We start from the raw sequence: 56,995 nt of genomic DNA on the forward strand, positions 1-56,995 counted from the left end.
CGATGAGGCCGTCACAGGCGACAGAGATGTCGACTGACAGACTGCTATCGCGAGCAATCGAGCGTCGACCGGCTGCTCCTACATGGCTCTGCGGTGTTTATCAGGGTTGCGGCGGCTTCTTGAAGACGTAAAACAGATTGGGCTCACTGACCAGGTACATCGTACCCTCGTCATCCATGGCGATCCCTTCCGCTTGCGGCACGGTCTTTTGCAGCCCCTGATGCCCCCTGCTCAGTGACATCGTGCTCAACGGCCGTCCGTCGACATCCAGCTCCAGCACCAGCCTCGACTCATCTGACAGCGCCAGCAAATGCCCGCTGAGCTTGTCGTATTGCAGACTGGACAGATCGCGGACAAACAACCCGGCGTCACGCTTGGGATTGTTCACCACATGCACCGCGTACGACTTTTCAGGGTTGTAATGAGGAAAACCCTGAATCTCATAGATCAGCATCGGGTCGCGCTCCCTTGCGACGAACAGCCGCTTGCCCACCGAGTCGTATGCCAACCCCTCAAAGCCTTTGTTGCCGCTGGTGTGCACGCCGAGGGTCATCTGCTCGGCATCTGCCGCATCGAGGAACACCGTGTTGTCTTCCAGATGAATTTTGATCAGTCGCTGCCCGTGCTCATCGGCAACCACATAGGTGTCGGCGTTAATGAACTCGACAGCTTCCGGATCGCCAAACCCGATCAATGTCACACGTCGAAGGATCCGACCATCGAGGGACAGTTCAATCAACTCAGCATTTTTGTTGGTGACCGTAAACAGGCTTTTACGCACCGGGTCATAGGTCAGCGCAGAGACGTCGGCATCCAGCCCCTCGATGACCCTGGCCTCAAGCGATACCCGGTAATCCGCCAGACCAATGGACCGGGCGTCCGCAGGCTGCCACCACGTCTGCACGTTGAACCAGGCGCGCTCGAACAGTCGATAGTGCTGCCCGGCCAGTACCAGCAGCACCAGAGCGACAAGACTCACAAGCAGGAAGAACGGTTGGGGACGGGCAAGTCGGCGCATTCGGCAAGCTCAAAAACAGGACGGGCGGATGAAATACCACGACTGCATGAATTCAAACTTAATGACCGCAGGCGGCGCCTGCACCTACCGCGTACACCCATGAGTTATCAGGCGTACGCAAAGCCGTAGAAGCTATCGCCTGCGATCTTTTTGCACCCAGGCTCAGACTTCAGCGAACGCTACTGTTGAAGCTACTGACGCCTGGCAATTCCAGCACCAATTCATCACCGACATTCAGCGGGCCGACGCCAACCGGGGTGCCGGTCAGGATCACGTCACCGGCTTGCAGCGAGAAGCAGCCGGCCATGTACTGGATCATCGGCACGATCGGGTTGAGCATGTCGCGACTGTTGCCGTCCTGACGGACTTCGCCATTGATGTTCAGGCGAATACCGATGTCGGTCAGGTCAGCAAAGGTGCTGCTGACGACGAACGGAGCCAGCACGCAAGCGCCGTCGAAGGATTTGGCGACTTCCCACGGCAGACCTTTGGCTTTCAGTTCCGCCTGCTTGTCGCGCAGGGTCAGGTCCAGCGCCGGGGCAAAACCGGAAATCGCGTCGAGTACTTCTTCGCGGCTCGGCCTGGTCGACAGTGGTTTGCCGATCAACACGGCAATTTCGGCCTCGTAGTGCACCGAGCCACGTTCGGTGGGAATCGCAAAGCCGCCTTCCAGCTCGACTATGCAACTGCCCGGCTTGATGAACAGCAACGGCTCGGTAGGCACCGGGTTGTCCAGTTCCTTGGCGTGTTCGGCGTAGTTACGGCCAATGCACACCACTTTCCCGACCGGAAAGTGAATACGAGTACCGTCGACATACTGGTGCTGATAGCTCATTACCGACTCCTGCTTCATTGATTCATCTGGTACTGCTGTTTCAAAGACAGAAAGTCCCGGCCCTGGAAAGTCACAGGGCGAAAATCTTGCCCGGATTCATGATGCCGTTCGGGTCGAACACCGCTTTGACCGCTTTCATGTATTCGATCTCAACCGGCGAGCGGCTGTAGGTCAGGTAGTCGCGCTTGGTCATGCCGACGCCATGTTCGGCGGAAATCGAGCCGTTGTACTTCTCGACGGTTTCGAACACCCACTTGTTGACGGTCGCGCACTTGGTGAAAAACTCGTCCTTGCTCAGGTTTTCAGGCTTCAGGATGTTCAAGTGCAGGTTGCCATCACCGATATGGCCGAACCAGACGATTTCGAAGTCCGGGTAGTGTTCACCGACGATTGCATCAATTTCCTTCAAGAAAGCCGGGACTTTCGACACAGTGACCGAAATGTCGTTCTTGTACGGCGTCCAGTGGGAAATGGTTTCGGAGATGTATTCGCGCAGCTTCCAGAGGTTCTGCAACTGCGACTCGCTCTGGCTCATCACGCCGTCGAGCACCCAGCCCTCTTCGACGCAATGCTCGAAGGTTTCCAGGGCGTGGTTGGCCACTTCTTCGGTGGTCGCTTCGAATTCCAGCAGCGCGTAGAACGGGCAATCGGATTCGAACGGCGCCGGCACGTCGCCGCGCGCCAGGACTTTGGCCAGAGCCTTGTCGGAGAAGAACTCGAAGGCAGTCAGATCGAGCTTGCTCTGGAATGCGTGCAGCACCGGCATGATCGAGTCGAAATCGGTAGTGCCGAGGACCATTGCGGTGAGGTTTTTCGGCGCACGATCCAGACGCATGGTGGCTTCAACCACGAAACCGAGGGTCCCTTCAGCGCCAATGAACAACTGACGCATGTCGTAGCCGGTGGCGTTCTTGATCAGGTCGCGGTTCAGCTCCAGCAGGTCGCCCTTGCCGGTCACGACTTTCATGCCGGCGACCCAGTTACGGGTCATGCCGTAGCGAATCACCTTGATCCCGCCGGCATTGGTGCCGATATTGCCGCCAATCTGACTGGAACCGGCCGAAGCGAAATCCACTGGGTAGTACAGGCCTTTTTCTTCGGCCAGGTTCTGCAACTGCTCGGTGACCACGCCCGGCTGGCAGACCACGGTGCGGTCGGTGCTGTTGAATTCCAGCACCTGGTTCATATAGTCGAACGACACCACCACTTCGCCATTGGCCGCTACCGCAGCAGCAGAAAGCCCGGTACGCCCGCCGGAAGGCACCAGCGCGATTTTGTGCTGATTGGCCCAGCGCACGATGGCCTGGACTTGCTCAGTGGTTTTCGGGAACACGATGGCCGTCGGTGCCGGGGCGAAATGCTTGGTCCAATCCTTGCCGTAAGCATTCAGGGAGTCGGCATCGGTCAGCACCTTGCCAGGCTCAACCAGGGTCTTCAGCTCATCAATCAGGGCAGGATTGGTCATCGGCAGAACTCTCGAACAATTCATGGTCATCCTGAGAACGCTTCACGTCGCAGGAATGAGTGTTTAGCGGGGCGCATATGCTAGCATACCGCCCCCGCAGGATAGTGCCCAAGGCGTTCTGCGGTGACGGCTATAATGCCGCCCAGGTCAGCTCAGGCTGTCCACTTCCCTGCCATTTTTCTCCGGGACACAGGTTTACGCAGATGAGCAAGACTTCCCTCGATAAGAGCAAGATCAAGTTCCTTCTTCTCGAAGGCGTCCACCAATCGGCTGTCGACGTCCTCAAGGCCGCCGGGTACACCAGCATTGAGTACCTCACAGGTTCTCTGCCGGAAGCCCAGCTCAAGGAAAAGATCGCTGATGCTCACTTCATCGGCATTCGCTCCCGTACTCAACTGACCGAAGAGATTTTCGATCACGCGAAGAAACTGGTCGCTGTTGGCTGCTTCTGCATCGGCACCAACCAGGTCGACCTGAACGCTGCTCGCGAACGCGGTATCGCGGTCTTCAACGCACCGTATTCCAACACCCGCTCGGTGGCTGAGCTGGTGCTGGCTGAAGCGATCCTGTTGCTGCGCGGTATTCCTGAGAAAAACGCTTCCTGCCACCGTGGCGGCTGGATCAAAAGCGCGGCCAACTCCTTCGAAATCCGCGGCAAAAAGCTGGGCATCGTCGGTTATGGCTCGATTGGCACCCAGCTGTCGGTCCTGGCTGAAGGCCTGGGCATGCAGGTGTATTTCTACGACACCATCACCAAGCTGCCACTGGGCAACGCGACTCAGGTCGCCAGCCTGACCGAGCTGCTGGGCATGTCCGACATCGTCACCCTGCACGTTCCGGAAACTGCTTCCACCCAGTGGATGATCGGCGAGAAAGAAATTCGCGCGATCAAAAAAGGCGGCATTCTGATCAACGCTGCTCGCGGCACCGTGGTCGAGCTGCAAGCCCTGGCGGACGCGATCAAGGACAAGCACCTGATCGGCGCGGCTATCGACGTATTCCCGGTGGAGCCTCGCTCCAACGACGAAGAGTTCGAAAGCCCGCTGCGCGGCCTGGACAACGTGATCCTGACCCCGCACATCGGCGGCTCCACCGCTGAAGCGCAAGCCAACATTGGCCTGGAAGTGGCTGAGAAGCTGGTCAAGTACAGCGACAACGGTACGTCGGTGTCCTCGGTCAACTTCCCGGAAGTGGCGCTGCCGGCTCACCCTGGCAAACACCGTTTGCTGCACATCCACGAGAACATTCCGGGTGTGATGAGCGAGATCAACAAGGTCTTCGCCGAAAACGGTATCAACATCTCCGGTCAGTTCCTGCAGACCAACGAGAAAGTCGGCTACGTCGTCATCGACGTCGACGCCGAGTACTCGGACCTGGCGCAAGAGAAGCTGCAACACATCAAAGGCACCATCCGTTGCCGCGTGTTGTTCTAAGCCTGGAGCACCAACGAAAAAAGGAGACCCTCGGGTCTCCTTTTTTATGCCTGCGATACGCTTATTTCACAGTGACGGTGATTTTCTTCGAGAGAATCGGCGGATCGAACGGCACGTGATTCTTGTCGCCCAGCTCCATCTGCAAGGTGTGCTTGCCCGGGGCCAGTTTGATGTCAGTTTCGGTTTGCGCCATGCCGAAGTGCATGTGGTTAGCGTCCTTCGGGATCGGCGCAGTTTCGGCCGGCAGCTTGTCGACGTCGATCAGCAGATGGTGGTGACCGGTGTTTTTGGTCGGGTCACCCGCTGGCGCCAGCGCCACGCCCTCGACGCCAAATCTGACCTTGAAGCTCTCACCCACCGTGGCGCCGTCCGCCGGAGAGACGATGCTCACCGTCGCGCCCTTGGGAGCCGGAGTGCGCGCGATACTATCCGCAGCGCTCGCCAGCATCGAAGCACCCAGCAACAGGCTGGCCAAAGCAGCACGAGACATAAACGTTTTCATTCTGTTCTCCAGTTTTTCTGCGAAATCTGTACGGTTAAGACAACTTCGTCGTAATTCGTTGTCGAAGGCACTCATCACCATAGCAAAGCGCGCCAGAACCCGCGTACAGCACATTAGAATTCAAAGGAGTGACCATGCGTTTTTTGCCTGGCCTGTTACTTTTACTGCCCCTTGTGAGCACTTACGCTCAAGCCGAATTGATCGACGATGTAAACGACCGTGGCGAGCTGCGCATCGCCCTGCAAGCCAACACACCACCGTTTAACTTCAAGGATGACGGCAAACTCACCGGCTTCGAGGTCGAGTTGGGCCAAATGCTCGCCAGTGAGCTGGACGTGCGCACGGACTTCGTCATCACGGACTCGGCTGACTTGCTACAAGGCGTCGAGAGCGGCAAGTACGATGTGGCCATCAACCACATAGCAGTGACCCCCGAACTCAAGGGGCGCTTCGACTTCAGTGAACCCTATAGTTATTCCAATGCGCAGTTGATCGTGCGTCAGGAAGAGCCCCGACCGCTGGGCACACTGCAAGCACTCAACGGTCGGGCGCTGGGGGTGGCGCAAAGCAGCCAATTCGCCGAGCCGACTCGCACGGTCGAAGGCATCGATCTGCGCAGCACCCCCAATACGCAGCAACAGCTCAAAGACGTAGCGGACAAGCAAATCGATGCGGCCATCAGTGACCGCTTGCCGGTCCCTTACGCCGTTCGTGACAGCCACTTGCCCGCTCAGGAAGGCGCCAATGCTGGCCCGACGTTGAGCCTGGTGATCCCGTTTCAGAAAGGCAATCCGGCGTTTCAGGCCAGTATCGACAACGCGCTGCAACGCATCAAAGCCGATGGTCGGTTGATGGCACTCTCGGAAAAATGGTTTGGAACGGATGCGAGCAAGCCACCGAAGCCTTGATAGTTGGAATGAGGAATTTGTTACACCGAAGATCTAATGTGGGAAGGGCCGGGCGACGTTCGCTTGCTCGCGATAAGGCCATCACATTCAAAAGTGATGTCGACTGCCAGTCCGCTATCGCGAGCAAGCGAACGTCGCCCGGCCCTTCCCACACTAGATCTGCGTAGTTTTGTAAATCCAGGCAAGTTCAGTCCAGTGCCGCCAACGCCGCCAACGCTTCCGGCAACTCCAGCTCACTGAAAACCTGGACCCCATTGCGTTTCAACAACGCCGCGGTAACACCTTCCCCGCTGACTTTGACCCCACTGAAAGTGCCGTCATAGGTCTGCAGGTTGCCGCAGGACGGGCTGTTGGCCTTGAGCACCGCAATCCGGATGCCGTATTGTTCGACCAACGCCAGGGCCTGTCGCGCACCGGATAGAAACTCGGCACTGACGTCCTCTCCCTCAGCGGTCAGCACCCGCGCGCTGCCATCCAGCACTTCGACACCTTGCCCACCGAGAATCTCGGCTGCAGGCCGCGGCGTCGGTAAACCACCGGCCACTTCCGGGCACAGCGCCACCACCCGACCTTCGGCCATCCAGCTCGCCAATTGATCGAACGGCCCGCCAGCCCCGCCGTCGTAACGCACACGGTGTCCCAGCAGACAGCGGCTCACCAGAATTTTTTGCATGATCAAAACGGCTCATTGCCGCGACGACGAAACCACCCCGTCAACGACAGGCGATCTCGAGTGGCGGGCAGGACTTCATGGGGTACTTCGCCGGAGAGGAATACCACCAGGCAACCACCCGTGGGCACCACGTCATATTCAACCCCCTCGCCCAGATACATCCGCAGCTGTCCGCCATGCTCGGGCAACCAGGCCTGATTGAGATAAATCACGGCGGACACCATGCGCCGGTCATCATCGCGAAAGCGGTCGACATGCTTGAGGTAAAACGCACCCGGCGGGTACAGCGCGAAATGGCTTTCGAAATCTTCCAGCCCCAGGAACAACCCACGGTTCATGGCGACCCGAAGGCTCTCCATCAACCCCAGGTAGCTGTCGCAAGACTCAACCTGGCCGGGTTCGAGCCACTGAATATGGTCACCTCGAATACCCTCGCGAATTTCCTGGAAGGAGCCCCGGCCCACTGCGGCCGGAGCCAATCCGCCCTCGGCGGCGCGTTTGCGACACTCATCTGCCAGTTCCAGGGTCAGCCCCTCGGGCAGGAAAATATTTTGCTGCGACCAGCCGCGTGCAGCCAGGTCGTCGACGATACGTAACAGCAGCGGATGATCGGAGGGTATTTGCATGCCGAGCATAGTATCCATACGCCTGTAAATCCGACAGAGCCGCAGAGCGCACTGATACGAATTCTCGACAAGACGAGACCTCACACGGAGAATAGTGGCCTGCTGACAGGAGCCCTTATGCGTCGCTTGCTTTTTCCCCTGCTAATGCTCTGCATTTTGCCCGCTTGGGCAGACGGCCTCGACCAGTTGTACAAGGTCGCCGGTTGGCCAGAACAACGCGCGCATTTTAATGACGCCCTCACCGCCGCCCAGCAACGCTACAAAAACAGCCTGCCGCCTGCGGTGTTCCAGGCGCTGGTTAACAACAGCAATCAGCGCTTTGCGCCACAGGCGATGGATCATCGAGCCCAGGCGCAGTTGCGGCAGAAACTCGCCGACCCGAAACCTGCTCTGGCATTTTTCCAGTCACCGCTGGGGCGCAAGATTGTCGCCGCTGAACTGCAGGCGACCCGCCGCGATCAGCTGGCAAAAAATGCCCAGGGCTTGCCGAAGATCCAGGCCAGCGACACCCGTCAATTGATCATCGGCCATTTGGCGCAAGCACTGCCTGCCCGCGAGGCCGGTGCCGAAGTCAGTCTGGCGATCGCCGGGGTTGCCGCCGACAGCCTGAGCCAGATGATTCCCGGCCTGCTCGGTGGTGGTCAGGCGCAAGGGATGTTGAACGGTCAGCGCCAGCGGCTGATGGAGCAAATCGGTAACGACCTGAACAACACCTTGCTCTACGTCTACCGCGACCTGTCTGATCCGGAACTGGAAGAATTCGCCACGTTTGCCGAGTCCTCTGAAGGCAAGGCTTATTACCAGGCGGCGTTGGCGGCGATTCGGGCGGGATTGGCGGTGGGGCAAAGCACCTCGAGCCTTAGCCAGTAAGCTTCGGTGCCTGGAAGATCGCCATCGTCGGAACGCCGCCCGGAGCAAGCTCGCTCCCACACTGGATCTGTGAACGACATCAAACCAATGTGGGAGCGAGCCTGCTCGCGATGGCGGCATAACGGTCGCTAGAGATTTCTCCCCTTCATTCGCTTGGTCAAAAACCCGAAATACTCCTGGCGCAACGCCTGGGTTTCATTCGCCAGATGATGGCGGGCCTCGGGCAGTTTCAACACCTGTGGCCGGTCGAATTTGCCCCCCAGCACTTCAAGGTTGTGTTCCCAATCCACCGTCATGTCCGCTTGCCCCTGGATGATCAGTGGCCGACGACTGCTGCGCGGTGCCGCTTCGATACGCTTGATCCAGCGCGCCAGTGCCCCGACCCAGGCGGTCGGCAAGCGCAGCGGTTGTAGCGGATCGGCTTGCAGGAAGGGCAAGAACGCCGGGTCATTGGTGTTCTCGCTGAAACGCCGGGCGATGCCTTTGACGAAAGGCTTCATCAGGTAATAACTCAAGTGCGACCAGCCCCAGGAGCGCGGCCGAACCAGCGGCGAAAGCAGCACCACCTGCCCTTGCGCCGGGCTGTCTGCGCCTTCGTTCAGCACATGGTCGATCACAATCGCGCCGCCCGTACTCTGCCCGCACAGGTGCCACGGTTGCGGCAGGTCCAGAGAGCGTGCCTCATCGAACAACCCTTGCAGCGCCGCCTGATACTCGGCGAAATCCTTGATGTTGGCGCGCTCACCGCTGGACAGTCCATGCCCCGGCAAATCACAGGCAATCACCACGAACCCCTGATCCAGCGCCCAGTCGATCACGTGCCGATAAAGGCCCATGTGATCGTAGAAACCGTGGAACACGAACATCGTCGCCACCGCCCGTAGTGGCCACCAGACCTGACTGACCAACTGATAGCCACCGACGTTGAAACTGCCGAGACCGCATTTGACTGGCCTGCTGCGCTGCGGGAAATCCAGCCCATAAAAATGCTGATAGGCCTGCGCCTCCTCCGACAGCGGCTGCGCCTCGGCCAAGGGCCGCAGGCTGGCACGCAGATGATCGGGGTTGAAGGTGGCAGGCATGACGAATTTCCAGGTAAAGCGCGGAGCGCGAAACAGACTTTATGGCCCTGCGATATTCATCTGTCGCGGCAAGCATGGCAAGCTACGTGACCTTCGAGGATTGATCCGTATGCGTCTGCCCTACCGCACGACACTGCTTGCCAGCCTGCTCGCCCTTGTGTGTGCCGGCGTGTTGTGGGCCGCTTATGACTGGTTTCAGGGACGTTACCTGCGTGCATTCAACGAACACGCCGCGGTGTTTTCCGGCGACCCTCTGAGCCTGCCTCCGGAACTTGCCGGCCCTGGATCGATCCGTCTGGTGCACTTCTGGGACCCGGCCTGCCCGTGCAACGTCGGCAACCAGCAGCACCTGGCCGAACTGATCGAGCATTACGCGCCACAAGGCGTGGAGTTCTATTCGGTGCAAAAGCCTGGTAGCCACGGCCAGTTGCCTGGCACCCTGAGCAACCTGAAAACCCTGTCGGTCCTGCCCGGCTCCGGGCAGATACCGGCAAGCCCGGCCGTAGCGATCTGGGATCGCAATGGCAAACTTGCGTATTTCGGGCCCTACAGCGAAGGGTTGACCTGTAATTCCAACAACAGCTTTATCGAGCCGATGCTACAGGCGCTCAGTAACGGACGCCCGGTCAGCGCCACTCACACCCTGGCGGTGGGCTGTTATTGTCCGTGGCCCGGTAGCCTGACTAACTAAGGCATTCCTGACTTTTCAAGGACAACGCTGCACAGCACCGAAGGCCTGTGCTAATTGTTTGCGAGCGTCAGTGACGGCAACCCGAAAAAGAACCAGGAGTTTCAATGAAACGCAGTCTGTCCTTACTTGCCATCCTGATCGTCGCACTCGCCGTCGGTGGGGGCTGGTACGTGTACAGCAAACAACCATCGCGCCAGGGAATGGTGGAGCTGGAGGGTCTGCAAGACTCGGTCACGGTGCGTTATGACGAACGCGGTGTACCGCATATTCGCGCCGGGAACGAAGCCGACCTCTATCGCGCCCTCGGTTATGTGCACGCTCAAGACCGGTTGTTCCAGATGGAAATCATGCGCCGCCTGGCTCGAGGCGAGCTCGCCGAAGTGCTCGGTCCCAAGCTGATCGATACCGACAAACTGTTCCGCAGCCTGCGCATTCGCGAGCGCTCCGAGACTTACGCGGCCAGCCTTGACCGCCAATCACCGACCTGGAAAGCCCTGCAAGCCTATCTGGACGGGATCAACCAATATCAGAACACCCACGCCCAACCGATGGAGTTCGACGTACTGGGCATCCACAAACGCGCGTTCACCGCTGAAGACACCATCAGTGTCGCCGGTTACATGGCCTATAGCTTTGCTGCAGCCTTTCGCACCGAGCCCCTGCTGACCTATATACGCGATGAACTGGGTAGCAATTACCTGAAAATCTTCGATCTCGACTGGCAGCCTAAAGGCGTGTTGGCCAAAGGCCCGGCGCGTACCTCGCCGGCCCTCGTCGCCATTGACTGGAAAGACCTTAACGCGATCGCCCGACTGAGCGAAGAGGCGCTGGCCGACAACGGCCTGCCGCAGTTCGAAGGGAGCAACGCCTGGGTGGTTTCCGGTAACCGGACCAAGAGCGGCAAACCGCTGCTGGCCGGCGATCCGCACATTCGCTTCTCCGTGCCTTCGGTGTGGTACGAAGCACAATTGTCGATGCCGGGTTTTGAGCTGTACGGTCATCACCAGGCACTGGTGCCCTTCGCCTTCCTCGGCCACAACCTCGACTTCGGCTGGAGCCTGACCATGTTCCAGAACGACGATCTCGATCTGATCGCCGAGAAGGTCAACCCGGATAACCCTAATCAGGTCTGGTACCGCGACAAATGGGTGGAGCTGGTCAGCACGCAGCAGCAGATCGCAGTGAAGGGCCAGGCGCCGGTCACGCTGGTTCTGCGCCAATCGCCCCACGGGCCGATCATCAATGATGTGCTCGGCGCTGGCGCCGGCAAGGCGCCGATTGCCATGTGGTGGGGGTTCCTCGAAACCCAAAACCCGATTCTCGAAGGTTTCTACCAGCTCAACCGCGCGGACACCCTGGCCAAGGCCCGCAACGCCGCAGCCAAGGTGCACGCTCCTGGCTTGAATCTGGTGTGGGCCAATGCCAAGGGCGATATCGGTTGGTGGGCCGCAGCGCAACTGCCCAAACGCCCGGCCGGGGTCAAACCGCTTTTTATCCTCGACGGCAGCACCAATCAGGCAGACAAGGATGGTTTCTATCCATTCAGCGCCAACCCTCAGGAGGAGAACCCGGCGCGCGGTTACATCGTTTCGGCCAACTTCCAGCCACTCTCGCCAACCGGAATGGAAATCCCCGGCTATTACAACCTGGCGGATCGCGGCCAGCAGCTGAACAAGCAGCTAAGCGATGCGAACGTCAAATGGGACCTAGATAACAGCCAGAAGCTGCAACTGGGCACCACCACCGGCTATGGCCCTCGCCTGTTGGCTCCGCTGTTGCCAGTGCTGCGTGAGGTGGTGAAAGACTCCACGGAACTCAAACTGGTGGCGCAACTGGCGCAATGGAAAGGCGACTACCCGCTGAACTCCACCAGCGCCACGCTGTTCAACCAGTTTCTATTCAACCTGACCGACGCCGTGTTCCACGATGAACTCGGCGATGGGTTCTTTGACACATTGCTCTCCACCCGGGTAATCGATGCCGCGTTGCCGCGTCTGGCGGCGTCGCCCGATTCGCCGTGGTGGGACAACCGCAACACCATCGGCAAGGAAACCCGCGCCGACATCGTCAAAGCTGCATGGCAGGCCAGCATTGCCCATCTCAAAGCCACCCTCGGCGAAGACCCGGCGCAATGGCAGTGGGGCACGGCCCACACCCTGACTCACGGACATCCGCTAGGCATGCAAAAGCCGCTGGATCAAATCTTCAACGTCGGCCCGTTCGAAGCCCCCGGCACTCACGAAGTGCCGAACAACCTCTCGGCCAGGATCGGCCCTGCGCCGTGGCCGGTGACCTACGGACCCTCGACCCGACGCATCATCGACTTCGCCGACCCGGCACACAGCCTGACCATCAACCCGGTGGGGCAAAGCGGCGTACTGTTCGACAAGCACTATGACGACCAGGCCGAGGCGTATATCGAAGGGATATACCAGCAGGCGTATTTCAACGACGAGGAGGTGACGGCCAATACCCGCAGTACCTTGAAGCTGTTGCCGGCTCGGGTGGCTCAGTAGTTGGGGAAATCCAGGTATTCGGTCGAGATCTAAATCTCCTTACGCAACCGCCCAGGCGCTTCGCCATAGGTCTCTTTGAACTTCTTGCTGAATGCCGCCCGGGATTGGTAACCCGACTGGGCGGCGATATCACTCAGGCCCAAACGTGACTGGCTCAGCAGATTAAAGGCCAGCTCCATCCGTGCCTGCGTCAGCAGCACCCACGGTGATACGCCGGCCACGCGGACCGAACCGAACAGGAGCGAGTTCCCTCGCCACAATCGAGAACGCTCGACAATCTCAAACCATCGCCGAAAAATTCACTCGAAACTGCTGCGGCGTCACTCCAAGCCTGCGGTTGAAAACACTGCGCATGTGCTGCGCATCGCGAAACCCGCATTGGTAAGCAACGGTTTTGAGCGGTGCGCTTCCGCTTTCCAGCATCACTCGTGCCGCGTCCACCCTCGCCCGCTCGACGAATTCTGCCGGGGTGATTTTTGCGTCCCTGGCAAACACCCGGGAGAAATTGCGCGCGCTCATGTTGGCAGCTTTGGCCAGGTCGGCAATGGTCAAGCCCCCAGTCAGATTGGCCAACACGTAGTGCTGGACCAACGCCACCGGCGAGCTCGCCTCGGCATGGGGCGTCAGGAACGGGCTGAACTGCGATTGCCCGCCTGAGCGCTGAGTGAACACCACCAATCGCTTAGCCACGCTCAACGCGAGTTCCGGGCCGTAGTCCCTGGCCAGCAGGTACAACGACAAATCGATCCCTGCCGTCACTCCCGCCGATGTGTAGAGCTGACCGTCCTGCACGTAGAGCCGATCGGCCTCGACTTGAGTCAATGGGCACAGCGTCGCTAGCGCAACGGCATCGTTCCAGTGGGTGGTGACGGTTCTCCCGTCGAGCAATCCTGCGCGGGCAAGCATGAACGCGCCATTACAGATCGAGCCGAAGCGATTCGCACGAACACTCGCTTCGCGCAGCCAAGTATGAAACCGCGCACCGAAATCCTGATACGGCAACTGTGGACCGCCAGCGACCAGCAGCAAGTCATAGGCCTGCAGCGCTTCGCTGAAATGTCGATGAGCCTGCAGCGCCAAACCATTTGAACAGGGCATCACGCCGCGCTCCACGCCAATCACCTCCAACCGGTAGTGGTCTTCGGGCGCAAGAAAGCGGTTGGCTTCGGAAAACACATCCATGGGCCCCGTGACATCCAGGGACTGAACCCCGGAAAAAATCACGATGGCAACGTTTCTGCTCATGGGATGAATCACCTTCTATGGCTTTCAGGAATCGTGGGGGCAGCCGACCAACCCTAGCGAAACACCGGCCAAGAAGCGAGTTGGCACGATATGCGCGCTGATTGGCCGGGATCGCAGCTTCATGTCGATTGTTCGTCCCAGGACGCGGGAACAGACTGGATTCATCAGCGCCGCCAGGCGTTCCTCACAAGGCAACTTCCATGAGCACCACCCCCCTCAGCAGCACTATCGCCGGTATCAAAATCCCCGACAGCGCCCTTGCCAAGGCGACGACGCAATACATCCGCGATCTGGAATCAGATTTGCTGTATCACCACTCGCGCCGAGTGTTTCTGTTTGGCGCCTTGAGCGGTGAGCGTCAGCAACTGGCCTACGACCCGGAGCTGTTGTACGTTGGCGCGATGTTCCATGATCTGGGTCTGGTGGAAGGCCATCGCAGCGATGACGAACGCTTCGAAGTGGATGGCGCGAATGCGGCCAAAGCCTTTCTCAAGCCTTACGGGCTGAGCGATGACGATATCGAGCAAGTCTGGCTGTCCATAGCCCTGCATACGACTCCGGGTGTGCCCAAACATCTGCGTCCGACCGTGGCGCTGGTGACCGCCGGGGTGGAAATGGATGTGCTGGGGATGGATTACACAGCGTTTTCCACCGAGCAACGTGAGGCCGTGGTGCATGCACATCCACGAGGTGAAGGGTTCAAAGAGTGCATCATCTGCGCATTTGCCGATGGCTTGCGTCATCGCCCACAGACTACCTTCGGGAATGTGAAGACTGATGTGTTAGTGGATCAGGACCCGGGGTTCAAACCGATGAACTTCGTCGAAGTCATCCGCAAATCGCCCTGGGTAGCGTGACCCACTGTAGGAGCGAGCTTGCTCGCGATAGCATCACCTCGATTTACAGTCGAACCGAGTTGGTCGAATACGACCCCGGTGCATCGCGAGCAAGCTCGCTCCTACAGTGGATCCGGGCTGACCACATATCTGTGGTCAACCGAAAATCCTCTAAGAGCGGGGCTGCCCGCGAAGCTTTTGAGGCTTAAGCCGCTTCCGGCGTCTGGGCGCGGCGTATGTCCGGTTGTTTCCACGAATCGGCAGCGCTTTCATCGATCGCTAGCTGAATGGCACGTTTGCGGATTTCTTCAGCGCGGCGGCTGAAGAACCAGACCAGGAAGGTCACCAGCGACACCACCAGCAGAATCAGACTGGCCACGGCGTTGATCTCGGGTTTCACGCCCAGACGCACTGCCGAGAAGACTTCCATCGGCAAGGTCGTCGAACCCGGACCCGACACGAAGCTGGCCAGCACCAGGTCGTCCAGCGACAGGGCGAAGGACATCATGCCGCCTGCCCCCAGCGATGGCGCGATCATCGGGATGGTGATCAGGAAGAACACCTTCCACGGCCGCGCACCAAGGTCCATGGCCGCTTCTTCGATGGACAGGTCCAGCTCACGCAAGCGTGCCGAGACCACCACCGCCACATAGGCCGCACAGAACGTCGTGTGAGCGATCCAGATGGTGACAAGGCCACGCTCTTGCGGCCAGCCGATCATCTGCGCCATAGCCACGAACAGCAGCAACAGCGACAGACCGGTGATCACTTCGGGCATCACCAGGGGCGCGGTCACCAGGCCACCGAACAGCGTGCGTCCCTTGAAGCGGGTCACGCGGGTCAGCACGAAGGCCGCCAGGGTACCCAGCACCACCGCCGCAATGGCGGTGTAGCAGGCGATTTCCAGCGAGCGCACCACCGAGCCCATCAGCTGGGTGTTGTCCAGCAGGCCGACATACCACTTCACCGACCATCCGCCCCACACGGTCACCAGCTTGGAGGCGTTGAACGAGTAGATCACCAGAATCAGCATCGGCGCGTAGATGAACACCAGCCCCAATATCAGCATCAGGCTTGAAAAACCGAAGCGCTTCATTCTTTGCCCTCCATTTCTTTAGCCTGACTACGGTTGAAGAGGATGATCGGCACAATCAGGATCGCCAGCATCACCACGGCCAGGGCGGACGCCACCGGCCAGTCACGGTTGTTGAAGAACTCCTGCCAGAGCACTTTACCGATCATCAGGGTTTCCGGCCCACCGAGCAGTTCCGGGATCACGAATTCACCCACCACCGGGATGAACACCAGCATGCAGCCGGCGATGATGCCGTTTTTCGACAGCGGCACGGTGATTTTCCAGAAACTGTTGAAGGTGCTCGAGCCCAGGTCCGACGCGGCCTCCAGCAGACTGTTGTCGTGCTTCACCAGGTTGGCATAGAGCGGCAGGATCATGAACGGCAGGTAGGAATAAACCACGCCGATATAGACCGCCAGGTTAGTGTTGAGGATCTGCAGCGGCTCGTTGATCCAGCCCATCGACATCAGGAAACCATTGAGCAGGCCGTTGTTGCTGAGGATGCCCATCCACGCGTAAACGCGGATCAGAATCGCCGTCCAGGTCGGCATCATGATCAGCAGGATCAGCACGGTCTGCATTTCCTTGCGGGCGCTGGCGATGGCATAGGCCATCGGATAACCGATCAGCAGGCAGAGGATGGTGCTGAAAAATGCCATCTTCAGCGAGCCGAGGTACGCGGCGATGTACAACTCATCGTCGCCCAGCAGCGCGTAGTTACCGAGGTTGAGCAGCAGTTGCACCTTGTGTTCGACGTAGCTGTAGATCTCGGTGTACGGCGGAATGGCCACGTCGGCCTCTGCGAAGCTGATCTTCATGACGATGAAGAACGGCAACATGAAGAACATGAACAGCCAGAGGAACGGTATCCCGATGACCAATTGACGGCCACCGGGGGTTATTCGTTGTAGCTGGCGCTTGAGTCTTTTCATGTTCATGAGCGCAGTACCACGCCACTGTCGTCTTCCCACCAGACGTAGACCTGGTCACCCCAGGTCGGCCGTGCGCCACGGCGTTCGGCGTTGGCCACGAACGACTGGACCAGTTTTCCGTTTGGCAATTCGACGTAGAACACCGAGTGACCACCCAGGTAGGCGATGTCATGCACTTTGCCGCTCGACCAGTTGTATTCGCAGGTCGGCATCTCGGAGGTGACCAGCAGTTTCTCCGGGCGAATCGCGTAAGTGATGGACTTGTCCTGAACCGAGGTGCTGACGCCGTGACCCACGTAAATATTGCGATCCAGGTCCTTGCAGGTAATGAGTGCATGGCCCTCGGCGTCGTCCACCACCTCACCTTCGAAAATATTGACGTTACCGATGAATTCGCAGACCAGACGGCTGGTCGGGGTTTCGTAGATGTCGATCGGGCTGCCGATCTGGGCGATCCAGCCCAGGTGCATGATCGCAATGCGTTCAGCCATGGTCATGGCTTCTTCCTGGTCGTGGGTCACCATTATGCAGGTCACGCCGACCCGCTCGATGATCTCTACCAGTTCCAGTTGCATTTGCGAGCGTAGCTTCTTGTCCAGCGCACCCATCGGTTCATCGAGCAGCAACAGCTTCGGCCGCTTGGCCAGAGAGCGCGCCAACGCCACTCGCTGACGCTGGCCACCGGACAGCTGATGCGGCTTGCGCTTGGCATACTGGCTCATCTGTACCAGCTTGAGCATTTCGGCCACGCGGGCGTCGACTTCAGCCGTCGGAATCTTGTCCTGCTTGAGACCGAAGGCGATGTTCTGCGCCACTGTCATGTGCGGGAACAAGGCATAGGACTGAAACATCATGTTGATCGGCCGCTCGTACGGCGGCATGTCGGTGATATCCACACCATCGAGAAAAATGCGCCCCTCCGTTGGCCGCTCGAAACCTGCCAGCATCCGCAGCAGGGTGGATTTGCCCGATCCCGAGCCGCCGAGCAAAGCGAAAATTTCGCCTTTCTTGATTTCCAGGGACACATCGTCCACCGCAATCGTCTCGTCGAACTTCTTCGTGACCCGGTCGATTTTGACCAACACCTGTTTAGGTAATTGGTCGCCCTCGAGGGCTTTCTTATAGGCGCCGGAGGCAACAGCCATTTACGAAACTCCCAACAAAATTTGCAGTTCACCCAATACAGGCAAACCTTGGATAGTCTGAGCCTTTGTCACTACTTACCCGACTTGACCTTGGTCCAGCTGCGGGTCATCAAACGTTGAATCCTGGGTGGCAACTCAGCGTTGACGTAAAGCTTGTCGACGATGGCTTGCGACGGATAAACCGCCTCGTCTGTACGTACTGCCTGATTCATCAGCTCACCCGCTTCAGGGTTCGGGTTGGCATAACCAACGGCATCACTGACCTGAGCGATCACTTCAGGCTTGAGCAAATAGTTGATGAAGGCATGAGCCTCTTTGACGTTGCCCGCATCCCGAGGAATCGCCAACATGTCGAACCACAGGTTGCCGCCTTCTTTGGGGATCACGTAGGCAATGTCGATACCTTTGCCAGCTTCAGCGGCACGCGCCTTGGACTGGAATACATCGCCGGAGAAACCGGCCGCGACACAGATCTCGCCGTTGGCCAGATCGGAGATGTACTTGGATGAGTTGAAATACGTCACGTAAGGCCGCACCGCCAACAGTTTGGCTTCAGCCTTTTTGTAGTCTTCAGGGTTCTGGCTGTTAGGCGACAGGCCCATGTAATTCAGCATGGCGGGGAGCATTTCATCCGCCGAGTCGAGGAAGGCGACACCGCAGCCAGACAGCTTCTTGATGTTCTCCGGCTCGAACAGCATGGCCCACGAGTCGATCTTGTCGACGCCCAGTGCCGCTTTGACTTTCTCTACGTTGTAACCAATACCGTTGGTGCCCCACAGGTAAGGCACGGCGTACTGGTTACCCGGATCGTTTTTCTCCAGACGCTTGAGCAGCAACGGATCGAGGTTGGCGTAATTCGGCAACTGCGACTTGTCGAGCTTCTGGAATGCCCCGGCCTTGATCTGCTTGCCCAGGAAGTGGTTGGACGGCACGACCACGTCATAACCGGTGTGCCCGGCCAGCAACTTGCCTTCCAGAGTTTCATTGGAATCGAACACGTCGTACACCGGCTTGATGCCAGTGGCTTTATCGAAATCTGCCAGGGTGGTCTGCCCGATGTAGTCCGACCAGTTATAAACATGCACGGTAGGCGCAGCTTGAACACTGACGGCGAGCGTCAGGCCGGCGCCGATCAGCATGGCGTTGCGAAACAAAGAAATAGGCAAGTGGAGGTCCTCTAAAATAGTTGGGCCCAAGTTGCCCAGCGTTACGTGACAGCCATGGCTGCCTGGCAACAAAACCGGCGCGCAACTTACCCTCGATAAACCTTTCCAGCAAAACTTTCTGACATTTAATTATTGCTGTTGCCGTCTTTGCGTTGACGACGGCAACAGCCTGTTGCCTCAAACCGGCTTATTTACCGGATTTGATCTTGGTCCAGCTGCGGGTCAGCTCACGCTGGGTAGCGGCTGGCAAATCGGCGATCGCATAAAGCTTGGCCTGCACGTCGGCTGGCGGGTAGATGCCCGGATCCGAGGTGATTTCTTTGTTCACGTACTGAGTTGCTTCAGCATTACCGTTAGGGAAACGTACGCTGTTGGTGATTTCAGCCATCACTTTCGGCTGCAACAGGTAGTTCATGAACTTGTAGGCACCCTCGACGTTCTCCGCATCTTTAGGGATAGCGACCATGTCGTAGAAGCTGCCGGCACCTTCTTTCGGAATGGCGTAGCTGATTTTCACCTTGTCACCGGCTTCGGCGGCGCGGGATTTGGCCTGTTGGACGTCACCCGAATAACCGACGGCTACGCAAATGTTGCCGTTGGCCAGGTCGGAGATGTACTTGGAGGAGTGGAAATAGGTGATCGAAGGACGGATCTTCAGGAACAGATCTTCAGCTTTCTTCACATCTTCCTTTTTCTGGCTGTCGGTCGGCAGCCCCAGGTAATGCAGGGCAACCGGCAGCATTTCGGTCGGCGAATCGAGGAAGCTCACGCCGCAGCCCTTGAGTTTGGCGATGTTCTCCGGCTTGAGCACGACATCCCAGGAGTCGATCTTGTCGACGCCCAGCGCGGCTTTGACCTTCTCGGGGTTGTAACCGATACCGATCGAACCCCACATGTAAGGGAACGCGTGTTTGTTATCCGGGTCGCTGACGGAAACCGCTTTGAGCAGTGACGGGTTGAGATTCTTGTAGTTGGACAGTTTGGACTTGTCCAACTCCTGGTAAACGCCGGCCTTGATCTGCTTGGCCAGGAAGTTGTTAGACGGTACGACAATGTCATAACCGGACTTGCCTGCCAGCAACTTGGCTTCCAGGGTTTCGTTGCTGTCAAAAACGTCATACACCACCTTGATTCCGGACTCTTTCTCGAAGTTCGCGATGGTGTCCGGTGCGATGTAATCGGACCAGTTGTACACGTGCAGCACCTTGTTATCGGCCTGGGCTGCGCCAGCTATCACACCCATCAGAGACAAGGCGAGGAGGGTCTTGCCGGCTTTATTTAAACCTGATGCCTTCATGCGTAATGCTCCAATTATTCTTTTTGATCACATGTTCAGTGGCCGATTCCCGGGCAACTGGAACAGTGGGTAGTCTGGCAAGATCCAACACGGGCTTTCAAGGAAAGACCCATCCTTTGTTTACACCGAGCGGAGTACCAAACTTGGCACCCCGCTCAGAGCCTAGCACTTAGCCTTGCAATGCACTCAAGGTCAGGTCCAGACACTTGCGTGCCTTGGCAACCAGCTCGTCGATTTCGGCAAGGCTGATCACCAGTGGCGGAGCAATGATCATGGTGTCGCCCACGGCGCGCATGATCAGCCCGTTGTCGAAGCAGAATTGCCGGCAAATCATGCCAACACCCTTCCCGACATACCGCGCACGGGTGGCCTTGTCCTGAACCAACTCAATGGCCCCCAACAGACCGACACCACGAACTTCCCCTACCAGCGGGTGATCGTTCAGTTCCCGTAGACGCTTTTGCAAATAAGGTGCCGTTTCGGCATGAACGCGCTCGATAATTTTCTCGTCGCGCAGGATGCGGATGTTTTCCAGTGCGACCGCCGCCGCTACCGGGTGCCCTGAGTAGGTGAAACCGTGGTTGAAATCGCCACCTTCGTTGAGCACCTCGACCACTTCGTCACGCACGATCAGGCCACCCATAGGGATGTAACCGGAGGTCAGGCCCTTGGCGATGGTCATCATGTCCGGCTTGAGGTCGTAGAAATCGGTACCGAACCACTCACCGGTACGGCCGAAACCACAAATCACTTCATCGGCGACGAACAGAATGTCGTACTTGGCGAGGATTTCCTTGATGCGCGGCCAGTAGCTTTCTGGCGGCACAATCACGCCTCCCGCGCCCTGGATCGGCTCGGCAATGAAAGCACCGACATTGTCGACGCCCAGCTCGAGAATCTTTTTCTCAAGCTGATCGGCCGCCCAGATACCGAACTCTTCGGGGCTCATGTCGCCGCCTTCGCCAAACCAGTACGGCTGCGGGATGTGCACAATCCCGGGGATCGGCAAGTCGCCCTGTTCGTGCATATACGTCATGCCGCCCAGGCTCGCGCCAGCCACGGTCGAACCGTGGTAGCCGTTGATGCGGCTGATGATGACTTTCTTGTTCGGCTGACCTTTGATCGCCCAGTAGTGGCGGACCATACGCAGCATGGTGTCGTTGCCTTCGGAGCCGGAACCGGTGAAAAACACATGATTCATGCCTTCAGGCGCGATGTCGGCGATGGCCTTGGCCAATTCCAGCACCGGCGGGTGAGCGGTCTGGAAGAACAGGTTGTAATAAGGAAGCTCGCGCATCTGTTTGCTGGCGACATCGGCTAGTTCATCGCGGCCGTAACCGATGGCCACGCACCAGAGGCCGGCCATGCCGTCGAGGATCTTGTTGCCTTCGCTGTCCCAGAGGTAAACCCCTTTGGCATTAGTGATGATCCGCGGGCCCTTCTCTTTCAGCTGTTTGAAGTCGCTGAAGGGGGCCAGGTGGTGATCATTGCTCAGGATTTGCCATTCACGGGTTTGCGGGTTCTTGCTGGTCATACGAGTCTCCTAAGTTCAGGTTAGAGTGCGGCCTTTCTCGACCGCACCCGGCGCATCAGACGGCGAAGAGCAGGAATTCCCGCTCCCACGAACTGATCACGCGCTTGAAGTTTTCATGCTCGGCCCGCTTGACCGCGACGTAGCCAGTAATGAATTTCTTGCCCAGGTACTTCTCGATGGTGGTGCTGTGCTCCATGCGCTCGAGCGCATCTTCGATGGTCAATGGCAGACGCAAATTGCGTCGCTCATAACCACGCCCGACCACTGGCGCACTTGGGTTGATGGCCTCGACCATGCCGATAAAACCGCACAGCAGGCTCGCTGCGATTGCCAGGTACGGGTTGGCATCAGCCCCCGGCAGGCGGTTTTCCACCCGGCGGTTCTGCGGACCGGCATCCGGCACGCGCAAGCCGACGGTTCGGTTCTCTTCGCCCCACTCCACGTTAACCGGTGCCGAGGTGTCTGGCAGGAAGCGGCGGAACGAATTGACGTTCGGCGCGAACAGCGGCAACAACTCGGGGATGAACTTCTGCAAGCCGCCGATGTGGTGCAAGAACAGCTCGCTCATCGAACCATCTTCATTAGAGAAGACGTTTTTACCTGTCTCGATGTCGATGATGCTCTGGTGCAAGTGCATGGCACTGCCCGGCTCACCGGTCATCGGCTTGGCCATGAAGGTCGCGGCAACGTCGTGCTTGAGCGCCGCTTCACGCATGGTCCGCTTGAACACCAGAATCTGGTCGGCCAGGGACAGGGCATCGCCGTGACGGAAGTTGATTTCCATCTGCGCCGTGCCGTCTTCGTGGATCAATGTGTCGAGATCCAGTTCCTGCAGTTCGCACCAGTCGTAGACGTCTTCGAACAACGGGTCGAATTCGTTGGCTGCTTCTATAGAGAAGGACTGGCGACCGGTTTCCGGGCGACCGGAGCGGCCAATTGGCGGCTGCAACGGGAAGTCCGGGTCTTCACAGCGCTTGGTCAGGTAGAACTCCATTTCTGGCGCCACGATCGGCTGCCAGCCTCTATCGGAGTAGAGCTTGAGCACCTTCTTGAGCACGTTGCGCGGCGACAACTCGATCGGGTTGCCTTGCTTGTCGTAGGTGTCATGAATCACTTGGGCCGTAGGCTCGATGGCCCATGGCACGAGAAATACCGCGTTCTGATCGGGACGGCAGATCATGTCGATGTCTGCCGGATCGAGGAGTTCGTAATAGATGTCGTCTTCGACATAGTCGCCCGTCACTGTTTGCAACAGCACACTCTCGGGCAGGCGCATGCCTTTCTCGGCGATGAACTTGTTGGTCGGCGAGATCTTGCCGCGAGTAATCCCGGTAAGGTCGCCAATCATGCATTCGACTTCTGTGATCTTATGGTCTTTCAACCAATCGGTGAGCTGGTCGAGGTTGTTACTCATAAATGCCTCTGGGCTGAGTTTCCTGACTTTTATAAGTCAGGCGTTAGTTGACGCATCCGCGTCGCGTTGAATTGCCCGCGTCCGGCAGGCATCACCAAATGCCTGGAAGATGGCAAGGTAATGGGGATTGGAGCTCACTTGCCATTCAGGGTGCCATTGCACACCTAAAGCAAAAGCCTTGCCTCCCCTGACCCCGCCCCTTTCAACAGATAGCGCTTCGATCAAACCATCCGGCGCCCTGGCCTCGACGCGAAGGCCCGGCGCCAGACGATCAACGCCCTGACCATGAATCGAGTTGACGGTAATTTCGCTCGGCAGGCCCAGGCCCGCCAGTACACCGCCCGGTTCAATGTGCATCGGATGGCTGGGCGCGTATTGCATTTCAAGCGGCTCGTTGTCGTCCTCACGATGGTCCATGAATGTGCCAACCTCATGAACCTTCTGATGCAGACTGCCGCCGAACGCCACGTTCATCTCCTGGAAGCCGCGACAAATCCCGAGCACCGGAACACCCGCCGCAACAGCGGCACGAATCAACGGGAGGGTGGTGCGATCGCGTTCAGGATCATGAGCAGTCCCCGGTGCGCTGGCAGGTCCGCTATAGTGAATAGGTTCAACGTTGGAAGGAGAGCCGGTCAGGAGGATGCCGTCCAGACCGTCAAGAATATCGGTCGGATCGAGCAATTCCGCCAGGGATGGAAGTATCAACGGCAAGCCCTTGGCAGCGACTGCGACTGCACGGACGTACTTATCGCCACTAATGTGATAAGCATGCAAACCGATCTGCCTGGAGCAGGCGGTGACGCCGATTAACGGCAGGCGAGACATGAAGCACCCCGGTATTATTGCTGTTATGGGTTTAAATCGAGCTTAGCCTTGTTCATTTTTTTACACAACACCCCCGTAAAAAATACAACACGGCCCGCTCAAGCCTGCGGTCGCCACAGACGCCGAAGACAAAAAAACGCCCTAAATTGCTCCAAAACTGCTCCTCAAGCGCTTTTTGAGGGCAAAAAAGGCCTCGCTTGACTTCGGCATGCCGTTCGGGTTGACTGGAATCTGAAAAGATCAATGATTGATATTTTTAACAACAAAGGTGTTGCATCATGTCGGTACCCCCGCGTGCCGTTCAGCTTAACGAAGCGAACGCGTTCCTTAAGGAACATCCTGAGGTTCTGTACGTTGACCTTCTGATTGCGGATATGAATGGTGTGGTGCGCGGCAAGCGCATTGAACGCACCAGTCTCCACAAGGTTTACGAGAAAGGCATCAACCTGCCGGCCTCTCTATTTGCCCTGGATATCAATGGCTCGACGGTGGAAAGCACCGGTCTGGGTCTGGATATCGGTGATGCTGACCGAATCTGCTATCCAATCCCCGATACCCTGTGCAATGAACCCTGGCAGAAGCGCCCTACCGCGCAACTGTTAATGACCATGCACGAACTTGAAGGTGAACCTTTCTTCGCCGACCCACGCGAAGTCCTGCGTCAAGTCGTGACCAAGTTCGATGAACTGGGTCTGACCATCTGCGCCGCATTCGAACTTGAGTTCTACCTGATCGACCAGGAGAACGTGAATGGCCGGCCACAACCTCCACGCTCGCCGATTTCCGGCAAACGTCCGCACTCGACCCAGGTCTACCTGATCGACGACCTGGACGAATACGTCGACTGCCTCCAGGACATTCTGGAAGGTGCCAAAGAGCAAGGCATCCCTGCCGACGCCATTGTCAAGGAAAGTGCTCCGGCGCAGTTCGAAGTGAACCTGCACCACGTTGCCGACCCGATCAAAGCGTGCGATTACGCGGTACTGCTCAAACGTCTGATCAAGAACATCGCCTACGACCATGAGATGGACACTACCTTCATGGCCAAGCCTTACCCGGGCCAGGCAGGTAATGGTCTGCACGTACACATCTCGATCCTTGATAAAGAAGGCAAGAACATCTTTGCCAGTGAGGATCCCGAGCAGAACGCCGCACTGCGTCACGCGATCGGCGGTGTGCTCGAGACCCTACCGGCGCAAATGGCGTTCCTCTGCCCGAACGTCAACTCGTACCGTCGTTTCGGCGCACAGTTCTACGTGCCGAACTCGCCGTGCTGGGGCCTGGATAACCGTACGGTAGCCTTGCGCGTACCGACAGGCTCGGCCGATGCGGTACGTCTGGAGCACCGCGTTGCCGGCGCCGACGCTAACCCGTATCTGTTGATGGCTTCGGTTCTGGCGGGTGTGCACCACGGTCTGACCAACAAGATCGAACCTGGCGCTCCGGTCGAAGGCAACAGCTACGAGCAAAACGAGCAGAGCCTGCCGAACAACCTGCGCGACGCGTTGCGCGAGCTGGACGACAGCGAAGTCATGGCCCGTTATATCGACCCGAAATACATCGATATCTTCGTCGCCTGTAAAGAGAGCGAGCTGGAGGAGTTCGAACACTCGATCTCCGACCTCGAGTACAACTGGTACCTGCATACCGTGTAAGCGATCGTAGTAAAAAAAACGCCGCCGGCCGAAAAGCCTGCGGCGTTTTTTTTGGGCTGCAATTATTGGCAGGATTGTAGGACACAAGTCGTAGGTCTATTCCTGCAAGAGAACAGGACATAAACCTACATAAAAACTCTCGTATCAAACCCAGAATGCAGGCCGCCGGATTTACCGTCTGGATGAAACCCGGAAGGAATCATCCGCCAGCCTGCCTTTACGTCCCCCCTCGAGAGTATCAATCATGAAAACCCACATTCTTGGCGCGGCCTTTTCTCTTGTCGGGATCAGCTTATGCTCTGCCGCATGGGCTCAGTCCCAGCAGCATCCCCAATGGAGCTACGCCAACCCTTCAGGCCCGGATAATTGGGGCGAGCTGCGACCCGATTACAAACTCTGCAAGCTCGGAAAAGTGCAATCGCCCATTGATATTCGCGATGCTGCCAAAGCAGATCTGGCACCGCTGGTTTTTGATTATCGATCCAGTCCGATAGCGGTTTTGAACAATGGACACACCGTTCAGGTCACGCCATCGAATGCGGGCGGGATCACACTGGCCTCCGGTAACTACTCATTAGTACAGTTCCACTTCCACAGTCCCAGTGAAGAAAAAATACAGGGCCGTGCCTTTCCCATGGTCGCGCACCTGGTTCACCGCAATCAATCAGGCGAACTCGCCGTCGTTGCCATTCTTTTCGAGGAGGGTGCGCATAACCCGGCCCTGGCGCCCATCCTTGCAGCAATGCCAGACGTAGTAGGCGCAACGAAGACCCTGGACAATCAGAGCATTGCAGACTTGCTACCCGAAAAACGTGATTACTATGCCTACATGGGCTCCTTGACCACTCCGCCTTGCAGCGAAAATGTGCGCTGGCATGTCCTGACGACTCCCGTTGCGTTGTCCCGAACCCAGTTGGATGCGTTTCGGGAGCTTTACCCAATGAATGCGCGACCCGTTCAACCCTTGAACGGCCGGACCGTGCAAATGGGTGGCTAGCCCATAGCGAGTACGCTCCAGGGGGCAACGGCGCTATACAGACAACATCGAACCCGACTCGTACAATGCTCGCTGCCTTGTAGGAGAGTTCAATGACGCGCCCCGCCACTATCCGCAAACCCCGCGCACGCAGCCAGGCCCGGATCGATTCGATACTCGACGCCGCCCGTACGCTGCTTGCCGCCGAGGGCGTGGCCAGCCTGTCGATCTACAGCGTGGCGGAACGAGTGCAGATCCCGCCGTCGTCGGTTTATCACTTCTTCGCCAGCGTCCCTGCCCTGCTCGAAGCCCTGACCGCCGATGTCCACGCCGCTTTTCGCGCTTGCCTGCAAGCGCCGATCGAACACGCATCGCTCAGCGGCTGGCGCGACCTGTCGCGACTGGTGGAACAGCGCATGTTGAGCATCTACAGCGAAGACGCTGCCGCCCGCCAACTGATCCTCGCCCAGCACGGCCTGACCGAAGTCACCCAGGCTGACCGTCAGCACGACATCGAGCTGGGCGATCTGATGCACAAACTGTTCGATCACCATTTCGAACTGCCGGTACTGCCCAAAGATGTCGACGTCTTTGCCCTGGCCATGGAACTGGGTGACCGCGTCTACGCCCGTTCAGTGCAACAGCACGGGCAGATCACTGCGCGCATGGCCGAGGAAGGCATGCGGGTGTTCGACGCTTATCTGGGACTGTACCTGCCACCCTATCTGCCCAAACGCGACGCGTAACACAGGAAATATCAATGCATCAGGTTACGCAACGTTATCCTGGCGCCCCGGATATTTTCGCCAATGAAGCCGTCATGTCTTCACTCGGCACCTTGATTCCCTCTGGCGGTTGGCGCTGTGCGCCTGATCCGTAACCCCCCTACCGTCATCAATCAGCATAAAAACCCCGAAGGGCTCAAGCCGTTCGGGGTGGTCTGTAGCGCACGGCTTACAACTTGGCGATCGATACCTCTGTAGATTTCACGAAGGCAATCACTTCACTGCCAACCACCAGCTCCAACTCTTTGACCGAGCGCGTGGTAATCACCGAGGTGACCACGCCGGAGGCGGTCTGCACGTCGATTTCCGACAGCACATCACCCTCTACGATTTCCTTGATGGTGCCTTTGAACTGGTTACGGACGTTGATGGCTTTAATAGTCATGAGCGGTATTCCTGTTTGGGTAAGAGGTTTTTGAAACCGGGTTACTGGGCCCAACGCAATTGCGTGGGCAACGGTGAAACGGGTTCCGGTTCAGGTGGCGAACCGGGGAGCGACAACACGCGGTTGAGGACTTCGGTTTCCAGCGCCGCCAACCGATGGGAGCCGCGAACCCGAGGGCGCGTAAGTTCCACTTGCAGGTCGAGGCCGATTTCGCCCTCCTCGATCAGAATCACCCGATCGGCAATCGCCACGGCTTCACTGACGTCGTGGGTCACCAGCAGCACCGTGAATCCGTATTTCTGCCACAGGCGTTCGATCAGTTGCTGCATCTCGATACGGGTCAGGGCATCCAATGCGCCCAGCGGCTCGTCGAGCAACAGCAGCCGAGGTTGATGAATCAATGCGCGGGCCAGCGCAACACGCTGCTTCTGCCCGCCAGACAATGCCGCCGGCCACTCGTTGGCGCGATCCGCCAGGCCGACCGCTTCCAGCGCTTGCAGTGCGTTTGGCCGCCAGTTGCCCTTGAGCCCGAGGCCAACGTTGTCGATGACTTTTTTCCAGGGCAGCAAACGCGCTTCCTGGAACATCAAACGGGTATCCTCGATCGCATCGCTCAACGGTGCCGAGCCTGCGAGCAATTCACCGCCTGTAGGAGTGTCGAGACCGGCGAGCAAGCGCAGCAAGGTACTTTTCCCGCAACCGCTGCGACCAACCACTGCGACGAACTGACCGGCCGGGATATGCAGATCGATCTCACGCAGCACTTGCCGCTGACCGAAGGTTTTTTGCAGCTTGCGCACCGCCAACGGAATTCCGCGCAGCAAACGAGGTGGTTGTTGAGCCGTCATGCAGCACCGCCCTTGACCACTTGATAGGCCGGATGCCAGCGCAACCAGACACGCTCCAGCCCGCGGGCGGCGAGGTCGGCCAATTTGCCGAGCACCGCGTACAACAGGATCGCCAACACCACCACGTCAGTCTGCAAAAACTCCCGGGCATTCATCGCCAGATAGCCGACTCCGGAGCTGGCGGAGATAGTCTCGGCGACGATCAACGTCAGCCACATAAAACCCAGCGCGAAGCGCACACCCACCAGAATCGAAGGCAGCGCTCCCGGCACAATCACCTGACGGAACAGGCCAAAACCGGACAAGCCATAACTGCGGGCCATTTCCACCAGCGCCGGATCGACGTTGCGAATGCCGTGATAGGTGTTGAGATAGATCGGGAACAAGGTGCCCAACGCCACCAGAAAAATCTTCGCCGACTCATCGATGCCGAACCACAGAATCACCAGCGGAATCAGCGCCAGATGCGGCACATTGCGAATCATCTGCACCGAACTGTCGAGCAGGCGCTCGCCCCATTTCGACAGACCGGTGATAAAGCCCAGGGTCAGACCGATGCCGCCACCGATCAGGAAACCGACCGCCGCGCGCCAGCCGCTGATGGCCAGGTGGGTCCAGATTTCGCCGCTACGGACCAGGCCCACACCGGCCTCGATCACCGCGCTCGGTGCCGGCAGAATTCGTGTCGACAACCAACCCGCCGATACCGACAACTGCCATACCGCCAGCAACAACACCGGCAAGGCCCACGGCGCGAGGCTGTGAATAATATTGTTGTTCTTCATGGCCACGCCTCAGCTCTGGGACGCAGCTTTAGGGAAGATTGAGCGCAAAATAGTGAGGCTCATGGAGTTGTCTCCCAAGGAATTCGAGTTACGGTGCTTTGGCAACGGTCGCCGGTGGCGTCCAGATCACGTCTTTGATGCTCAGCGGTTTCGGGATCAGCTTGAGCTGGTAAAAGCTGTCGGCAATTTTTTGCTGAGCCGCGACCACCTCGGGGGTGAGGAACAACGCGCCGTAGCCCTGGCGTTTCACCGAGGTCAGGGTGATGTCCGCAGGCAGACCGAGCAGTGGCGAAACCTGTTGGGTCACGTCTTCAGGATTGGCCTTGGACCACTCACCGACTGCGCGTACCTCTTCCACCAGCGCCTTGATCACTTGCGGTTGTTTTTCGGCGTAGGGCCTGGTTGCCAGATAGAACTGATGGTTATCGACGATGCCGCTGCCGTCACGCAGGGTGCGTGCTTGCAGTTGCTGTTCGGCGGCGGCCTGGTACGGGTCCCAGATCACCCAGGCATCGACACTGCCACGCTCGAACGCGGCGCGGGCATCGGCCGGCGGCAGGAATACAGTCTGAATGTCGGTGTACTTCAGACCGGCGTCTTCGAGGGCGCGGACCAATAGGTAATGAACGTTGGAGCCTTTGTTGAGGACGACCTTTTTGCCTTTGAGGTCTTTCACCGATTTGATCGGCGAGTCTTTCGGGACGAGGATCGCTTCGCTGGTCGGCGCTGGCGGCTCATAAGCCACGTAAAGCAGATCGGCACCGGCCGCCTGAGCGAACACCGGAGGCGTTTCGCCGGTCACGCCGAAATCGATGGAGCCGACGTTCAGCCCTTCGAGCAGTTGCGGGCCACCAGGGAATTCAGTCCATTGCACGTCGACACCTTGAGCGGTGAGGCGTTTCTCCAGCGTGCCTTTGGCCTTGAGCAGCACCAGGGTGCCGTATTTCTGATAGCCGATACGCAAGGTCTCGGCTGCTTGAGCTTGAGTGATAACGCCGAAGGACACAGCCGCAGCAAACAGAGCGACCAGACCACGACGCAAAATGACAGTGCGCATAGCGCTCTCCTTTTTGCTGTTGGTTTTTGGCTGCACCTGCTTGGCCGTTAGCGGCTGAGTAAGGTGGGTACTTCAAATTCCGGTGAGGCTTAAATGCTCCAGCGAGCACTCAACAAACGGTCGTTCAACAGACTCGGGTCCAGCGGTTTCGGCCGCCGTGCCATGGCGCTATAAAACTGCTCCAGCGCTTCGCTCAGGCGTTCTTCCAGTACCGGCACCAATTGCGCCTGAGCGCTGCCTTCGCCATAAGCGATCTGGCTGTCTTCGGCGAAAATCCCGTGAAGCATTTCCTCAGCCTTCAGTGCCGACAGCACCGGTTTAAGCGCGTAATCCACTGCCAGCATGTGAGCGATGCTGCCGCCAGTGGCCATGGGCAACACGACCTTGTGGCTCAGTGCGCGCTCCGGCAACAGATCGAGCACAGTCTTCAGTGCGCCGGAGAACGACGCTTTGTAAACCGGCGTGGCGATCAGCAGACCATCGGCGTTTTCAATCTGTTGCAGCAGGTCGCTCACCTTCGGGCTATCGAAGCGTGCGTGGAGCAAGTCTTCGGCCGGGAAGTCCCGTACCTGATAACTCACCACCTCCACGCCTTGCTGCTGTAACCAGCGTTTGGAGTGGTCCAGCAACACTCCGGAACGGGAGCGCTGGCTGGGACTTCCACCGAGTGAGACGACCAGCATGCAGATAATTCCTCAGGGGTTTGTTGGCGATTCGCTCTCTGCGATTTCGCTAAGATGAACAGACCATAACAGGTGATTTATATATCTATAAATCTTATTTATTCATTTGTTTATTCCATAAACGCATATGCGAAAAACATCCCTCCAGACAAAAACAGGCGGTCGAAACGGCCTGAAACCCTTGCTTGTGAACCTTGAGATTTGCCGCGACTGTCAGTCCGCCATCGCGAGCAAGCCCGCTCCCACATTAAATCTGTGGTGAATATGGAAAGTGCGTCTGACCCCGATCAAGTGTGGGAGCGGGCTTGCTCGCGATGCGATTTCAGCCGCGCAGAAAGTGGTGAGCCTTATCGATTAGGCTGCGGCGTCAGTCGCAGATACGGTTTCACCGCGCGGTAGCCTTTCGGGAAGCGTTTTTTGATCTCGTCCTCATCCTTGAGCGATGGCACGATCACCACTTCATCACCGTCCTGCCAATTGGCCGGCGTGGCCACTTTGTAGTTGTCGGTGAGCTGCAGCGAATCGATCACCCGCAAAATCTCATTGAAATTACGCCCGGTGCTGGCCGGATAGGTAATGCTCAGGCGCACCTTTTTGTTCGGGTCGATGACGAACAGCGAACGCACGGTCAGGGTGTCGTTGGCATTGGGATGGATCAGGTCGTAGAGGTCGCAGACCTTGCGATCAGCGTCGGCGAGGATTGGGAAGTTCACGAGGGTGTTCTGGGTTTCGTTGATGTCTTCGATCCACTTGTGGTGCGAGTCCACCGGGTCGACTGACAGGGCAATCGCCTTGACGCCGCGCTTGGCGAATTCGTCGTTGAGCCTGGCGGTGTAACCGAGCTCCGTGGTGCACACCGGGGTGAAGTCCGCTGGATGGGAAAACAGCACGCCCCAGCTGTCACCCAGCCACTGGTGAAAACGAATCGTGCCGGCGCTGGAGTCCTGTTCAAAATCGGGGGCGATGTCGCCAAGTCTGAGGCTCATGATGCTGCTCCATTGCGTGCGTGATGAGCCTACTTTGCTTGCCTGCGATGAAAATTAAAAAGAATAAAAATAATTAAACTTATACCCGTTAGGAATATTAAAAAAAATACAAAAAAAAGGTCTCGCCATTAGGCGAGACCTTTTTCTGAAGCCGATTACATGAAGCTGTAGGTGTAGTTGAAGATCAGACGGGTCTGGTCCTGGGCGTCCATACCCGAGGCGTTGCCACGGTAAGTGCCATGTCGCAAGGTCGTGCCGAAGCCTTTGAGGGCGCCCTGCTGGATGGTGTAATCCACACGCATGTCGGTTTCCCACTCGGACTGGTCACTGCCAACGCCGTTCTTGGCTTTGATGTTGTCGCCATGCAAGTAGGCAATCGAGGTTTTCAAGCCTGGAACACCCAGCTTGGCGAAGTCATAGGAGTACTGACCGAAGGTAGTGTTTTCACCGGCACGGGCAAACTGGCCGACCATGGAGTCAGTGAACAGGTAGAAGCTCGCGCCACCGGCACCTTCATTAACACCGTTGCCATTGACCACGTTACCCTGGTTCAACCAGACGAAGCCGCCGCTATCGTTGACGCGCTGATGACCCAACAGGAAGGCGTTACCGCCCAGGGTGTAGGTGAACATGGCGCTCCAGGTCTTGTTATCGACCTCGCCCGGGGTCTTGGCGAAACCACCGTTGTTGTTGAACTGAAAGCCCGAATCGCCGTTCTTGCCGTCGGACCTGCTGTCGAAATAGCGAACATCCGTCTTGAAGGACTGGTCGGTACCGATCGGCAGGACGTGCACCAGGCCCAGGAAGTTCTGCTTGTAGTAGTCTTTCAGGTTCGAGTAGTAGTACTGCAAGGTAAGGTCTTGGGTGACTTTCCAGTCAGCGCCGCCATAGAGGAACTTGTTGCTGGCCTCGGTACCGCCCGCGACCGCCAGTCCAGTGGCGTTACTCGAGGCACGACCCGTTGCGTGTTCGAGCTGACCTGCGTTAAAGGTCACACCGTCGATTTCCTTGGAGGTGATGGTGCCACCTTCAAAGGTCTGGGGCAGCAGACGACTGTCGTTTGCTACCAGGATCGGCAGGTTCGGTGCCAGAGCACCACCCACGTGTGCCTCGGTCTTGGAGTAACGCGCTTTGACGTTCCCGGCCAGACGGCTCCATTCGTGCACTGCTGAGCCATCGCTATCGCTTGGCACGAACGTATTGCTGTCCGGGTGATGACCTCTACCGCCATCCAGATGGATGCCAACCAGCGCTTGGGCATCAAAGCCAAAGCCAACAGTACCTTGGGTGAATCCGGACAGATAATCGAATTTGAAACCCTGAGCCGCCTCGCGTTGGTCAGCTTTACCGGCGCGATTGTCATTGTCGAAATACATGGTCCGGGAACTGACGCTCGCCTTGCTGTCTTCGATGAAACCCGCGGCGCCTGCCTGCTGCGCCAAAACCCCTACGGCCACAGCCAGGGCTAAGGTGGACTTATTCATGTTTCGCTCCTCTACGTTTCTAATTTTTTGTGCACTTTGGTCCAGGGTCTAGCGCCCCGTTTGCCACAGATGCTCGATTAGTGCAAGACCGTGACTGATAAGTCAATCGTAAGCAGTCGCGTCTACGACCTTGGTCTAATCGCAGTGTTTGATCCGTTCAGGTTAATGAATTTCTCATAAGCCCAAAAAGAATTGTTTATTCATTTTTCATACGATTCGGGAATATAGCTCAACCCGCCTCAACCGAACCGGATGCAGAGGTATCGGCCTACGAGCTAATTCCTAAATGGTATTTTCAACCGCTTATTTAGACCAATTCGGGCTCGCGTATTCTTCATACGTCAATCACGATCAAATAGGCGACGCTATCATGGCCAAACGTGCATCTTCCCGTCAATTTGTTACAGTTTGTATATCGATGTTATTTTTTACCGCCCGTCCGGTAAACACTGCAACGGGCAGCAAAAACGGCGGAGCTGATCGGCGCATTCCCCTGTAAGAACAGGCGCAACCTGCGATCTGTCAGTGCCCGGAGCGAAGTCTAAGCTCATCAGGTTACAGAGTCTTTTCGAAAATCTTGGAATTACGCTGATAGTTGTACAGCGAGGCCCGTGCCGAGGGCAGGCGCTCGACACTGCTTGGCACAAAGCCGCGCTCGCGGAACCAGTGCGCGGTACGTGTAGTCAGCACGAACAAGGTTTTCAGCCCCTGAGCCCGAGCGCGGGTTTCGATCCGTTCCAGCAATTCATCACCGCGACCACCATGGCGGTATTCCGGGTTCACCGCCAGGCAAGCCAGTTCCCCCGCATCCGAATCGGCAATCTGATACAGCGCTGCACACGCGATAATCATCCCTTCGCGCTCGACCACGCTGAACTGCTCGATCTCGCGTTCCAGCACTTCACGGGAACGGCGAACCAGAATGCCCTGCTCTTCCAGCGGACTGATCAGATCCAGCAGACCGCCGACGTCTTCAATGGCCGCTTCACGCACCAACTCGAATTGCTCTTGCGCGACCAGCGTACCGCCACCGTCACGGGTGAAGAGTTCGGTCAGCAACGCGCCGTCTTCAGCGTAGCTGACAATATGGCTACGGCCCACGCCGCCACGACAGGCTTCAGCCGCCGCATCCAGTAATTCAGCCTGATAGTTGCCGCCCAGGCGTTGCAAATGCGCCGGCACCTGCTGCGGACGCAGCTCGCGCACCAACCTGCCGTTTTCATCGATCAGGCCAGGATCGGCACCGAACAGCAGCAGTTTATCGGCGCCCAGGTCGATGGCGGCGCGGGTAGCGACGTCTTCGCAGGCCAGGTTGAAGATTTCCCCGGTCGGCGAATAACCCAACGGCGAAAGCAGAACGATCGAACGCTCATCCAGCAGACGGTTGATGCCCTTGCGGTCTACCCGACGCACTTCGCCAGTGTGGTGAAAGTCGACACCTTCAAGCACGCCGATCGGCCGGGCAGTCACCAGATTGCCGCCTGCCACCCGCAGGCGCGAGCCCTGCATCGGCGAAGCGGCCAAGTCCATGGACAGGCGCGCTTCAATGGCGATCCGCAGCTGGCCGACCGCATCGATGACGCACTCCAGAGTCGCCGCATCGGTGATGCGCAGGCCATGATGGTAATGCGGGGTCAGGCCTCGGGCAGCGAGACGGGTTTCAATTTGCGGACGCGAACCATGAACCAGTACCAGCCGTACCCCCAGGCTGTGCAACAACACCAGGTCGTGGACGATATTGCCGAAGTTCGGATGCTCGACCCCATCGCCGGGCAGCATGACGACAAAGGTGCAATCGCGGTGGGCGTTGATGTACGGAGAAGCGTGACGAAGCCAATTGACGTATTCGGGCATAAAACCAGCGCCTGTAATAAAAAGCAGCCGAAAAAGGGACGAAACAGAAAACGCACAGCGGGCTGTTGGTTATCGTCGGAACAGGCTTGGCGACACGCGAGCTCTCCTTATAGATACGGCCTTGATCATCGGCGATTTACTGGGTGGCCGGTGCGGACCACTAAGCCGGGATCAGGCAATAATGTTCGATCAATTGACGTAGTAGATGCACGGTAGGCTGCAAGCGTGACATTTCGAGGTATTCCCCAGGTTGGTGAGCGCAGGCAATGTCGCCCGGGCCGAGCACCAGCGTCTCGCAGCCAAGGCGCTGAAGATAAGGTGCTTCGGTGCCAAACGCTACTGCTTCGGCGAGATGGCCCGTGAGTCTTTCCGCGACCCGGACCAATTCGCAATCTTCAGCCTGCTCGAAAGGCGGCACTTCGGGGAATAACGGCGCGTAATCAATCTTCACCTTATGCCACTCGGCTATCGGCTCAAGCTTCTGCCGGATCGCTGCGCGCAAGACACTCGGGTCCATGCCTGGCAAGGGCCGCAGGTCGAACTCCAGCGAGCACTGGCCGCAAATCCGGTTCGGGTTGTCACCGCCGTGGATGCAACCAAAATTCAGGGTCGGCTGCGGCACGCTGAACTGCGGATTGCGGTACTCGCGCTGCCAAAGCAGTCGCAGCCCTCTCAATTCGCCGATGGCGTCATGCATGGCTTCGAGGGCGCTGTGGCCCAGGCTCGGGTCTGATGAATGGCCACTTTGTCCGAGAATATCGATGCGCTCCATCATCACGCCTTTGTGCAGACGAATCGGTTTGAGCCCGGTCGGCTCGCCGATCACTGCTGCTCGCCCAAGCGGTCGACCGGCTGCAGCCAGCGCACGGGCGCCAGCCATGGAGCTTTCTTCGTCGCAGGTGGCGAGGATCAGCAATGGTTGCTTGAACGGCTTGTCCAGCAGCGGCAGCACTGCTTCGATGGCCAGCGCAAAAAAGCCCTTCATGTCGCAACTGCCCAGGCCAACCCAGCGACCGTCGACTTCGGTCAGTTTCAGCGGATCGGTCTGCCACAGCGCGCCGTCGAACGGCACCGTGTCGCTGTGCCCGGCCAGCACCAGGCCGCCGGGGCCGCTGCCAAAACTGGCGAGCAGATTGAACTTGCCGGGGCTGACCTGCTGAATGTCGCAGGCAAAACCCAGATCGCCGAGCCAGGTCGCCAACAGGTCGATCACCGCGCGATTGGATTGATCCAGACTCGGCTGGGTACAACTGACCGACGGCGCGGCGATCAGCGCAGCAAACTGATCTTTCATGGATGGCAAAGACATGCGCTGACTCCTGACTCCCTAGAAGAACCTCATCATAGAACCATCCGCGTCATGGAATAAACCGCCGCGGCACGTCGAGTCGACGAGTCCTGTACACTGCTCGGCCTTGGCAGCCACACATTCCCCGGCTGCGCTCCCGATCCTGGATTTTCCGGCCATGCAGAAAGAAACCGAAATCAAACTCCGCGTCAGCCGCGAAACCCTCGCTGCCCTGCGCGAGCATCCGTTACTGAAAAAACGCAACAAAAGTGGCTGGGAACGCCGTGAACTGATGAACCAGTACTTCGACACGCCGGAGCGTGACCTGGCCCGTGCCAAGGTTGCCCTGCGCCTGCGTCGTGATGGCGAAGAAGTGATCCAGACCCTCAAGACCCGCGGTCAAAGCATCGCTGGCCTGTCCGAGCGTAACGAGTACGACTGGCACCTGCCAAAAGCCAAGCTCGACGTGAAAAAACTCGACGGCGAATGCTGGCCTGAGCAACTGGCCGAGCTGGACAAAAAGACCCTCAAGCCAATCTTCACCACCGATTTCGTCCGCGAACGCGCCGAAATCGCCTGGGGCCGTGGCAAGACCAAAGTGGTCATCGAAGCCGCGCTGGACCTGGGCCACGTCATCGCTGGCAAGCAGAAAGAAGAAATCTGCGAACTGGAACTGGAACTGCGCGAAGGCGAACCGGCTGCCCTGCTGGAACTGGCTGCCGAACTGGCCGCCACTCTGGCCCTGATGCCGTGCGATATCAGCAAGGCCGAGCGTGGCTATCGCCTGTTCGACGCCAACAGCTATTCGTTGAGCCTGCCCCCTGCGCAACTGTCCGCTGAACTGCCGCTGGACGACGCGTTCGCTGCATTGAGCTGGCACTTGCTGAGCAGCAGCCAGCGCCTGGCCGAGCAATACCGTTTCAATGGCCACTGGCGTCTGCTGCAGGATTGGGTAGAAAACCTCGCCGAATTGCGCGCGCTGATAGGTAGCCTCGGCCAGGCCGCACCGCGTCAATCGACCCACGACCTGCGGGCCTCGCTCGATGCGTTGCTGGAAGACTGGCGCCCGCTGGTGCAAGCCGGTCAGGAGGACGAAGACGTGCGCAAAGCCGCACCGGAGCAATTCGCTGAAGAGCTGGAAGACGTTCGCTGGGGCCTGTTCTCGCTGAACGCCTCGCGCTGGTTGCTGGCCCGCACCTGGGCCGCCGACCGCAACACCCGGGGCAATCGCCAGGGTGCTGCGCAACTGGGCAACTGGTTGCCGCGCCTGCTGGCCGAAGAAGCCGTCGCCCTGCAACTGCCGCGTTATCAGCAACAACCGGAAGACCTGGCCGAGCAATTGCCGCGTATCGAACGCATCCAGGCCTGGCTGCACCTGGCTCGTGGCGTGTTGGAGATCCCGGAAACGGATCGCCTCTACGGTGAGCTGAAACAGTTGCAGCAACTGGCCAATGAGCCCATCACCGATGAAGCGCTCGATGCCCGCAAGCAGCAGGCGATTGCCGTGTTCCAGAACCGTGCCTGGAAGACTCTTCTGCGTATGTGATGATCGTTCCCACGCGCAGCAAAGGAATGCATCCCGTGACGCTCTGCGTCACATCAAAAAGCGGACGCAGAGCGTCCGGTGCGGCATTCCCACGCGGGAGCGTGGGAACGATCTCGCCCCCTATACCGGCAAACTCGTCGTGGACTTGATTTCGGACAAGGCCACGATCGAGTTGACCTCCTGAATACCCGGCACCATCGACAGTTTCTCGAAAAAGAAGCGCTCGTACGCCTCGATATCCGCCGTCACGATGCGCAGCAAAAAGTCCACTGCCCCCATCAACACATAGCACTCCAATACTTCCGGAAAGCCACGAATCGCCTCGGTAAATTCGGTGAAGTTGGAACGACCGTGGGCGTTGAGCTTGACCTCGGCAAAAATCTGCGTGTTGAGACCGATCTTCTTGCGATCAAGCAAAGTCACTTGCCCTCGAATCACGCCCTCCTCCTTGAGTCGCTGAATCCGTCGCCAGCACGGCGACTGCGACAGCCCGACCCGTTCGGCAATCTGTGCACTTGAAAGCGAAGCGTCCTCCTGGAGCAATGCCAAAATCCGTCGGTCATAAGCGTCCAGTTCGCTATGCATAAAAAAACCCTCAAAGTAAATAAAAGCGAAATACTTAATTCAATTTATGACCAATCAACCCAATCATAGATAAGAAATACCCCGAACCGCATGTAAAAATTTCTCCGGTTATTTTGGAGAACGACCATGCCCCCTCTCGAAGCTGTCAGCACCGCCCCAAGCCGCGCCGATGTCTGGAACGTCAGTAACGCCCATTGCCGCGTGCGCTATCAGCTGCTCGCTGAAGCCGAACCGGATCTGCTGTGCCGGGTGCTCAATCATTTCGCCTTGCAGTTTCTGGTTCCGCAGCAGGTCAACGTATTGCAACAGAACGACTTGCTATCGATTGATGTGGTGCTCGACGGGTTGAGCTGGCACCGCGCCCAAGTGATCGCAGAAAAATTGCGTAACTTGATCAGCGTTTGCTCGGTGGATCTGCAACCCGCTGATTCTTCATGGGTTCATCCCGCACAGGCGGCCAGCTAGGAGCAGTCAGCAAAAGCTCGCAATGCTTGGTCAGGCAACGGCCAAACGGACGGCTCATCCGGGGACTATTCTTGGCGATCTGTGATCAGAGGCGCACACCTCTAAACCGCTAATTGCAAGATCGTTCAAAAGGAGCCCGCATGTCCGTTCCCCTCTTCGCTCAGGACCGCTGGCTGGATCTCAACGATCTGCTGCGTGATCTGGTCGCTCAGGGCTTTATCAGCCAGGACTCGGCCGAACACGCATTGACCACCCGACGCAATACCGCCCACAACCAGCTCCACCCGCTGGAGTTCCTCGCCAGCCAACACCTGGGCGACTTCAGCCGACCTGGTAAACGGCTTGACCTGGAAAGCCTCACCTTGTGGCTTGCACAGCAGGCCGATCAGCCTTATTTGCGCATCGACCCGCTGAAGATAAACGTCGCGAGCATTACCCCGCTGATGTCCTATGCCTTCGCCCAACGGCACAAGATTCTTGCTGTTTCGATCGATCGCGATGCAGTAACCGTGGCCAGCGCGCAGCCCTACGTCAAAGCCTGGGAGGCCGATCTGACCCACGTCTTGAAGCTGCCGATCAAACGCGTGGTGGCCAACCCGGCGGACATCCAGCGCTTTACCGTGGAGTTTTATCGGTTGGCCAAGTCAGTCAGCGGCGCCAACAATTCTGATCAAAAAATGAACACCCTGGGCAACTTCGAACAGTTGCTCAACCTCGGCGCCAGTGATCAGGAGCCCGATGCCAACGACGCGCACATCGTCAACATCGTCGACTGGCTGTTCCAGTACGCCTTCCAGCAACGCGCCAGTGATATCCACATCGAACCCCGTCGCGAGCAAGGCACCGTACGCTTTCGCATCGACGGCGTGCTGCACAACGTCTATCAATTGCCACCGCAAGTGACCATGGCCATCGTCAGCCGCCTGAAAAGCCTGGGCCGAATGAATGTCGCAGAAAAACGTAAACCCCAGGACGGTCGAGTCAAGACCAAGACCCCGGAGGGCGGTGAGGTCGAGTTGCGGCTGTCGACGCTACCCACGGCCTTTGGCGAAAAGATGGTCATGCGGATTTTCGATCCCGAAGTACTGCTCAAGGACTTCGACCAGCTGGGTTTCTCCACCGAAGACCTGCGCCGCTGGCAAGACATGACCCGCCAGCCCAACGGCATCATCCTGGTCACCGGCCCCACCGGTTCGGGTAAAACCACCACGCTCTACACCACGCTGAAAAAACTGGCGACGCCCGAGGTCAACCTCTGCACCATCGAAGACCCGATCGAGATGGTCGAACCGGCGTTCAACCAGATGCAGGTTCAGCACAACATCGACCTGACCTTTGCCAGCGGCGTGCGGGCACTGATGCGGCAAGACCCGGACATCATCATGATCGGCGAAATCCGCGATCTGGAGACCGCCGAAATGGCGATCCAGGCGGCACTCACCGGGCATTTGGTTCTGTCGACGCTGCATACCAACGACGCACCCAGCGCCATGAGCCGCTTATTGGAGCTCGGTGTGCCGCATTACCTGATCAAAGCCACCGTGCTCGGGGTCATGGCCCAGCGTCTGGTTCGCACCCTTTGCCCGCACTGCAAAGCGCCGCTGAGCCTGGGTGAGGACGATTGGCAAACCCTGACCAAACCCTGGCAAGCGCCATTGCCGACCAATGCCCAACAGGCCATCGGATGCCTGGAATGCCGCGACACCGGTTACCGGGGGCGCGCCGGGGTCTACGAAATCATGTTACTGAGCGACAACGTCAAAGCACTGATCAGCCCTGACACCGATCTGCTGGCCGTGCGTCACCAAGCGTTCAAGGAAGGCATGCGCAGCCTGCGCCTGTCCGGTGCGCAGAAAGTTGCCGCCGGGTTGACCACGATTGAGGAAGTCTTGCGTGTGACACCGCAGAGTGAGCAGAAATAACCGACGCATCGCCAAACCGAAATGAACCCTTTTATGTCTCCTGATGATGCAAGCAGCCCTAATCGACTCTTATGCTCGCCCCACGCCGCTACACTCTGCTCATTGCGACCTCATTGATCAAAATGTGAACAGGGAGATGGTATGCAGATTGGTAACGTGCTTTTACTCTTCGTCGGCCTGGCCATCGCTATTGTGTTCATGGGCGTCAAGGTGGTTCCGCAGGGCTATCAGTGGACGGTCGAGCGCTTCGGCCGCTACACCAATACCTTGAAACCGGGACTGAACATCATCATTCCGATCATGGACCGCATCGGCCGCAAGATGAACGTGATGGAAAGCGTGCTGGACATCCCGCCGCAGGAAGTCATCACCTCCGACAACGCTACCGTGCAAATCGATGCCGTGTGCTTCTTCCAGGTGGTCAACACGGCCCAGGCCGCCTACGAGGTGAACAATCTCGAGCATGCCATCCGCAACCTGTTGCAGACCAACATCCGTACCGTCCTCGGCTCGATGGAGCTGGACGCGATGCTCAGCCAGCGAGACGCCATCAACGAGAAACTGCTGCGTACCGTCGACGAAGCCACGGCGCCGTGGGGCATCAAGATCACCCGGATCGAGATCAAGGACATCAGCCCGCCCGCGGACCTGATGGCGGCCATGTCCGGGCAGATGAAAGCCGAGAGGATCAAGCGCGCCCAAATCCTCGAAGCCGAAGGTCTGCGGGCGTCGGCGATTCTGACGGCGGAAGGTAAAAAGCAGGCACAGATCCTCGAAGCCGAAGGTGCCCGTCAGGCAGCGTTCCTCGAATCCGAAGCCCGCGAGCGGCAAGCCGAAGCCGAAGCCCGTGCCACTCAGGTGGTTTCCGAAGCAATCGCTACCGGTAACGTGCAGGCGATCAACTACTTCGTCGCGCAAAAGTATATCGATGCGCTGGGCAAACTGGCGTCGGCCAACAACAGCAAAGTCGTTCTGATGCCGCTGGAAGCCAGCCAGGTGATCGGTGCGGTCGGCGGCATCGGCGAAATCGTCAAAGCCACGTTCGACAGTAAAAAAGCCTGAGGCGCGACCTATGTGGGCATTCCTGCAGTATGTGTCGTTCTGGGACTGGCTGGCGTTGGGCACCATTCTGTTGATTTTCGAAGTGTTCGGCGCTGGCGGTTATTTACTCTGGGTTGGCATCGCCGCTGCCGCAGTCGGCGTGTTGACCTTCTTGATTCCAGACCTGTCGTGGGAAGTGCAATTGCTGTTGTTCGGCCTGCTATCGGTGCTGACGGTGTTGTATTGGTGGAGACGCCAGCGCAGTGCCGTCAGAGCCAGTGATCAGCCAACCCTCAATCTTCGTGCTCAAGAGCTGATAGGTAAAACCTTCGTGGTGCATGAAGCGATTGTCGGGGGGCGAGGCAAGATCAAGGTCGCCGACGGCTTCTGGATGGCCAAAGGACCGGACGCGCCAGTCGGCACCCGTGTTCGGGTGATCGGGCAGGAAGGGGTCATCATTGAGGTGGAACGCATCGATTGATGGGTCACGGAACTCCGTTGGGCTATCGAGTATCAAACGCCTCAGATAACCCAGTCGGAGTCACCCACCATGCGTTTCAAATTAGCCGTCGCCACCTTGGCCCTGCTGTCCCTTCCTGTCTGTTCGGCAATGGCCGACGACTTCTTGCGGGATGTCATTTCCTCAGGTGCGACCACCGCCTCCACCTACCTGACGTTCAAGGACCACAAGCTGATCGTCGCCGCCCAGGATGACGCCGGCAGCTTCGTCGCCAGCGACGGCGGTATTCGCGGCCCGTATCTGGAAGCCGCGATGCGCAAGGTCCGCGCCGACAACCCAGGCTTGCAGGCCACCGATATGGAACTGGCCAACGCGATTCTGGCGAAGAATGCGGTTGCCCAAGAGTGATCCACTGCTGCGCTGAGTAAAAAATGCCGCTCCCTGAAGCGGCATTTTTTTGCCCGAAACCCTGTAGGAGCACGGCTTGCCGGCGATGATGTCCTTGAGATCGCCATCGTCGGAACGCCGCCCGGACCAATCGAGCGTCGACCGGCTGCTACTACAGAGGAAGATCGCGGTTTTTTTCAGCGATAGGCATCCACCGGCACGCAAGCACAGAACAAATTGCGGTCACCGTAGACATTGTCGACGCGATTCACCGTCGGCCAGTACTTATGGGCCTTGGTGTGCGCGCTGGGCGTCACCGCCTGTTCTATGGTGTAAGGCCGCTCCCAGACCCCGGTGATATCCGCCAGTGTGTGGGGTGAGCGTTTCAACGGGTTGTCTTCGGCGGGCCAGTTGCCGTTCTGCACTTCGGATATTTCTGCGCGAATGCTCAGCATCGCTTCGATGAAGCGATCCAGTTCAGCCTTGGACTCGCTTTCGGTCGGCTCGACCATCAGCGTACCCGGCACCGGGAACGACATGGTCGGCGCATGGAAGCCATAGTCCATCAAACGCTTGGCGACATCCTCTTCACTGATCCCGGTTTGCGCCTTGAGCGGCCGCAAGTCGAGGATACATTCGTGGGCCACCCGGCCATTTCGCCCGGTGTAGAGCACCGGGAAGGCACCGCTCAAGTGCTCGGCCAGATAGTTCGCAGCGAGAATCGCCACTTCGCTGGCATCGGCCAATTGCGGTCCCATCAGCGCGATGTACATCCAACTGATCGGCAAGATGCTCGCGCTGCCCCAGGGCGCGGCGCTGACCGCCCCGTTCTGCGGCTGCGGACCTTCGATCTGCACCACCGGGTGATTGGCAACGAACGGTGCCAGATGCGCACGCACGCCAATCGGTCCCATACCGGGACCACCACCGCCATGGGGAATGCAGAAAGTCTTGTGCAGATTCATGTGGGAAACGTCGGCGCCGATATCCGCCGGCCGCGCCAGCCCAACCTGAGCATTGAGGTTAGCGCCGTCCATATAGACCTGGCCGCCGTGGCTGTGGATAACTTCACAGATCTCGCTGATGCCCTCTTCGTACACGCCATGGGTCGACGGATAGGTCGCCATCAGGCACGACAAATTGTCGCCCGCATCCTGGGCCTTGGCTTTCAGGTCATCCAGATCGACGTTACCGGCATCGTCGCACTCGACGATCACCACTTGCATCCCGGCCATCTGCGCCGAAGCCGGGTTGGTGCCGTGGGCGGAAGCAGGAATCAGACAGATGTTGCGTGCGTCCTGTTGGCGGCTTTCGTGGTATTTGCGGATTGCCAGCAACCCGGCGTATTCACCCTGAGCTCCGGAGTTGGGTTGCATGCAGATGGCATCGAAACCGGTGATCGCACAGAGCCAGCTCTGCAACTCACTGATCATCAGTGAATAGCCAAGCGCCTGCTCTTTCGGCGCGAACGGGTGCAGATTGGCGAAACCTGGCCAGGTGATCGGGATCATCTCGCTGCTGGCATTGAGTTTCATCGTGCAGGAGCCCAGCGGGATCATCGACTGGTTGAGCGCCAGGTCCTTGTTCTCCAGCTGTTTGAGGTAGCGCAGCATCTCGGTTTCACTGTGATGGGCACTGAATACCGGATGGCTCAGATAAGGAGAGCTGCGCAGCAGTTCATTGGGGATGCCCGAGGCCAATGCCTCGGCATCCAGCTCAGCGACATCCAGACCGTGACCGGCACCGAGAAAGACATCGAACAGCCGCGCCACGGTGGTTTCATCACAGGTTTCGTCGAGACTCAGACCCAACTGACCACGCCCGAGGATGCGCAGATTGATTTGCGCATCCCTGGCGCTTTCGATGATCGCCGTCTGACTGCCGCCGACATCCAGCGTCAGGGTGTCGAAGAATTGCTCGTTGAGTCGTGTAATGCCATTTCTCTGCAGGCCCGCCGCCAGAATGCAGGTCAACCGGTGGACTCGCTGAGCGATGCGCTTGAGCCCCTCGGGGCCGTGATAAACCGCATAGAAGCTGGCGATGTTGGCCAACAGCACCTGCGCAGTACAGATGTTCGAGTTGGCTTTCTCCCGGCGGATATGCTGCTCGCGGGTTTGCAGGGCCATGCGCAGGGCAACATTGCCGCGCGCATCTTTCGAAACGCCAATGATGCGCCCGGGAATCGCTCTCTTGTATTCATCGCGACTGGCAAAAAACGCTGCATGGGGACCGCCATAACCCATGGGCACGCCGAAACGCTGGGACGAACCGAACACCACGTCGGCACCCAACTCCCCTGGCGGGGTCAACAGCAACAGGCTGAGCAGATCGGCAGACACGCAGGCCAGCGCCTGCTGCGCGTGCAGATGGTCGATCAGCGGGCGCAGATTGCGGATTTCACCATGGGTGTCCGGGTACTGCAGCAGCGCGCCAAAAACTTGATGGCGAGTGAGGTTTTCCACAGCATCGATCACCAGCTCGAAGCCGAATCCTTCGGCCCGGGTCTGCACCACCGAGATGGTCTGCGGGTGGCAGTTTTCGTCGACGAAGAATAAATTGCTTCTGGATTTGGCCACGCGTTTAGCCAAGGCCATGGCTTCGGCTGCCGCTGTGGCTTCATCCAGCAGCGAAGCGTTGGCCAGCTCCAGGCCCGTGAGGTCGATGGTCATTTGCTGGAAATTCAGCAGCGCTTCGAGCCGACCTTGGGCAATCTCGGGCTGATACGGCGTGTAGGCTGTGTACCAACCGGGATTTTCCAGCACGTTACGCAGGATCACCGTTGGCGTCAGAGTACCGTGATAGCCCATGCCGATCAGGCTGGTCCAGACCTGATTCTGCTCGGCATAACCTTTGAGTCTGGCCAGTGCAGCCTCTTCATCGAGTGCTGGCGGCAAGTCCAGAACGCGGTTGAAACGAATGCCTGGCGGCACCGTCTGCTCGATCAACTCGACTCGACTGCCGAGCCCGAGGCTGTCGAGCATGGCCTGCTGCTCGGCAGCATCAGCTCCCAGATGGCGCCGCAGAAAGGTATTAGGGTCTCGCAACTGGCTCAAAGACGGCAACTGGGACATGACGGGCTCTCTCTTAAGTGGCGCTCGGCGTCTATGCAACACGGTCAAAGCAGCATAGCAGTCGATCCTGAGCGCTGACGGTATGGCGCCTTCGGTCAATCCGGATCATCATGCCCGACGTTATCGCGCTAACCTTGGCGAGTTCCAATCAACGCCTCAACCGTATGCCTATCGGATACTTCAATCATCATGAGCCAACTGCCGTTTCTGCCGTTTTCAAAACCCACCATCGATGAAGCCACGATTGCCGCTGTCGGCGACGTATTGCGCTCGGGCTGGATCACCAGCGGCCCCAAGGTGCAAGCCTTCGAAGCCCAGCTTTCGGAGTACTTTGGCGGTCGGCCGGTACGTACGTTCAACTCCGGCACCTGCACCATGGAGATCGCCTTGCGCATCGCCGGGATTGGCGCCGGCGATGAAGTCATCACCACCCCGATCTCCTGGGTGGCCACGGCCAACGTAATCCTCGAGGTCGGCGCCACACCGGTGTTCGCCGACATCGACCCGATCACCCGCAATATCGATCTGGCGCAGGTCGAAGCCGCAATCACGCCGCGCACCAAGGCGATCCTCCCGGTGTACCTGGCAGGTCTGCCAGTGGACATGGAGCGCTTGTACGCGCTGGCCAGGAAACACGGCCTGCGAGTGCTGGAAGATGCCGCGCAAGCGCTGGGCTCGAGCTGGAATGGCCAGCGTATCGGTTCGACCGGCGACTTCGTCTCGTTCAGCTTCCAGGCAAACAAGAACGTCACGTCCTCCGAAGGTGGCTGTCTGGTGCTGAACAATGCCGAAGAGGTTCGTCTGGCCGAGAAGTACCGGCTGCAAGGCGTTACCCGCAGCGGTTTCGATGGGCTGGATGTCGACGTGTTGGGCGGTAAGTTCAACATGACCGACGTGGCTGCCGCTATCGGCCTGGGTCAGTTTGCTCACATCGACGCGATCACCGCCCATCGCCGTGAATTGGCCAAGCATTACTTTGCCTGCTTTGGCAGCGACTTCGAAGCGCAATACGGTGCTCAACTACCGCCTGCCGATTTCACAAACAGCAACTGGCACTTGTTCCAACTGGTGCTGCCGGAGCGCAAGGACGGAAAACCGGCTCGCGCCACATTCATGGAACAAATGCAGGAGCGCGGCGTCGGCATCGGCTATCACTACCCGCCTATCCACCTGCTGAGCCTGTACCGCGAGCGTGGTTTCAAGGAAGGCATGTTCCCGGTTTCGGAACGGGTTGGCCGTTTGATCGTTTCATTGCCGATGTTCACCGCGATGAGCAAAAGCGATGTCGAGCGTTCGGTGGAAGCAGTGAAGGCGGTGTTGAAGCCTTAAACGCAATCGCGAGCAAGCTCGCTCCTACAGGCTCACGCCAACCCTGCAGGAGCGAGCTTGCTCGCGATAAGTAACGAGCGTTACTCGCCGATGGCGTTCTTGTAGCCAGTGGCGTCGAGCAACGTGTCCAGTTCAGCGGTATCGCTTGGCGCGAGTTTGAAAAACCAGCTGTCGTATGGCGCGCTGTTGACCAGCTCCGGGCTGTTGGCCAACTCTTCGTTTATGGCGATGACTTTACCGGAAACCGGCGAGTAGATATCCGAAGCGGCCTTGACCGACTCGACTACACCCGCCGCATCACCGGCAGCGAACACTGTGCCGATTTCCGGCAACTCGACGAACACGACATCACCCAAGGCTTCCTGAGCATGGTCTGAAATACCCACTTTCACGCCACCATCCTCATCCAGACGGGCCCATTCGTGACTTTCGGCAAAACGCAGGTCGACAGGGATTTCACTCATATTCTGTGTCCTCAAGAAGAAATGTCAGCGGTTGATTGCCCGCCAGAAAAAGTTAGATCAAGGCTTTGCCATGACGCACAAAGGTCGGTTTTACCACCCGAACCGGGTACCACTTGCCACGGATTTCCACTTCTGCACGGTCGGCGGTAGCCATGGGCACGCGCGCCAGCGCGATCGACTTGCTAAGCGTAGGAGAGAAACTACCACTGGTGATCTCCCCTTCGCCAACATCGCCGATGCGAACCACCTGGTGAGCGCGCAAAACGCCACGCTCTTCCAACACCAGACCGACCAGTTTTTGCTTCACTCCGCCTGCGCGCTCGGCTTCTAAAGCGGCTCGACCGATGAAATCGCGAGTCGCAGGCGCCCAGGCAATGCTCCAGGCCATATTCGCGGCCAGCGGTGAGACATCCTGGTGCATGTCCTGACCGTAGAGATTCATACCCGCTTCAAGGCGCAGGGTATCGCGGGCACCGAGACCGATCGGGGAAATACCCGCACCGACCAGATCATTGAAGAACGCTGGCGCCTGATCGGCAGGCAGGACGATTTCCAGTCCATCTTCGCCGGTATAACCGGTGCGCGCGATGAACCAGTCGCCGTCGACCTGAGCTTCAAAGGGTTTGAGGTGCTGGATCAGCGTGCCACGGGCCTGGGTGACCAGTTCTGCAATTTTGTTCCGGGCCTGTGGGCCTTGAATCGCCAGCATCGCCAACTCGGGGCGCTCGTGCAACTGCACCTGGAACTCACCGAGCTGCGCTTGCATCCAGACCATGTCCTGATCACGGGTAGCGGCGTTGACCACCAACCGGTAACCCGCCTCGGTGCGATAGACGATCATGTCGTCGACCACCCCGCCGCGCTCATTGAGCATGGCGCTGTACAACGCACGGCCGGGGCTGTGCAGACGTTCGACATCATTGGCCAGCAAATGCTGAAGCCAGGCCTTGGCCTGGGAGCCACTGACGTCAATCACGGTCATGTGGGATACATCGAAAACCCCGCAATCACGTCGCACCTGATGGTGCTCTTCGACTTGCGAGCCGTAATGCAGAGGCATATCCCAACCGCCAAAATCGACCATCTTCGCGCCTAGGGCGAGATGCAGGTCATACAGAGGCGTACGCTGTCCCATGGGTTTCTCCTTCCGGGCGTGGCGAAGGTGCGGACAGGCACTGCGCTGGCTGAAAGCCTTTAAAAATGCGGCTTGCAGCAGCTCTCAGTGACCCGACCTGAAAGGCGGACCGCACCGAATGCCGCGCATTGTAGCCGCAAGGTGTAGGACTGGCACCTAGCCTATGCGATGAGCGGAACGTCGGATCAATCCGATGACCGGTAATAGCCCGACCAAAACCAGCGTCAGTGCCGGCAGGGATGCCCGCGACCACTCGCCTTCACTGGTCATTTCGAAGATGCGGACGGCCAGCGTGTCCCAACCGAACGGGCGCATCAGCAAGGTGGCGGGCATTTCCTTGAGCACATCGACGAACACCAGCAACGCGGCACTCAAGGTGCCTGGAAGCAAAAGCGGCAGATACACGTTGAAAAACAGTCGCGGCCCACTGACGCCCAAACTTCGTGCTGCTTCGGGCAACGAAGGCCGGATCCGCGCCAGACCGTTTTCCAGTGGCCCGTAGGCCACTGCAATGAAACGCACCAGATACGCCAGCAATAACGCCGAAAGGCTACCCAACAGTAACGGCTTGCCCGCGCCACCGAGCCAGGACGATAGCGGGATCACCAGTTCACGGTCCAGATAGCTGAAGGCCAACATGATCGATACCGCGAGCACCGAGCCCGGCAAGGCGTAACCCAGATTGGCCAGACTGACTCCGGAGCGAATGGCCCGGGTCGGTGCCAGTCGTCGGGAAAATGCCAACAGCAAAGCCACGCTCACCGTGATCAACGCCGCCATGGCGCCCAGATACAATGTGTGCGCAATCAGCCCGGCATAACGCTCATCGAGGTCGAAACGGCCACGCTGCCAGAACCAGACCACCAACTGCAGCATCGGAATGACGAAGGCACAGGCAAACACCAGGCCGCACCAGCCACTGGCGGCCAGAGCCTTGAACCCGTGCAGGTGATACAGCGCCTTGCCCCGGGGCCGCTCGTTGCTCGCCCGACTAGCACCGCGAGCCCGGCGTTCGCCGTACAACACCAGCGTTACAGCAAGCAGCAGCAGGCTTGCCAGTTGCGCGGCGCTGGAAAGACTGAAGAAACCGTACCAGGTCTTGTAGATGGCCGTGGTGAAGGTATCGAAGTTGAACACCGCCGCCGCGCCAAAGTCGGCCAGGGTCTCCATCAATGCCAAAGCCACGCCGGCACCGATGGCCGGTCGTGCCATGGGCAGCGCCACACGCCAGAAGGCCTGCCACGGCGATTGGCCGAGCACCCGCGCAGCTTCCATCAGACCTTTGCCTTGAGCGAGAAAGGCTGTGCGCGCCAGCAGGTAGACGTAGGGATAGAACACCAGCACCAGAACCAGAATCACGCCACCGGTGGAGCGCACCCGAGGCAGGCGCAGCCCCGTGCCGAACCATTCACGCAACAGGGTTTGCACCGGGCCGGCAAAATCCAGCAGACCCACGAAGACGAACGCCAGTACATAGGCCGGGATCGCAAACGGCAGCATCAGTGCCCAATCCAGCCATCGACGCCCGGGGAACTCACAGAGGCTGGTTAACCAGGCCATGCTGACGCCCAGCAGCGTTACGCCGGCTCCGACGCCCAGCACCAGCGTCAGTGTGTTGCCGAGCAAGCGCGGCATCTGCGTTTCCCACAGGTGCGTCCAGATCTGCTGGTCGATCGACTGCCACGACAACAGCAACACGCTCAGCGGCAACAGAACCAGCGCTGCAACGGCAAAGACCAGCGGATACCAACGACGTTGGGCGGGATGGGCCACGAAACGCTCTCTATCAAATGATTGTGCCCACGCTCTGCGTGGGCACACGGCCTGTGACGCTCCGCGTCACCTTTAGAGCGGACGCAGAGCGTCCATGGCTGCATTCCCACGCAGAGCGTGGGAACGAGATCAACGCCCTGCAAATGCAGGGCTCTGCAAACCGGCTGCTCAGTTCCAGCCGGCACGGTCCATCAAGCGAATGGCTTCGGCCTGGCGCTTGCCGGCCACTTCCACTGGCAACGTATCGGGTATGAACGTGCCCCAGCTAGCCACTTCAGCGGACGGCAGTACGCTCGGGTTGGCCGGGAATTCCTGATTGATATCGGCAAAGATCTTCTGCGCTTCAGGCGTGGTCATCCACTCCACCAGCGCCTTGGCCGTCTGAGGGTGCGGTGCGTACCTGGTCAGGCCGATGCCCGACAGGTTGACGTGCACACCACGGTCGCCCTGATTCGGCCAGAACAGTTTCACCGCCAGATTTGGCTTTTGCTTGTGCAAACGGCCGTAGTAGTAGGTGTTGACGATGCCAACGTCGCACTGCCCGGCATTGATCGCCTCAAGCACTGCGATGTCATCGGAGAACACGTCGGTGGACAGGTTGTTGACCCAGCCTTTGATGATTGCTTCGGTCTTCTCTGCACCGTGGGTTTCGATCAGCGTAGCGGTCAGCGACTGGTTATAAACCTTCTTGGCCGTACGCAGGCACAGACGACCTTCCCACTGTTTGCCGGCCAGGGCTTCGTAAGTGGTCAAATCCGACGGTTTTACCCGCTCAGTGGAGTAGGCCAGGGTCCGCGCGCGCAGGCTCAAACCGGTCCATTGATGGCTGGACGAACGGTATTGAAGCGGAATATTGGCGTCGATTACATTGGAAGTAAACGGCTGCAAAATACCCATCTGCTCGGCCTGCCAAAGGTTACCGGCATCGACGGTGAGCAGCAGGTCGGCGGTGGCGTTCTCGCCCTCGGCCTTGATCCGCTGCATCAGCGGCGCTTCCTTGTCGGTGATGAACTTCACCTGCACGCCGGTCTTTTTAGTGTAGGCATCGAACACCGGCTTGATCAGCTCGTCGATTCGTGAGGAGTAGACCACTACTTCATCAGCCGCGTGAGCGGTGCTGCCGATCAGTGTGAGTGCCAGAGCAGTCAGTAGGCGCTTGGGTGCCAACATGGGAGCGGTCTCTCGAAATCAGAAAAGAGGCCAAATGATAAGGACTCACATTTGGCATCTCAACCGGACACTCCATCGAGGAGTTACGAGATGTTGCACGAGCAGAAATGGGAGGTGAATGTTCTGCCGCTATCGCGAGCAAGCGATAGCGGCCTGCAGCCACGCCAAATAACTCAGGCCTTGGCCAACTCAGGCAAATCCCCGGTCAACCCCAACGCCTGACGCACAAACAGCGCCTTGGCTTCAGGCATTTGATCGACCATCTTCAACCCGGTATTACGTAACCAGCGCAGCGGCAAGGGATCGGCCTGGAACAATCGTTCGAAGCCTTCCATTGCCGCCATCAGCCCCAGGTTGTGCGGCATGCGCCGGCGCTCGTAACGGCTGAGCACTTTGAGATCTGCCAGGCGCTCACCACGGCTTGCCGCTTGCAGCAGCACTTCAGCCAGCACAGCGGCGTCGAGGAAGCCGAGATTGACGCCCTGCCCGGCCAGCGGGTGAATGGTATGGGCTGCGTCACCGATCAGCGCCAGGCCTTCAGCCACATAGCGCTTGGCGTGCCGCTGACGCAGCGGTACACAGAGGCGCGGGTCAGCGCTCAATACCGTGCCCAGACAACCTTCAAAGGCTCGCTCCAGCTCGCGGCAGAAGTTTTCATCGTCCAGCGCCATCAGACGTTCAGCCTCGCTCGGAGTGGTCGACCAGACGATCGAGCACCAGTCGTGCTGACCGTCGCGCTCCAGCGGTAAAAAGGCCAGCGGACCGTTGTCGGTAAAACACTGCCGGGCGGTCATCTGATGGGGTTTGGCACTGCGCACGCTGGTGACGATGGCGTGATGCAGATAATCCCACTCACGGGTGGCGCAACCGGTCAAACGGCGAACCGCCGAGTTGGCGCCGTCCGCCGCGATCACCAAGGGCGCACGCAGCATGCGACCGTCGGCCAGGGTCAGCAGCCAGTCGTCGCCGGAGCGGCGCATCTGCTCCAGCCGCGCATTGGCCAGAAGGCCCATATCACAGTCGTGCAAACGTTCGAGCAAGGCATCCTGCACCACCCGGTTCTCGACGATATGCCCCAGCACTTCGGCGTGCACACTGGCCGCCGAGAAGTGGATCTGCCCGGTGCCACTGCCGTCCCAGACCTGCATTTCGGCGTAAGGGCTGGTACGGCGTTTGACGATACCCTCCCAGACCCCCAGACGTTCGAGGATCCGCTGGCTGGCCGCCGACAAGGCGCTCACCCGGGGCTCGAACGGCGCCTGAGGATCGAAGGGTTTGACGCTCAACGGGCTGCCGTCGAGCAGCAGAACCTCCAGCCCGCTGCCCTGCAACGCCAGCGCCAAAGCGCTCCCGACCATTCCGGCCCCGACAATCAGCAGATCTGCGCGCATTTCCATGCTTTAAGCCTGTCTCGCTTGCGGCTTGAGCCGCACGTAAAGGGTTTTATCGACCCGCGCCACCAGCGTGCCGCCGTGATGAATCTTGAAACGCCGGGTCAGCCAATTAAGCATCGGGACGCGTGCCCAGGCCCATCGCCTGCCGGGCGAACCAGCGCTTGGCCGGCGGCAGCAGGTCGAGGCCAAGCAGGCCAATGTTACGACCCAGTGAAACCAACGGCTGCGTGCTGCCAAACAACCGGGTGACCTGATCGGAGAAGCCGACGGTCAGTTGCTGATCCAGCCGTTGCCGCTCGCGATAGGCCTGCAAGGTGGCGAAGTCGCCCGGCATGCTCTCGCTGGCCAGCAACGTATCGGCCAGTGCCTGTGCATCTCGCAGGGACAGGTTGAAACCCTGACCGGCAATCGGATGCAGGCTGTGGGCCGCGTTACCCAGCACGGTCAGATGGGGACGAACCTGTTCTTCGGCCTCCACCAGCGTCAGCGGATAGAGATGCCGTACACCGACTTGCTTGAGGGCGCCCAGCCGATAACCAAACACGCCCTGCAACTCGCTCAGGAAGCTGCGCTCATCAAGGTTCGCCAGACGCTGGGCGTCCATGCCAATGCGGGTCCAGACCAGCGCGCAACGGTTTTCCGGCAACGGCAGCAAGGCCATCGGGCCATCATCGGTAAAACGCTCGAACGCCATGCCGTTATGGGCTTCGCTCGGGGTGATATTGGCGATCAACGCGCTCTGGTTGTACGGACGTTTTTTGACGCCGATGCCCAACTGCTCACGCAAACCGGAGCGACCGCCATCGGCCAGCACCGCCAAGTCGCACTCAAGGGCAGTTTCATCGTCGAGGGTCAGGCGATAGCCATCCTCAAGCGGCTCCATGCGCGTAACTTCGGCCGGGCAGCGCCAACTGATCACGTCCTTGTCCAGGCCTTGCCAGAGGCATTGACCGAGCCAGGCGTTCTCCACCACATAACCGAGCGCCGGAACGCCCTCTTCCATGGCCGACAAGCGCGCGGTGGAAAACCGCCCGCGATCGGAAACATGGATCTGTTTGATCGGCTCGGCGCGGCGGGAGATTTCCTGCCACAGGCCGAGCCGCTGATAAATTTGTCGGGCGCCGAAGGACAGCGCCGAGGAGCGCGCGTCATAGCTCGGTTGATAGGTGTGGCCAGGCGCGAAAGGTTCGATCAGCACGATCTTCCAGCCGCGGGCCTTGGCCCCGGTTTGCAAGGCCAACGCCAGACTGGCGCCAACCAGACCGCCACCTATGATTGCCAGATTGACTCTGCTCATGCCGCTTGCATCCGGGCAGCCGCCATCAGCGCCTCGATCTCGGCCACCGTTTTCGGTACACCGCTGGTCAGAATTTCACAGCCCTGCCTGGTCACTACTACGTCATCCTCGATGCGCACGCCAATGCCGCGCCATTTCTTCGCCACATTTTGATTGTCCGGTGCGATGTAGATACCCGGCTCGACCGTCAGCGCCATGCCGACTTCCAGCACCCGCCATTCACCGCCGACCTTGTACTCACCAACGTCATGCACATCCATTCCCAGCCAGTGACCGGCGCGATGCATATAAAAAGCCTTGTAGGCTTCGCTGGCAATCAGCTCATTCACCTCGCCCTGCAGCAAGCCAAGTTCCACCAACCCTGCCGTGATCACCTGAACCGTGGCTTCGTGCGCCTGGTTCCAGTGTTTGTTCGGCGCGATTTGGGCAAACGCCGCTTCCTGAGAAGCCAGCACCAATTCGTAGATCGCCTTCTGCTCAGGGGAAAACTTGCCGCTGACCGGCCAGGTTCGGGTGATATCGCTGGCGTAGCAGTCGATCTCGCAACCAGCGTCGATCAGCACCAGATCACCGTCCTTGAGCACTGCGTCATTTTGCTGGTAATGCAAGATGCAGCTATTGCGCCCAGAGGCGACGATCGAGCCATATGCCGGCATTTTCGCCCCACCTTTACGGAACTCGTAATCCAGCTCCGCCTCCAGGCTGAACTCATGCAAACCGGCACGGCTGGCCTGCATGGCACGAATATGGGCCTGAGAGGAAATTCGCGCGGCTTCGCGCATCACCTTCACTTCTGCCGCCGATTTATACAGGCGCATGTCGTGCAACAGATGATCCAGGGCAACGAATTCGTTCGGTGGCTGGGCGCCCAGGTGCGCTTTAGAGCGGATCACGTTGATCCAGTCCATCAGATGGCGGTCGAATTCCGGGTTGCTGCCCATGGCCGAATAGACCCGGTCGCGACCTTCAATCAGGCCCGGCAGAATATCGTCGATGTCGGTGATCGGGAACGCGTCATCGGCGCCAAAGTCGCGAATCGCGCCTTCCTGGCCAGCGCGTAAGCCGTCCCACAATTCGCGTTCGGCGTTGCGTTCACGGCAGAACAGCACATATTCGCCATGCTCACGACCGGGCATCAGGACCAGCACCGCCTGAGGCTCGGGGAAACCGCTGAGGTATTGAAAGTCACTGTCCTGACGGTAGACATGCTCAACGTCACGGTTACGGATCGCCACTGCGGCGGCAGGCAAAATCGCGATGCTGTTGGGTTCCATCTGCGCCATCAACGCCTTGCGGCGACGGGTGTACTCCGATTTCGGGATATGAATCATGGGCAGATGGATTTCCCTATCTAACGATTAATGCAGCGAAGGCTTGGCAGCCGGTGCAGCCGGCTTCTTGGTCTCGGTGAATAACAGCAACGGCGCGACCCGCAGGTATTCCATGACTTCCATGTAGTCACTTTCACCGTCGTCGGACTCTTCCAGGGCGTCCTGAACCTGGGCGATAGCCGCGAGGTCTTGCAGGACTTCGCTGGCCTCGGTGCTCAGCATGCTGCTGTCACGGCAGTTCAGGCCGAAACCGCTGAGGAAGCCCTGGCACCACTGGCCCAGCGCGGCAGCGCGCTCGGTGAGCGGCGCGTCGTCGGTCGGCAACAGCAGAACGACGGTCATGTCGTCGCTGGTCAGCTCGCCCTTGACCATTTCTTGCAGGCCGATCAGGGCGTTGCGAACGTTGTCTTGTGGCTCGCCTTCGAGCAGTTCGGCGGCGTCGACCAGCCAGCCATCGACTTCAAAACCGGCGCCGGCGCAGCTGCGGCCGAGCAGCAGGCCATGCAATTCAGCAGGCGAGACGGGATGGCCGCTGGTGCTCAGCAGGTTGGCGAAGGCTTGATACGGAGAATTCTGAATGGGCATGGGTAGCTAGGCGCCAAGCGGCGCTATGTCTAGAATGAAGGCCTTGTATCCTACATCGACAGACTCGCCAAGACTATTAAAGGCTGTCCGCCAGTTACCGCCCATCAGACAAATCCCGTGGAACACTATGGAAGACACAGACCTGCAAGCGCTGATGGCTAGA

At 58.7% G+C, this 56,995-nt stretch carries 52 protein-coding genes and 2 pseudogenes (1 of these 54 cut by a window edge); 17 read left to right on the plus strand and 37 right to left on the minus strand.

What is annotated here, in order from left to right:
- Nucleotides 1–100: 100 nt before the first annotated feature.
- The 3 genes from AC07VR_RS02385 to AC07VR_RS02395 form a co-directional block, all read right to left on the minus strand.
- Nucleotides 101–1,018 (minus strand): SdiA-regulated domain-containing protein, encoded by a 918-nt coding sequence (locus AC07VR_RS02385; protein ID WP_495010378.1) that lies wholly within the window; start codon nt 1,016–1,018, stop codon nt 101–103.
- A gap of 169 nt (nt 1,019–1,187) precedes the next feature.
- Nucleotides 1,188–1,853, minus strand: coding sequence for a fumarylacetoacetate hydrolase family protein (locus AC07VR_RS02390; RefSeq protein WP_495010379.1), 666 nt, complete (start codon nt 1,851–1,853; stop codon nt 1,188–1,190).
- Nucleotides 1,854–1,923: 70 nt separating this feature from the next.
- A complete protein-coding gene (locus tag AC07VR_RS02395; RefSeq protein ID WP_494990768.1) occupies nt 1,924–3,318 on the minus strand; it encodes an FAD-binding oxidoreductase in 1,395 nt (464 codons plus the stop codon).
- A gap of 203 nt (nt 3,319–3,521) precedes the next feature.
- On the opposite strand from AC07VR_RS02395, the gene serA reads away from it, so the two are divergent.
- Nucleotides 3,522–4,751, plus strand: a complete 1,230-nt coding sequence (gene serA, locus AC07VR_RS02400) for a phosphoglycerate dehydrogenase (RefSeq protein WP_494990769.1) — start codon at nt 3,522–3,524, stop codon at nt 4,749–4,751.
- A 61-nt stretch (nt 4,752–4,812) separates the two neighbouring features.
- Here the strand turns inward: serA and AC07VR_RS02405 are convergent, their stop codons facing one another.
- Complete coding sequence (locus tag AC07VR_RS02405; RefSeq protein ID WP_494990770.1) at nt 4,813–5,253, minus strand: DUF4399 domain-containing protein; 441 nt, start codon at nt 5,251–5,253, stop codon at nt 4,813–4,815.
- Between the two features lie 134 nt (nt 5,254–5,387).
- Between AC07VR_RS02405 and AC07VR_RS02410 the strand changes: the two genes are divergently transcribed.
- Complete coding sequence (locus tag AC07VR_RS02410; RefSeq protein WP_495010380.1) at nt 5,388–6,161, plus strand: transporter substrate-binding domain-containing protein; 774 nt, start codon at nt 5,388–5,390, stop codon at nt 6,159–6,161.
- A 187-nt stretch (nt 6,162–6,348) separates the two neighbouring features.
- On the opposite strand, the gene AC07VR_RS02415 is transcribed toward AC07VR_RS02410, so the two are convergent.
- Both AC07VR_RS02415 and AC07VR_RS02420 read right to left on the minus strand, forming a co-directional pair.
- Complete coding sequence (locus tag AC07VR_RS02415) at nt 6,349–6,834, minus strand: 2-thiouracil desulfurase family protein (protein ID WP_495010381.1); 486 nt, start codon at nt 6,832–6,834, stop codon at nt 6,349–6,351.
- Between the two features lie 2 nt (nt 6,835–6,836).
- Nucleotides 6,837–7,469, minus strand: a complete 633-nt coding sequence (locus tag AC07VR_RS02420) for a 2OG-Fe(II) oxygenase (RefSeq protein ID WP_495010565.1) — start codon at nt 7,467–7,469, stop codon at nt 6,837–6,839.
- Between the two features lie 108 nt (nt 7,470–7,577).
- Here AC07VR_RS02420 and AC07VR_RS02425 point away from each other — a divergent pair, with 108 nt between their 5' ends.
- The gene (locus AC07VR_RS02425; protein ID WP_495010382.1) at nt 7,578–8,330 is read left to right on the plus strand and encodes a DUF2059 domain-containing protein; all 753 of its coding nucleotides are present in this window, start codon (nt 7,578–7,580) and stop codon (nt 8,328–8,330) included.
- 128 nt (nt 8,331–8,458) lie between these two features.
- On the opposite strand, the gene bipL is transcribed toward AC07VR_RS02425, so the two are convergent.
- Complete coding sequence (gene bipL / locus AC07VR_RS02430; protein ID WP_495010383.1) at nt 8,459–9,412, minus strand: phospholipase BipL; 954 nt, start codon at nt 9,410–9,412, stop codon at nt 8,459–8,461.
- A gap of 109 nt (nt 9,413–9,521) precedes the next feature.
- Between bipL and AC07VR_RS02435 the strand changes: the two genes are divergently transcribed.
- Both AC07VR_RS02435 and AC07VR_RS02440 read left to right on the plus strand, forming a co-directional pair.
- Nucleotides 9,522–10,103 carry a DUF6436 domain-containing protein gene (locus tag AC07VR_RS02435; protein ID WP_494990775.1) on the plus strand — a complete coding sequence of 194 codons (582 nt, stop codon included), beginning with the start codon at nt 9,522–9,524 and terminating at the stop codon, nt 10,101–10,103.
- A gap of 104 nt (nt 10,104–10,207) precedes the next feature.
- The gene (locus tag AC07VR_RS02440; RefSeq protein WP_495010384.1) at nt 10,208–12,619 is read left to right on the plus strand and encodes a penicillin acylase family protein; all 2,412 of its coding nucleotides are present in this window, start codon (nt 10,208–10,210) and stop codon (nt 12,617–12,619) included.
- A 29-nt stretch (nt 12,620–12,648) separates the two neighbouring features.
- On the opposite strand, the pseudogene AC07VR_RS02445 reads toward AC07VR_RS02440, so the two are convergent.
- Both AC07VR_RS02445 and AC07VR_RS02450 read right to left on the minus strand, forming a co-directional pair.
- Nucleotides 12,649–12,846, minus strand: a pseudogene (locus tag AC07VR_RS02445) (helix-turn-helix domain-containing protein); the annotation flags it as partial.
- A 52-nt stretch (nt 12,847–12,898) separates the two neighbouring features.
- Nucleotides 12,899–13,864, minus strand: a complete 966-nt coding sequence (locus tag AC07VR_RS02450) for a GlxA family transcriptional regulator (protein WP_495010385.1) — start codon at nt 13,862–13,864, stop codon at nt 12,899–12,901.
- 200 nt (nt 13,865–14,064) lie between these two features.
- On the opposite strand from AC07VR_RS02450, the gene AC07VR_RS02455 reads away from it, so the two are divergent.
- Nucleotides 14,065–14,721 (plus strand): HD domain-containing protein, encoded by a 657-nt coding sequence (locus AC07VR_RS02455; protein WP_494990778.1) that lies wholly within the window; start codon nt 14,065–14,067, stop codon nt 14,719–14,721.
- A 184-nt stretch (nt 14,722–14,905) separates the two neighbouring features.
- Here AC07VR_RS02455 and AC07VR_RS02460 read toward each other — a convergent pair whose 3' ends face one another.
- From AC07VR_RS02460 to AC07VR_RS02495, 8 genes are all read right to left on the minus strand, one after another.
- Nucleotides 14,906–15,796 carry an ABC transporter permease subunit gene (locus AC07VR_RS02460; protein ID WP_494990779.1) on the minus strand — a complete coding sequence of 297 codons (891 nt, stop codon included), beginning with the start codon at nt 15,794–15,796 and terminating at the stop codon, nt 14,906–14,908.
- On the minus strand, nt 15,793–16,713 hold the full coding sequence (locus AC07VR_RS02465) for an ABC transporter permease subunit (RefSeq protein WP_494990780.1): 921 nt from the start codon (nt 16,711–16,713) through the stop codon (nt 15,793–15,795). Before AC07VR_RS02465 ends, AC07VR_RS02460 begins: the two co-directional genes overlap by 4 nt.
- Nucleotides 16,710–17,852 (minus strand): ABC transporter ATP-binding protein, encoded by a 1,143-nt coding sequence (locus AC07VR_RS02470; RefSeq protein WP_494990781.1) that lies wholly within the window; start codon nt 17,850–17,852, stop codon nt 16,710–16,712. Before AC07VR_RS02470 ends, AC07VR_RS02465 begins: the two co-directional genes overlap by 4 nt.
- 71 nt (nt 17,853–17,923) lie before the next feature.
- Nucleotides 17,924–19,018 (minus strand): polyamine ABC transporter substrate-binding protein, encoded by a 1,095-nt coding sequence (locus AC07VR_RS02475; RefSeq protein WP_495010386.1) that lies wholly within the window; start codon nt 19,016–19,018, stop codon nt 17,924–17,926.
- Between the two features lie 187 nt (nt 19,019–19,205).
- Complete coding sequence (locus AC07VR_RS02480; protein WP_494990783.1) at nt 19,206–20,315, minus strand: polyamine ABC transporter substrate-binding protein; 1,110 nt, start codon at nt 20,313–20,315, stop codon at nt 19,206–19,208.
- Between the two features lie 169 nt (nt 20,316–20,484).
- The gene (locus AC07VR_RS02485) at nt 20,485–21,849 is read right to left on the minus strand and encodes an aspartate aminotransferase family protein (protein WP_494990784.1); all 1,365 of its coding nucleotides are present in this window, start codon (nt 21,847–21,849) and stop codon (nt 20,485–20,487) included.
- 55 nt (nt 21,850–21,904) lie between these two features.
- The gene (locus AC07VR_RS02490; RefSeq protein WP_494990785.1) at nt 21,905–23,263 is read right to left on the minus strand and encodes a glutamine synthetase family protein; all 1,359 of its coding nucleotides are present in this window, start codon (nt 23,261–23,263) and stop codon (nt 21,905–21,907) included.
- Between the two features lie 36 nt (nt 23,264–23,299).
- The gene (locus tag AC07VR_RS02495; protein ID WP_494990786.1) at nt 23,300–24,091 is read right to left on the minus strand and encodes a gamma-glutamyl-gamma-aminobutyrate hydrolase family protein; all 792 of its coding nucleotides are present in this window, start codon (nt 24,089–24,091) and stop codon (nt 23,300–23,302) included.
- 278 nt (nt 24,092–24,369) lie between these two features.
- On the opposite strand from AC07VR_RS02495, the gene AC07VR_RS02500 reads away from it, so the two are divergent.
- The 3 genes from AC07VR_RS02500 to AC07VR_RS02510 all read left to right on the plus strand — a co-directional run bounded on the left by AC07VR_RS02500 (nt 24,370) and on the right by AC07VR_RS02510 (nt 27,468).
- Entirely contained in the window at nt 24,370–25,746 is a 1,377-nt protein-coding gene (locus AC07VR_RS02500; RefSeq protein WP_495010387.1) for a glutamine synthetase family protein, read from the plus strand.
- Between the two features lie 244 nt (nt 25,747–25,990).
- Nucleotides 25,991–26,743: a carbonic anhydrase gene (locus AC07VR_RS02505; protein ID WP_494990788.1), complete on the plus strand. Its 753-nt coding sequence runs from the start codon at nt 25,991–25,993 to the stop codon at nt 26,741–26,743.
- A 92-nt stretch (nt 26,744–26,835) separates the two neighbouring features.
- On the plus strand, nt 26,836–27,468 hold the full coding sequence (locus tag AC07VR_RS02510) for a TetR/AcrR family transcriptional regulator (RefSeq protein WP_495010388.1): 633 nt from the start codon (nt 26,836–26,838) through the stop codon (nt 27,466–27,468).
- A gap of 208 nt (nt 27,469–27,676) precedes the next feature.
- Here the strand turns inward: AC07VR_RS02510 and AC07VR_RS02515 are convergent, their stop codons facing one another.
- The 9 genes from AC07VR_RS02515 to argE all read right to left on the minus strand — a co-directional run bounded on the left by AC07VR_RS02515 (nt 27,677) and on the right by argE (nt 36,898).
- Nucleotides 27,677–27,892 (minus strand): TOBE domain-containing protein, encoded by a 216-nt coding sequence (locus AC07VR_RS02515; protein WP_419113863.1) that lies wholly within the window; start codon nt 27,890–27,892, stop codon nt 27,677–27,679.
- Nucleotides 27,893–27,933: 41 nt separating this feature from the next.
- On the minus strand, nt 27,934–28,740 hold the full coding sequence (gene ssuB / locus AC07VR_RS02520) for an aliphatic sulfonates ABC transporter ATP-binding protein (RefSeq protein WP_495010389.1): 807 nt from the start codon (nt 28,738–28,740) through the stop codon (nt 27,934–27,936).
- On the minus strand, nt 28,737–29,525 hold the full coding sequence (gene ssuC, locus AC07VR_RS02525; protein WP_495010390.1) for an aliphatic sulfonate ABC transporter permease SsuC: 789 nt from the start codon (nt 29,523–29,525) through the stop codon (nt 28,737–28,739). The genes ssuB and ssuC overlap by 4 nt, the downstream gene beginning before the upstream one ends.
- Nucleotides 29,526–29,613: 88 nt before the next feature.
- On the minus strand, nt 29,614–30,582 hold the full coding sequence (locus AC07VR_RS02530; protein ID WP_495010391.1) for a sulfonate ABC transporter substrate-binding protein: 969 nt from the start codon (nt 30,580–30,582) through the stop codon (nt 29,614–29,616).
- 89 nt (nt 30,583–30,671) lie between these two features.
- Entirely contained in the window at nt 30,672–31,265 is a 594-nt protein-coding gene (gene ssuE / locus AC07VR_RS02535; RefSeq protein ID WP_495010392.1) for an NADPH-dependent FMN reductase, read from the minus strand.
- A 347-nt stretch (nt 31,266–31,612) separates the two neighbouring features.
- The gene (locus tag AC07VR_RS02540) at nt 31,613–32,251 is read right to left on the minus strand and encodes a peroxiredoxin (RefSeq protein WP_495010393.1); all 639 of its coding nucleotides are present in this window, start codon (nt 32,249–32,251) and stop codon (nt 31,613–31,615) included.
- Nucleotides 32,252–32,406: 155 nt separating this feature from the next.
- The gene (locus AC07VR_RS02545) at nt 32,407–33,735 is read right to left on the minus strand and encodes an OprD family porin (RefSeq protein ID WP_495010394.1); all 1,329 of its coding nucleotides are present in this window, start codon (nt 33,733–33,735) and stop codon (nt 32,407–32,409) included.
- A 555-nt stretch (nt 33,736–34,290) separates the two neighbouring features.
- Entirely contained in the window at nt 34,291–35,589 is a 1,299-nt protein-coding gene (gene argA / locus AC07VR_RS02550) for an amino-acid N-acetyltransferase (RefSeq protein WP_494990797.1), read from the minus strand.
- 160 nt (nt 35,590–35,749) lie between these two features.
- Entirely contained in the window at nt 35,750–36,898 is a 1,149-nt protein-coding gene (argE, locus tag AC07VR_RS02555) for an acetylornithine deacetylase (protein ID WP_494990798.1), read from the minus strand.
- Between the two features lie 157 nt (nt 36,899–37,055).
- On the opposite strand from argE, the gene AC07VR_RS02560 reads away from it, so the two are divergent.
- Nucleotides 37,056–38,423 (plus strand): CYTH domain-containing protein, encoded by a 1,368-nt coding sequence (locus AC07VR_RS02560; RefSeq protein WP_494990799.1) that lies wholly within the window; start codon nt 37,056–37,058, stop codon nt 38,421–38,423.
- Nucleotides 38,424–38,543: 120 nt separating this feature from the next.
- Here AC07VR_RS02560 and AC07VR_RS02565 read toward each other — a convergent pair whose 3' ends face one another.
- Nucleotides 38,544–39,008 (minus strand): Lrp/AsnC family transcriptional regulator, encoded by a 465-nt coding sequence (locus AC07VR_RS02565; protein ID WP_494990800.1) that lies wholly within the window; start codon nt 39,006–39,008, stop codon nt 38,544–38,546.
- Between the two features lie 126 nt (nt 39,009–39,134).
- On the opposite strand from AC07VR_RS02565, the gene AC07VR_RS02570 reads away from it, so the two are divergent.
- The 5 genes from AC07VR_RS02570 (at nt 39,135) to AC07VR_RS02590 (ending at nt 43,304) form a co-directional block, all read left to right on the plus strand.
- Nucleotides 39,135–39,473: an ACT-like domain-containing protein gene (locus tag AC07VR_RS02570; RefSeq protein ID WP_495010395.1), complete on the plus strand. Its 339-nt coding sequence runs from the start codon at nt 39,135–39,137 to the stop codon at nt 39,471–39,473.
- 140 nt (nt 39,474–39,613) lie between these two features.
- A complete protein-coding gene (tfpB, locus tag AC07VR_RS02575) occupies nt 39,614–41,395 on the plus strand; it encodes a type IV pilus assembly ATPase TfpB (protein WP_495010396.1) in 1,782 nt (593 codons plus the stop codon).
- A 141-nt stretch (nt 41,396–41,536) separates the two neighbouring features.
- Nucleotides 41,537–42,457, plus strand: a complete 921-nt coding sequence (locus AC07VR_RS02580; protein ID WP_494990803.1) for an SPFH domain-containing protein — start codon at nt 41,537–41,539, stop codon at nt 42,455–42,457.
- A gap of 10 nt (nt 42,458–42,467) precedes the next feature.
- Nucleotides 42,468–42,917: an NfeD family protein gene (locus tag AC07VR_RS02585; RefSeq protein WP_494990804.1), complete on the plus strand. Its 450-nt coding sequence runs from the start codon at nt 42,468–42,470 to the stop codon at nt 42,915–42,917.
- A gap of 69 nt (nt 42,918–42,986) precedes the next feature.
- Complete coding sequence (locus AC07VR_RS02590) at nt 42,987–43,304, plus strand: DUF2388 domain-containing protein (RefSeq protein WP_494990805.1); 318 nt, start codon at nt 42,987–42,989, stop codon at nt 43,302–43,304.
- 176 nt (nt 43,305–43,480) lie between these two features.
- Here the strand turns inward: AC07VR_RS02590 and gcvP are convergent, their stop codons facing one another.
- A complete protein-coding gene (gene gcvP / locus AC07VR_RS02595) occupies nt 43,481–46,354 on the minus strand; it encodes an aminomethyl-transferring glycine dehydrogenase (protein WP_494990806.1) in 2,874 nt (957 codons plus the stop codon).
- A gap of 189 nt (nt 46,355–46,543) precedes the next feature.
- Here gcvP and AC07VR_RS02600 point away from each other — a divergent pair, with 189 nt between their 5' ends.
- Complete coding sequence (locus AC07VR_RS02600; protein WP_494990807.1) at nt 46,544–47,683, plus strand: DegT/DnrJ/EryC1/StrS family aminotransferase; 1,140 nt, start codon at nt 46,544–46,546, stop codon at nt 47,681–47,683.
- Between the two features lie 80 nt (nt 47,684–47,763).
- On the opposite strand, the gene gcvH is transcribed toward AC07VR_RS02600, so the two are convergent.
- The 9 genes and pseudogenes from gcvH to AC07VR_RS02645 all read right to left on the minus strand — a co-directional run bounded on the left by gcvH (nt 47,764) and on the right by AC07VR_RS02645 (nt 56,832).
- Nucleotides 47,764–48,147 (minus strand): glycine cleavage system protein GcvH, encoded by a 384-nt coding sequence (gcvH, locus tag AC07VR_RS02605; RefSeq protein WP_494990808.1) that lies wholly within the window; start codon nt 48,145–48,147, stop codon nt 47,764–47,766.
- A gap of 52 nt (nt 48,148–48,199) precedes the next feature.
- Nucleotides 48,200–49,282, minus strand: coding sequence for a glycine cleavage system aminomethyltransferase GcvT (gcvT, locus tag AC07VR_RS02610; RefSeq protein ID WP_494990809.1), 1,083 nt, complete (start codon nt 49,280–49,282; stop codon nt 48,200–48,202).
- A gap of 156 nt (nt 49,283–49,438) precedes the next feature.
- Entirely contained in the window at nt 49,439–51,055 is a 1,617-nt protein-coding gene (locus AC07VR_RS02615; protein WP_495010397.1) for an ABC transporter permease, read from the minus strand.
- A gap of 168 nt (nt 51,056–51,223) precedes the next feature.
- A complete protein-coding gene (locus AC07VR_RS02620; RefSeq protein ID WP_495010398.1) occupies nt 51,224–52,225 on the minus strand; it encodes an extracellular solute-binding protein in 1,002 nt (333 codons plus the stop codon).
- A 173-nt stretch (nt 52,226–52,398) separates the two neighbouring features.
- Nucleotides 52,399–53,616 carry a 2-octaprenyl-3-methyl-6-methoxy-1,4-benzoquinol hydroxylase gene (locus tag AC07VR_RS02625; protein ID WP_494991177.1) on the minus strand — a complete coding sequence of 406 codons (1,218 nt, stop codon included), beginning with the start codon at nt 53,614–53,616 and terminating at the stop codon, nt 52,399–52,401.
- Between the two features lie 9 nt (nt 53,617–53,625).
- Nucleotides 53,626–53,706: pseudogene (locus AC07VR_RS02630) on the minus strand (tetrameric acyl-CoA thioesterase); the annotation flags it as partial.
- Between the two features lie 22 nt (nt 53,707–53,728).
- The gene (gene ubiH / locus AC07VR_RS02635; protein WP_495010399.1) at nt 53,729–54,916 is read right to left on the minus strand and encodes a 2-octaprenyl-6-methoxyphenyl hydroxylase; all 1,188 of its coding nucleotides are present in this window, start codon (nt 54,914–54,916) and stop codon (nt 53,729–53,731) included.
- Nucleotides 54,913–56,247 carry a Xaa-Pro aminopeptidase gene (pepP, locus tag AC07VR_RS02640; protein WP_494990813.1) on the minus strand — a complete coding sequence of 445 codons (1,335 nt, stop codon included), beginning with the start codon at nt 56,245–56,247 and terminating at the stop codon, nt 54,913–54,915. Before pepP ends, ubiH begins: the two co-directional genes overlap by 4 nt.
- Nucleotides 56,248–56,274: 27 nt before the next feature.
- Nucleotides 56,275–56,832, minus strand: coding sequence for a YecA/YgfB family protein (locus tag AC07VR_RS02645; RefSeq protein ID WP_495010400.1), 558 nt, complete (start codon nt 56,830–56,832; stop codon nt 56,275–56,277).
- Between the two features lie 127 nt (nt 56,833–56,959).
- On the opposite strand from AC07VR_RS02645, the gene AC07VR_RS02650 reads away from it, so the two are divergent.
- On the plus strand, nt 56,960–56,995 hold the 5' end (the start) of the coding sequence (locus AC07VR_RS02650; RefSeq protein WP_007982902.1) for a TIGR02449 family protein. The gene runs 174 nt beyond the window's last position; the window shows 36 of its 210 coding nt (coding positions 1–36); it begins with the start codon at nt 56,960–56,962; its stop codon lies off the right edge, out of view.

This window comes from Pseudomonas sp. GW821-FHT02H09 (assembly GCF_059421425.1).

Bases quoted from the DNA above. Each gene is read 5' to 3' on its own strand.
- AC07VR_RS02385 (WP_495010378.1), bottom strand. From the start codon at position 1,018: ATGCGCCGACTTGCCCGTCCCCAACCGTTCTTCCTGCTTGTGAGTCTT.
- AC07VR_RS02390 (WP_495010379.1), bottom strand. From the start codon at position 1,853: ATGAGCTATCAGCACCAGTATGTCGACGGTACTCGTATTCACTTTCCG.
- AC07VR_RS02395 (WP_494990768.1), bottom strand. From the start codon at position 3,318: ATGACCAATCCTGCCCTGATTGATGAGCTGAAGACCCTGGTTGAGCCT.
- serA (WP_494990769.1), top strand. From the start codon at position 3,522: ATGAGCAAGACTTCCCTCGATAAGAGCAAGATCAAGTTCCTTCTTCTC.
- AC07VR_RS02405 (WP_494990770.1), bottom strand. From the start codon at position 5,253: ATGAAAACGTTTATGTCTCGTGCTGCTTTGGCCAGCCTGTTGCTGGGT.
- AC07VR_RS02410 (WP_495010380.1), top strand. From the start codon at position 5,388: ATGCGTTTTTTGCCTGGCCTGTTACTTTTACTGCCCCTTGTGAGCACT.
- AC07VR_RS02415 (WP_495010381.1), bottom strand. From the start codon at position 6,834: ATGCAAAAAATTCTGGTGAGCCGCTGTCTGCTGGGACACCGTGTGCGT.
- AC07VR_RS02420 (WP_495010565.1), bottom strand. From the start codon at position 7,469: ATGCTCGGCATGCAAATACCCTCCGATCATCCGCTGCTGTTACGTATC.
- AC07VR_RS02425 (WP_495010382.1), top strand. From the start codon at position 7,578: ATGCGTCGCTTGCTTTTTCCCCTGCTAATGCTCTGCATTTTGCCCGCT.
- bipL (WP_495010383.1), bottom strand. From the start codon at position 9,412: ATGCCTGCCACCTTCAACCCCGATCATCTGCGTGCCAGCCTGCGGCCC.
- AC07VR_RS02435 (WP_494990775.1), top strand. From the start codon at position 9,522: ATGCGTCTGCCCTACCGCACGACACTGCTTGCCAGCCTGCTCGCCCTT.
- AC07VR_RS02440 (WP_495010384.1), top strand. From the start codon at position 10,208: ATGAAACGCAGTCTGTCCTTACTTGCCATCCTGATCGTCGCACTCGCC.
- AC07VR_RS02450 (WP_495010385.1), bottom strand. From the start codon at position 13,864: ATGAGCAGAAACGTTGCCATCGTGATTTTTTCCGGGGTTCAGTCCCTG.
- AC07VR_RS02455 (WP_494990778.1), top strand. From the start codon at position 14,065: ATGAGCACCACCCCCCTCAGCAGCACTATCGCCGGTATCAAAATCCCC.
- AC07VR_RS02460 (WP_494990779.1), bottom strand. From the start codon at position 15,796: ATGAAGCGCTTCGGTTTTTCAAGCCTGATGCTGATATTGGGGCTGGTG.
- AC07VR_RS02465 (WP_494990780.1), bottom strand. From the start codon at position 16,713: ATGAACATGAAAAGACTCAAGCGCCAGCTACAACGAATAACCCCCGGT.
- AC07VR_RS02470 (WP_494990781.1), bottom strand. From the start codon at position 17,852: ATGGCTGTTGCCTCCGGCGCCTATAAGAAAGCCCTCGAGGGCGACCAA.
- AC07VR_RS02480 (WP_494990783.1), bottom strand. From the start codon at position 20,315: ATGAAGGCATCAGGTTTAAATAAAGCCGGCAAGACCCTCCTCGCCTTG.
- AC07VR_RS02485 (WP_494990784.1), bottom strand. From the start codon at position 21,849: ATGACCAGCAAGAACCCGCAAACCCGTGAATGGCAAATCCTGAGCAAT.
- AC07VR_RS02490 (WP_494990785.1), bottom strand. From the start codon at position 23,263: ATGAGTAACAACCTCGACCAGCTCACCGATTGGTTGAAAGACCATAAG.
- AC07VR_RS02495 (WP_494990786.1), bottom strand. From the start codon at position 24,091: ATGTCTCGCCTGCCGTTAATCGGCGTCACCGCCTGCTCCAGGCAGATC.
- AC07VR_RS02500 (WP_495010387.1), top strand. From the start codon at position 24,370: ATGTCGGTACCCCCGCGTGCCGTTCAGCTTAACGAAGCGAACGCGTTC.
- AC07VR_RS02505 (WP_494990788.1), top strand. From the start codon at position 25,991: ATGAAAACCCACATTCTTGGCGCGGCCTTTTCTCTTGTCGGGATCAGC.
- AC07VR_RS02510 (WP_495010388.1), top strand. From the start codon at position 26,836: ATGACGCGCCCCGCCACTATCCGCAAACCCCGCGCACGCAGCCAGGCC.
- AC07VR_RS02515 (WP_419113863.1), bottom strand. From the start codon at position 27,892: ATGACTATTAAAGCCATCAACGTCCGTAACCAGTTCAAAGGCACCATC.
- ssuB (WP_495010389.1), bottom strand. From the start codon at position 28,740: ATGACGGCTCAACAACCACCTCGTTTGCTGCGCGGAATTCCGTTGGCG.
- ssuC (WP_495010390.1), bottom strand. From the start codon at position 29,525: ATGAAGAACAACAATATTATTCACAGCCTCGCGCCGTGGGCCTTGCCG.
- AC07VR_RS02530 (WP_495010391.1), bottom strand. From the start codon at position 30,582: ATGCGCACTGTCATTTTGCGTCGTGGTCTGGTCGCTCTGTTTGCTGCG.
- ssuE (WP_495010392.1), bottom strand. From the start codon at position 31,265: ATGCTGGTCGTCTCACTCGGTGGAAGTCCCAGCCAGCGCTCCCGTTCC.
- AC07VR_RS02540 (WP_495010393.1), bottom strand. From the start codon at position 32,251: ATGAGCCTCAGACTTGGCGACATCGCCCCCGATTTTGAACAGGACTCC.
- AC07VR_RS02545 (WP_495010394.1), bottom strand. From the start codon at position 33,735: ATGAATAAGTCCACCTTAGCCCTGGCTGTGGCCGTAGGGGTTTTGGCG.
- argA (WP_494990797.1), bottom strand. From the start codon at position 35,589: ATGCCCGAATACGTCAATTGGCTTCGTCACGCTTCTCCGTACATCAAC.
- argE (WP_494990798.1), bottom strand. From the start codon at position 36,898: ATGTCTTTGCCATCCATGAAAGATCAGTTTGCTGCGCTGATCGCCGCG.
- AC07VR_RS02560 (WP_494990799.1), top strand. From the start codon at position 37,056: ATGCAGAAAGAAACCGAAATCAAACTCCGCGTCAGCCGCGAAACCCTC.
- AC07VR_RS02565 (WP_494990800.1), bottom strand. From the start codon at position 39,008: ATGCATAGCGAACTGGACGCTTATGACCGACGGATTTTGGCATTGCTC.
- AC07VR_RS02570 (WP_495010395.1), top strand. From the start codon at position 39,135: ATGCCCCCTCTCGAAGCTGTCAGCACCGCCCCAAGCCGCGCCGATGTC.
- tfpB (WP_495010396.1), top strand. From the start codon at position 39,614: ATGTCCGTTCCCCTCTTCGCTCAGGACCGCTGGCTGGATCTCAACGAT.
- AC07VR_RS02580 (WP_494990803.1), top strand. From the start codon at position 41,537: ATGCAGATTGGTAACGTGCTTTTACTCTTCGTCGGCCTGGCCATCGCT.
- AC07VR_RS02585 (WP_494990804.1), top strand. From the start codon at position 42,468: ATGTGGGCATTCCTGCAGTATGTGTCGTTCTGGGACTGGCTGGCGTTG.
- AC07VR_RS02590 (WP_494990805.1), top strand. From the start codon at position 42,987: ATGCGTTTCAAATTAGCCGTCGCCACCTTGGCCCTGCTGTCCCTTCCT.
- gcvP (WP_494990806.1), bottom strand. From the start codon at position 46,354: ATGTCCCAGTTGCCGTCTTTGAGCCAGTTGCGAGACCCTAATACCTTT.
- AC07VR_RS02600 (WP_494990807.1), top strand. From the start codon at position 46,544: ATGAGCCAACTGCCGTTTCTGCCGTTTTCAAAACCCACCATCGATGAA.
- gcvH (WP_494990808.1), bottom strand. From the start codon at position 48,147: ATGAGTGAAATCCCTGTCGACCTGCGTTTTGCCGAAAGTCACGAATGG.
- gcvT (WP_494990809.1), bottom strand. From the start codon at position 49,282: ATGGGACAGCGTACGCCTCTGTATGACCTGCATCTCGCCCTAGGCGCG.
- AC07VR_RS02620 (WP_495010398.1), bottom strand. From the start codon at position 52,225: ATGTTGGCACCCAAGCGCCTACTGACTGCTCTGGCACTCACACTGATC.
- AC07VR_RS02625 (WP_494991177.1), bottom strand. From the start codon at position 53,616: ATGCGCGCAGATCTGCTGATTGTCGGGGCCGGAATGGTCGGGAGCGCT.
- ubiH (WP_495010399.1), bottom strand. From the start codon at position 54,916: ATGAGCAGAGTCAATCTGGCAATCATAGGTGGCGGTCTGGTTGGCGCC.
- pepP (WP_494990813.1), bottom strand. From the start codon at position 56,247: ATGATTCATATCCCGAAATCGGAGTACACCCGTCGCCGCAAGGCGTTG.
- AC07VR_RS02645 (WP_495010400.1), bottom strand. From the start codon at position 56,832: ATGCCCATTCAGAATTCTCCGTATCAAGCCTTCGCCAACCTGCTGAGC.